At 66.6% G+C, this 57671-nt stretch carries 51 protein-coding genes and 4 pseudogenes (1 of these 55 running past the window's edge); 26 read left to right on the top strand and 29 right to left on the bottom strand.

Features of this window, described 5'->3' with window-relative positions:
• Positions 1-1039: the 5' portion of an FAD-dependent oxidoreductase gene (locus tag NS2_RS11790; protein ID WP_033089687.1), read on the bottom strand. It extends 134 nt beyond the left edge of the window; the window shows 1039 of its 1173 coding nt (coding positions 1-1039); its start codon is at positions 1037-1039; the stop codon falls past the left edge of the window.
• Between the two features lie 168 nt (positions 1040-1207).
• A complete protein-coding gene (locus NS2_RS11785; protein WP_143161381.1) occupies positions 1208-1522 on the bottom strand; it encodes a hypothetical protein in 315 nt (104 codons plus the stop codon).
• A 204-nt stretch (positions 1523-1726) separates the two neighbouring features.
• Between NS2_RS11785 and NS2_RS37380 the strand changes: the two genes are divergently transcribed.
• Complete coding sequence (locus NS2_RS37380) at positions 1727-1861, top strand: hypothetical protein (protein WP_256255590.1); 135 nt, start codon at positions 1727-1729, stop codon at positions 1859-1861.
• Positions 1862-1940: 79 nt separating this feature from the next.
• Here the strand turns inward: NS2_RS37380 and NS2_RS11775 are convergent, their stop codons facing one another.
• The 3 genes from NS2_RS11775 to NS2_RS11765 form a co-directional block, all read right to left on the bottom strand.
• Positions 1941-2426 (bottom strand): DUF2231 domain-containing protein, encoded by a 486-nt coding sequence (locus tag NS2_RS11775; RefSeq protein WP_033089685.1) that lies wholly within the window; start codon positions 2424-2426, stop codon positions 1941-1943.
• A gap of 147 nt (positions 2427-2573) precedes the next feature.
• On the bottom strand, positions 2574-3128 hold the full coding sequence (gene ybiA / locus NS2_RS11770) for a riboflavin biosynthesis intermediates N-glycosidase (RefSeq protein WP_033089684.1): 555 nt from the start codon (positions 3126-3128) through the stop codon (positions 2574-2576).
• A gap of 128 nt (positions 3129-3256) precedes the next feature.
• Positions 3257-4447, bottom strand: a complete 1191-nt coding sequence (locus tag NS2_RS11765; RefSeq protein ID WP_033089683.1) for a DUF1444 domain-containing protein — start codon at positions 4445-4447, stop codon at positions 3257-3259.
• A 190-nt stretch (positions 4448-4637) separates the two neighbouring features.
• On the opposite strand from NS2_RS11765, the gene NS2_RS11760 reads away from it, so the two are divergent.
• Together NS2_RS11760 and NS2_RS11755 are read left to right on the top strand one after the other, a co-directional pair.
• Positions 4638-5897, top strand: a complete 1260-nt coding sequence (locus NS2_RS11760) for an FAD-binding oxidoreductase (protein WP_033089682.1) — start codon at positions 4638-4640, stop codon at positions 5895-5897.
• Between the two features lie 155 nt (positions 5898-6052).
• Positions 6053-6850 (top strand): SDR family NAD(P)-dependent oxidoreductase, encoded by a 798-nt coding sequence (locus NS2_RS11755; protein WP_052086771.1) that lies wholly within the window; start codon positions 6053-6055, stop codon positions 6848-6850.
• Between the two features lie 164 nt (positions 6851-7014).
• On the opposite strand, the gene NS2_RS11750 is transcribed toward NS2_RS11755, so the two are convergent.
• Together NS2_RS11750 and ctaC are read right to left on the bottom strand one after the other, a co-directional pair.
• Entirely contained in the window at positions 7015-7431 is a 417-nt protein-coding gene (locus NS2_RS11750; RefSeq protein ID WP_033089681.1) for a cytochrome c oxidase subunit 4, read from the bottom strand.
• A gap of 12 nt (positions 7432-7443) precedes the next feature.
• Positions 7444-8559: an aa3-type cytochrome oxidase subunit II gene (gene ctaC / locus NS2_RS11745; protein WP_082062598.1), complete on the bottom strand. Its 1116-nt coding sequence runs from the start codon at positions 8557-8559 to the stop codon at positions 7444-7446.
• Positions 8560-8874: 315 nt separating this feature from the next.
• Between ctaC and asnB the strand changes: the two genes are divergently transcribed.
• The gene (asnB, locus tag NS2_RS11740) at positions 8875-10854 is read left to right on the top strand and encodes an asparagine synthase (glutamine-hydrolyzing) (protein ID WP_147207161.1); all 1980 of its coding nucleotides are present in this window, start codon (positions 8875-8877) and stop codon (positions 10852-10854) included.
• A 66-nt stretch (positions 10855-10920) separates the two neighbouring features.
• Here asnB and NS2_RS11735 read toward each other — a convergent pair whose 3' ends face one another.
• Both NS2_RS11735 and NS2_RS11730 read right to left on the bottom strand, forming a co-directional pair.
• On the bottom strand, positions 10921-11355 hold the full coding sequence (locus NS2_RS11735) for a PIN domain-containing protein (protein ID WP_033089679.1): 435 nt from the start codon (positions 11353-11355) through the stop codon (positions 10921-10923).
• A gap of 3 nt (positions 11356-11358) precedes the next feature.
• The gene (locus NS2_RS11730; RefSeq protein ID WP_033089678.1) at positions 11359-11604 is read right to left on the bottom strand and encodes a ribbon-helix-helix protein, CopG family; all 246 of its coding nucleotides are present in this window, start codon (positions 11602-11604) and stop codon (positions 11359-11361) included.
• A gap of 256 nt (positions 11605-11860) precedes the next feature.
• Here NS2_RS11730 and NS2_RS35975 point away from each other — a divergent pair, with 256 nt between their 5' ends.
• A complete protein-coding gene (locus tag NS2_RS35975) occupies positions 11861-12196 on the top strand; it encodes a hypothetical protein (protein ID WP_071812001.1) in 336 nt (111 codons plus the stop codon).
• A gap of 216 nt (positions 12197-12412) precedes the next feature.
• On the opposite strand, the pseudogene NS2_RS11720 reads toward NS2_RS35975, so the two are convergent.
• The 6 genes and pseudogenes from NS2_RS11720 to NS2_RS11695 all read right to left on the bottom strand — a co-directional run.
• Positions 12413-12817 (bottom strand): annotated as a pseudogene (locus tag NS2_RS11720) (methionine ABC transporter permease); the annotation flags it as partial.
• A gap of 460 nt (positions 12818-13277) precedes the next feature.
• Positions 13278-13913 carry a bestrophin-like domain gene (locus NS2_RS11715; RefSeq protein WP_071812002.1) on the bottom strand — a complete coding sequence of 212 codons (636 nt, stop codon included), beginning with the start codon at positions 13911-13913 and terminating at the stop codon, positions 13278-13280.
• Positions 13914-14290: 377 nt separating this feature from the next.
• Positions 14291-15037 carry an adenosylcobinamide-GDP ribazoletransferase gene (locus NS2_RS11710; protein WP_033089676.1) on the bottom strand — a complete coding sequence of 249 codons (747 nt, stop codon included), beginning with the start codon at positions 15035-15037 and terminating at the stop codon, positions 14291-14293.
• Positions 15038-15155: 118 nt separating this feature from the next.
• Positions 15156-17123 carry a nicotinate-nucleotide--dimethylbenzimidazole phosphoribosyltransferase gene (gene cobT, locus NS2_RS11705; RefSeq protein ID WP_228102505.1) on the bottom strand — a complete coding sequence of 656 codons (1968 nt, stop codon included), beginning with the start codon at positions 17121-17123 and terminating at the stop codon, positions 15156-15158.
• A 75-nt stretch (positions 17124-17198) separates the two neighbouring features.
• Positions 17199-17468 (bottom strand): hypothetical protein, encoded by a 270-nt coding sequence (locus NS2_RS11700; RefSeq protein WP_143161382.1) that lies wholly within the window; start codon positions 17466-17468, stop codon positions 17199-17201.
• Between the two features lie 107 nt (positions 17469-17575).
• Positions 17576-18547 carry a helix-turn-helix domain-containing protein gene (locus tag NS2_RS11695; RefSeq protein ID WP_033089674.1) on the bottom strand — a complete coding sequence of 324 codons (972 nt, stop codon included), beginning with the start codon at positions 18545-18547 and terminating at the stop codon, positions 17576-17578.
• 86 nt (positions 18548-18633) lie between these two features.
• Between NS2_RS11695 and NS2_RS37375 the strand changes: the two genes are divergently transcribed.
• Both NS2_RS37375 and NS2_RS11690 read left to right on the top strand, forming a co-directional pair.
• Positions 18634-18756, top strand: coding sequence for a hypothetical protein (locus NS2_RS37375; protein ID WP_256255591.1), 123 nt, complete (start codon positions 18634-18636; stop codon positions 18754-18756).
• Positions 18753-18977: a hypothetical protein gene (locus tag NS2_RS11690; RefSeq protein ID WP_033089673.1), complete on the top strand. Its 225-nt coding sequence runs from the start codon at positions 18753-18755 to the stop codon at positions 18975-18977. Before NS2_RS37375 ends, NS2_RS11690 begins: the two co-directional genes overlap by 4 nt.
• A gap of 127 nt (positions 18978-19104) precedes the next feature.
• Here the strand turns inward: NS2_RS11690 and NS2_RS11685 are convergent, their stop codons facing one another.
• Positions 19105-19776: a DUF3043 domain-containing protein gene (locus tag NS2_RS11685; RefSeq protein WP_155239328.1), complete on the bottom strand. Its 672-nt coding sequence runs from the start codon at positions 19774-19776 to the stop codon at positions 19105-19107.
• Between the two features lie 195 nt (positions 19777-19971).
• On the opposite strand from NS2_RS11685, the gene NS2_RS11680 reads away from it, so the two are divergent.
• From NS2_RS11680 to NS2_RS11670, 3 genes are all read left to right on the top strand, one after another.
• Positions 19972-20322 carry a HesB/IscA family protein gene (locus NS2_RS11680; protein ID WP_033089671.1) on the top strand — a complete coding sequence of 117 codons (351 nt, stop codon included), beginning with the start codon at positions 19972-19974 and terminating at the stop codon, positions 20320-20322.
• 246 nt (positions 20323-20568) lie between these two features.
• Positions 20569-21534, top strand: a complete 966-nt coding sequence (locus tag NS2_RS11675) for a carbohydrate kinase family protein (RefSeq protein ID WP_033089670.1) — start codon at positions 20569-20571, stop codon at positions 21532-21534.
• A 207-nt stretch (positions 21535-21741) separates the two neighbouring features.
• Positions 21742-22455: an MBL fold metallo-hydrolase gene (locus NS2_RS11670; RefSeq protein ID WP_033089669.1), complete on the top strand. Its 714-nt coding sequence runs from the start codon at positions 21742-21744 to the stop codon at positions 22453-22455.
• 253 nt (positions 22456-22708) lie between these two features.
• Here the strand turns inward: NS2_RS11670 and NS2_RS11665 are convergent, their stop codons facing one another.
• On the bottom strand, positions 22709-23809 hold the full coding sequence (locus NS2_RS11665; protein ID WP_036546197.1) for a branched-chain amino acid aminotransferase: 1101 nt from the start codon (positions 23807-23809) through the stop codon (positions 22709-22711).
• Between the two features lie 205 nt (positions 23810-24014).
• Between NS2_RS11665 and NS2_RS35970 the strand changes: the two genes are divergently transcribed.
• The gene (locus NS2_RS35970; RefSeq protein ID WP_155239327.1) at positions 24015-24833 is read left to right on the top strand and encodes a DUF8017 domain-containing protein; all 819 of its coding nucleotides are present in this window, start codon (positions 24015-24017) and stop codon (positions 24831-24833) included.
• 293 nt (positions 24834-25126) lie between these two features.
• On the opposite strand, the gene gcvT is transcribed toward NS2_RS35970, so the two are convergent.
• The 3 genes from gcvT to NS2_RS11640 all read right to left on the bottom strand — a co-directional run bounded on the left by gcvT (position 25127) and on the right by NS2_RS11640 (position 27877).
• A complete protein-coding gene (gcvT, locus tag NS2_RS11650; protein WP_033089666.1) occupies positions 25127-26227 on the bottom strand; it encodes a glycine cleavage system aminomethyltransferase GcvT in 1101 nt (366 codons plus the stop codon).
• A gap of 103 nt (positions 26228-26330) precedes the next feature.
• Positions 26331-27398 (bottom strand): 3'-5' exonuclease, encoded by a 1068-nt coding sequence (locus NS2_RS11645; RefSeq protein WP_033089665.1) that lies wholly within the window; start codon positions 27396-27398, stop codon positions 26331-26333.
• 2 nt (positions 27399-27400) lie between these two features.
• Entirely contained in the window at positions 27401-27877 is a 477-nt protein-coding gene (locus tag NS2_RS11640; RefSeq protein WP_155241135.1) for a hypothetical protein, read from the bottom strand.
• A gap of 484 nt (positions 27878-28361) precedes the next feature.
• Between NS2_RS11640 and NS2_RS36765 the strand changes: the two genes are divergently transcribed.
• The 3 genes and pseudogenes from NS2_RS36765 (at position 28362) to NS2_RS38205 (ending at position 29315) form a co-directional block, all read left to right on the top strand.
• Positions 28362-28565, top strand: coding sequence for a DUF3311 domain-containing protein (locus tag NS2_RS36765; RefSeq protein WP_197707908.1), 204 nt, complete (start codon positions 28362-28364; stop codon positions 28563-28565).
• Positions 28566-28691: 126 nt separating this feature from the next.
• The gene (locus NS2_RS11630; RefSeq protein WP_147207160.1) at positions 28692-29039 is read left to right on the top strand and encodes a hypothetical protein; all 348 of its coding nucleotides are present in this window, start codon (positions 28692-28694) and stop codon (positions 29037-29039) included.
• Between the two features lie 13 nt (positions 29040-29052).
• Positions 29053-29315 (top strand): annotated as a pseudogene (locus NS2_RS38205) (hypothetical protein).
• A gap of 357 nt (positions 29316-29672) precedes the next feature.
• Here the strand turns inward: NS2_RS38205 and NS2_RS11620 are convergent.
• Positions 29673-30299 carry a hypothetical protein gene (locus tag NS2_RS11620; RefSeq protein ID WP_052086838.1) on the bottom strand — a complete coding sequence of 209 codons (627 nt, stop codon included), beginning with the start codon at positions 30297-30299 and terminating at the stop codon, positions 29673-29675.
• A gap of 480 nt (positions 30300-30779) precedes the next feature.
• On the opposite strand from NS2_RS11620, the gene NS2_RS11615 reads away from it, so the two are divergent.
• From NS2_RS11615 to NS2_RS11600, 4 genes are all read left to right on the top strand, one after another.
• The gene (locus tag NS2_RS11615) at positions 30780-31853 is read left to right on the top strand and encodes a hypothetical protein (protein ID WP_143161383.1); all 1074 of its coding nucleotides are present in this window, start codon (positions 30780-30782) and stop codon (positions 31851-31853) included.
• 160 nt (positions 31854-32013) lie between these two features.
• Entirely contained in the window at positions 32014-36414 is a 4401-nt protein-coding gene (locus tag NS2_RS11610) for a PDDEXK-like endonuclease domain-containing protein (protein ID WP_186817591.1), read from the top strand.
• Complete coding sequence (locus NS2_RS11605; protein ID WP_033090033.1) at positions 36411-37220, top strand: DUF4145 domain-containing protein; 810 nt, start codon at positions 36411-36413, stop codon at positions 37218-37220. Before NS2_RS11610 ends, NS2_RS11605 begins: the two co-directional genes overlap by 4 nt.
• A 102-nt stretch (positions 37221-37322) precedes the next feature.
• Complete coding sequence (locus tag NS2_RS11600) at positions 37323-39239, top strand: hypothetical protein (RefSeq protein ID WP_033090034.1); 1917 nt, start codon at positions 37323-37325, stop codon at positions 39237-39239.
• Positions 39240-39278: 39 nt separating this feature from the next.
• On the opposite strand, the pseudogene NS2_RS11595 reads toward NS2_RS11600, so the two are convergent.
• Positions 39279-40458 (bottom strand): annotated as a pseudogene (locus tag NS2_RS11595) (IS3 family transposase).
• Between the two features lie 142 nt (positions 40459-40600).
• Between NS2_RS11595 and grpE the strand changes: the two are divergent.
• Complete coding sequence (grpE, locus tag NS2_RS11590; RefSeq protein WP_033090035.1) at positions 40601-41266, top strand: nucleotide exchange factor GrpE; 666 nt, start codon at positions 40601-40603, stop codon at positions 41264-41266.
• Here grpE and NS2_RS11585 read toward each other — a convergent pair.
• The 4 genes from NS2_RS11585 to NS2_RS11570 form a co-directional block, all read right to left on the bottom strand.
• Positions 41188-41721, bottom strand: a complete 534-nt coding sequence (locus tag NS2_RS11585; protein ID WP_145961808.1) for a hypothetical protein — start codon at positions 41719-41721, stop codon at positions 41188-41190. The two genes, grpE and NS2_RS11585, sit on opposite strands and share 79 nt — an antisense overlap.
• Positions 41722-41791: 70 nt before the next feature.
• Complete coding sequence (locus NS2_RS11580) at positions 41792-43228, bottom strand: serine/threonine-protein kinase (protein ID WP_096490814.1); 1437 nt, start codon at positions 43226-43228, stop codon at positions 41792-41794.
• 42 nt (positions 43229-43270) lie between these two features.
• Positions 43271-43987: a hypothetical protein gene (locus NS2_RS11575; RefSeq protein ID WP_033090037.1), complete on the bottom strand. Its 717-nt coding sequence runs from the start codon at positions 43985-43987 to the stop codon at positions 43271-43273.
• Between the two features lie 105 nt (positions 43988-44092).
• Positions 44093-46126 (bottom strand): N-6 DNA methylase, encoded by a 2034-nt coding sequence (locus NS2_RS11570; protein WP_052086839.1) that lies wholly within the window; start codon positions 46124-46126, stop codon positions 44093-44095.
• Between the two features lie 159 nt (positions 46127-46285).
• On the opposite strand from NS2_RS11570, the gene NS2_RS11565 reads away from it, so the two are divergent.
• The 4 genes from NS2_RS11565 to NS2_RS11550 all read left to right on the top strand — a co-directional run bounded on the left by NS2_RS11565 (position 46286) and on the right by NS2_RS11550 (position 49068).
• Positions 46286-47038 carry a hypothetical protein gene (locus NS2_RS11565; RefSeq protein ID WP_143161385.1) on the top strand — a complete coding sequence of 251 codons (753 nt, stop codon included), beginning with the start codon at positions 46286-46288 and terminating at the stop codon, positions 47036-47038.
• 103 nt (positions 47039-47141) lie between these two features.
• On the top strand, positions 47142-47504 hold the full coding sequence (locus tag NS2_RS11560; protein ID WP_033090039.1) for a DUF732 domain-containing protein: 363 nt from the start codon (positions 47142-47144) through the stop codon (positions 47502-47504).
• A gap of 46 nt (positions 47505-47550) precedes the next feature.
• A complete protein-coding gene (locus tag NS2_RS11555; RefSeq protein ID WP_033090040.1) occupies positions 47551-48219 on the top strand; it encodes a DUF4352 domain-containing protein in 669 nt (222 codons plus the stop codon).
• Positions 48220-48231: 12 nt separating this feature from the next.
• The gene (locus NS2_RS11550) at positions 48232-49068 is read left to right on the top strand and encodes a hypothetical protein (RefSeq protein ID WP_033090041.1); all 837 of its coding nucleotides are present in this window, start codon (positions 48232-48234) and stop codon (positions 49066-49068) included.
• A gap of 11 nt (positions 49069-49079) precedes the next feature.
• Here NS2_RS11550 and NS2_RS11545 read toward each other — a convergent pair whose 3' ends face one another.
• The 3 genes from NS2_RS11545 to NS2_RS11535 form a co-directional block, all read right to left on the bottom strand.
• Entirely contained in the window at positions 49080-51290 is a 2211-nt protein-coding gene (locus NS2_RS11545; RefSeq protein ID WP_143161387.1) for a hypothetical protein, read from the bottom strand.
• A complete protein-coding gene (locus tag NS2_RS38405; protein WP_033090046.1) occupies positions 51287-52123 on the bottom strand; it encodes a protein phosphatase 2C domain-containing protein in 837 nt (278 codons plus the stop codon). Before NS2_RS38405 ends, NS2_RS11545 begins: the two co-directional genes overlap by 4 nt.
• An 82-nt stretch (positions 52124-52205) precedes the next feature.
• Positions 52206-52943, bottom strand: coding sequence for a vWA domain-containing protein (locus tag NS2_RS11535; RefSeq protein WP_197707907.1), 738 nt, complete (start codon positions 52941-52943; stop codon positions 52206-52208).
• 234 nt (positions 52944-53177) lie between these two features.
• Here NS2_RS11535 and NS2_RS11530 point away from each other — a divergent pair, with 234 nt between their 5' ends.
• From NS2_RS11530 to NS2_RS11520, 3 genes and pseudogenes are all read left to right on the top strand, one after another.
• Positions 53178-53681, top strand: coding sequence for a DUF4365 domain-containing protein (locus tag NS2_RS11530; RefSeq protein WP_033090054.1), 504 nt, complete (start codon positions 53178-53180; stop codon positions 53679-53681).
• The gene (locus NS2_RS11525) at positions 53671-54798 is read left to right on the top strand and encodes a hypothetical protein (RefSeq protein ID WP_033090047.1); all 1128 of its coding nucleotides are present in this window, start codon (positions 53671-53673) and stop codon (positions 54796-54798) included. Before NS2_RS11530 ends, NS2_RS11525 begins: the two co-directional genes overlap by 11 nt.
• Before the next feature lie 177 nt (positions 54799-54975).
• Positions 54976-57671, top strand: a pseudogene (locus NS2_RS11520) (SNF2-related protein); the annotation flags it as partial.

Genomic DNA, 57671 nt, shown 5'->3' with positions numbered 1-57671 from the left:
GGTCGGTGAAGCTCACCACGCCCAGCGCGACGGGGCGGCGGGTCTGCTCGTATTCGTCGAGGCCGGCCGCGGGCGCGCCCTCGACCACTGCGGCCAGCAGTCGACCCAGCACCACGGCGTCCTGGATGCCGGTGTTCATGCCCTGACCGCCCGCGGGGCTGTGCACGTGGGCGGCATCGCCCGCGAGCAGGATGCGCCCGGCGCGGTAGTGATCGGCGACCCGGTGGTGCACGCGGAAGCGCGAGCTCCAGATGATCTCCTCGACCTTGGCGTGCGCGCCGGGCCGACGGTCGTCGACCAGCCCCTGCACATAGGCCAGGTCCTGGTGCTCGGGCGCGTCGGGGACGGTGGCGACTATGCGGTACCGGTTGGGCTGCGGGTCGGGCAGCGGCGCGATGATGGTGGCGCCCTCGGGCGAGAGGTGCAGCGACACTTCGTCGCGGGGGTCCGGCCAGGTCATGCGGACGTCGGCGAGGACGAAGGATTCCGGGTAGGTGGCGCCGGTGAAGCCGATCCCGGCGGCCTCGCGGATCTTGCTGTGCATGCCGTCCGCGCCGATGACCCAGTCCGCCCGAATGGAATTCGGGTTGCCCTCGGCATCGGTGTACTCGACGGTGACCCCGTCGGCGTCCTGGGTCGCGGCGGTGACCTCGGTGTGCCGGTGGACCCGCGCGCCCGCTTTCTCGAGGCGCGCCGACAGGATTGCTTCGGTAGATTCCTGCCCGATCATCACGGTGTAGGGGTATTCGGTGGGCAGTCCTTCGAAGGAGATGCGGGCCAGCACGCGGTCCCCGTCGCGCATGACGAAGTGCGGCACCACGATTCCGCGCTCGAGCAGCTGCGCGGTGACGCCGATCGGCTCGAGCACCTCGAGGGTGCGAGCGTGCACCACCACGGCGCGCGAGGTGTTCGCCCCCTCGGCCAGCCGGTCCAGCAGCACCACGTCCACACCGGCGTCGGCGAGCGCGATGCCCGCGGTCATCCCGGCGGGACCGGCACCGACGATAACGACCGAGGCGGTGGCGGGAACGGTGTTCATGACGACTCCTGAGGCTCTGCCAACACTTGTTGGCCAACGTCTGTTGAATTAGACGGTACGGCCCGGTCGAAGCCGTGTCAACAGATGTTGGCCAACTAATGTTGGCAGATTCTCGACGGTCGGTGGCGGTCGTCGGGGAGCGGAAGACGCGCTCGTGCGCGTGACGAGTCACCAGCTGCCGAGCGGAGGTGGAGCGCCGCGGTGCCACATATCGCCGCCGTCACGCCCGCACCGGGATTGCCACCATTCGTGCTGCTGGCGGCAGTGGTGGAGGAACCACCAGTCGCCCTGGGCGCTGGATCCGCTGCCGCCGCCCTGGTCGCCGGAGCCGTTCCGATCCTGGTCACCATCGGAGCCGCGGGAGGCGGTGACACCTGCCGCCCCGCTCGCGGGCGGGGCGGCCTGGGCGGTCACCAGACCGGTCGCCAGGGGAACGGTGAGCAGTGCGACCACCATCAGTGCTGGTCGGAGTCTTGCGAACATAGTTGATCACTTTTCGTATTATGTTGTGCACCAATACGATCCATGATCGATTCCCCCGGCCCCTTCGATGCGTGGACCGCGACGACGATGAAACGCCATCCGGGTCACGACGCAAGAGGTATTGCGGTCGAATTTCAGTCCAGCTTCCGGTTTTGAATGTGATAAACCGTCTATCCGGCTGAACTTCGACCGAGAGCAGAAACCATGTGGGAGTACGAACACAGCGCCGAGACCACCGGCCCGGCCGCCGACACCCTCGGCCCCGAGATCGGTCCCCAGATCACCGCCGATTTCCCCGAGGTCGTCGCGGGCCTGATCAAGCACGCCGACCAAGCCTGATCCCACCGACCGCAATTCGCGGTCCGCGCGACTCGCGAGGTAGCCCAGCAGAATGCCCGGACCAGCCCGAGCCCGCCGCCTATTCGCCGCGCGGCAGGGGTGCGCGGGCGGCGACGCCGTTCCAGGAGGACTGGGCTCCGGATTCGCCGATGCGGTAGACCTGCACGGTCGCGGCGGCGCTCGTGGCGATGGTGAGGACCGCGACCGCGGCGACGACGACACGGGACGGGGTGCGGTCACGGGTCTCGCGGAAGTGGACGAACGCGAGTGCGGCGGCGGCGATCAGCAGCGGGATGGCGAAGAAGATGAAGGTGTCGCCGAGCCGAGTGTGGTTGTGCAGATCCGCGGTTCGCGAGACCCGGCGCTCGAGCCACTCCCCCGCCTCGGTGGTCACCGGCGTCATGACCGCCACCAGCGCGGCCAGCGCCAGCACCAGCCAGGCGAACCGCCGCCGCGCCGCGGGCCACACCGCGGACAGCACCGCGAGCAGCGCGGTGAGCGGCACCAGCACCACGATCAGATGAACGAGCAGGATATGGGCGGGCAGCCCGTTGACAACTGACATCGGCGACTTCCTTCGTCGGAACGGGGGAACTCGTCGAAGTCTCCAGAGATTCGCTGTGAGCACGCTGAGGACCACAGCCGAACCCCCTGGGAGCGAGCCGAAGCCCTCCAAGGGAACCGGTCGAACGCAACCGTCCCCGCGGACAGCTCAGAGCTGGCGGGCGGGGGCCAGGGCGTCGCGGGCGTCCATGAGGGCGAAGCCCAGCAGGTTTTCGCCGCGCCATTGGGAAGGGTCGGCGGCGGCGGAGTTTTCGGCCCCGAGGCCGATGCCCCAGATGGTGTCGCGCGGGGCGGCCTCGACGAGCACCTTCTCGGTGGTGGCGAGCAGGAAGCCGCGAAGTAGGTCGTGCTGGCCGAATTTGGCGATGCTGCCGCGCAACACGATGTCGTAGCGATGGGCTTCCCAGGTGTCCTGGTCGAAGCCGGAGATGGCGCGGCCGAGGCGTTTGGCGTCGGCGGGGGTACCGCCGGCCAGAATGCGGGTGCGCATGGGCTCGTCGCCGAAGAGGCGGGCCTTCTCGGCCATCATGAAATGCTCGGCGCTGGCGTAGGTTTGGCCGTCGACGGTGAATTCGATGGGCCACCACTGGCTGAGCACCCATTTGCCGACCTCGTGGCCGGGGGTTCTGGTGTGCCCCCAGAAGAAGAGGAATTCCGGTCTCGCCCCGTCCGCCATCTCAGCTGTCAGCTGCGCCCTGTCCACGCCGCCCGACCCTAGTCGACGCGGGTGACACGGTCGCGTGGATAACCCGCCACGCCGCATCGACGCGCCGTAACGCCGCCGGGTCCGCCGCCATCACGACCGTGCGGTTCGACGCCGCCGGACCGTGATCAACTCGACAGTGCGCGTAGGCGAGTCATGATGTCGGCGGGCGGGTGGCCGTGCACCCGGTAGCGGGGCGGGTCGTAGTCGTCGGCGAGTGCCAGATCGACCAGCCGCGCCACCTCGTCCCACCGCACGCGGAACATATCGCCGCCGGGCCCGCCGAAGCAGATGTAGTCGGCCTTGGGGAGCAGCAGGGTGGAACGATCCGGCCACGAGGTCATGGTGGCCTGGCCGCCGTCCGGGTCCGGCAACGGCAGCAATTCCATGATCGCGCCCTCGCGATCCCGTGCGGCCCGCAGTCTTTCGGCCTGCGCGCGGTAGACGCCGACCGCGAGCCGGACCTCGGCCCGGCGGATGGCGGGGTGGGCCGGATGCTCCGCGTCCACCCGCAGCGGCACCACCTCGCCCTCCTCGTCGACGGTGTACGGCACGGTGGACAGCGGCCGCAGCGCGGCCTCGTACCGCTCCGCGGCCAGCGACATCAGCTGCACCAGGATCTCGGGGGTAGCACCGAGCACCACGAACATGCCCAGGTGCCCGGGTAGGAAAAGCAGTGGGCGCGTGGCGGTCCGGACCCCCACGCCGGCCAGCCAACCGGCCATCAGCGGTAGCGAACCGACATAGCTCTCGCCGTCGTCATCGGCGAACTCCAGCACCCGCACCCCCTGGGGCGGGTCGAATGCCGAGAGCGTGTTCATGGCGAGGTCGGTGAGATTGGCGTGCGCGATGGAGTACACCGTGTCGGCGTCCACGCCCCAGCGCGAAAGATCGTGCTCGGTAACGAATTGCACGGTGCGCGGCAGATCGATGACCACCAATTCCGACAGATACGGCAACGCGGGCCGCGACAGCGCCCGCCCTCGCCCGTCGCGCCGCTCGACGGCCCCATATCCCGCGGGGCGCAGCACCGGCCGCAGCTTGGGAGCCACTTCCTCCCACCCCCGCGGCGCATCCGGCGGTAGTAGCAACCGATCGACCGCCTCGAACAACGCGCCGCCGATCTTCCCGTCGAAGCGCCGATACAGCGTGTCCAGGTTCAGTTTCGCCGCATACCCGTTCTTCAGCGTGTACTCGATCTCGTACGCCTGCGCGTCGAAGCGCGCCGACTCCACGGCGTCGTGGCCGAGCACCCGTTCCAACACCTTCTTGCCGAACCGATTTCGCCCCGACCCGAATATCCCGCCCAGGAAACTCATGACACCCCGCCCAGGAAACCCATGGCGCGGACTCTACGCCCGCCCGGCGACATGAGCGCCCCGCAAACTCACAGGGAACCTGTGTGCCACAACCGAAAACGTGCTGTTCACGCGGTGTCCGCGTGGTGCTCACTGAGACGCCTGTCCAACTACGAGCACAATGCGCGTGACTATGGTTAGCTGTAGCGCCATGAGCACGCCCGTCTCCACCCACCCCGACGAATTTCTGCCCCGCGACACCGCGGATGTGGTTCGTACCGTTCGGGATTCGCGCCGATCGACGAAACCGCTGGTCATCCGGGGTGGGGAACGACCGGACGAGGAGCTCTCTGTCCCCGATCAGGGCGATGTGCTGAGCCTGCGCAAAATGAACCGGGTCCAGGTGGTCGACGCCGATGCCCGCACGGTACGCGTGCAGGCGGGCGCGCGACTCTACGACATCGACCGCACCCTCGGCGCGCACGGGCTCGGCCTGCCGATCGTCGGCGACCATCGGGACATCACGGCGGGCGGGTTCGCGGCGGTGGGCGGGCTGTCGGCGGCGTCGCATCGCTTCGGCATGTTCAGCGACAATGTGGCCGAGCTCGAATACGTCGATCAGGACGGGCGTTTCGGTACCTGCGGCCGGACCCACCATGAGGAGCGGTTCCACAAGATCCTGGGCGGCGGCGGGCGCACCGGCATCATCACCGCGCTCACCCTCGAGGTGACCCCGGTGGACAAGGACCGCACCTGGCTCACCACCGACGCGCATCGCTTCCTGGACTTCGATACCTGGGTGGAGCACTCCTACCGCGAGATCCAGTCCCCCGGCGACGCCATGCTGCAGGTGGGTCGCTGGGTGGACACCGCACCCCTGAAGGTCGCCCGACCGGTCGGTACCGGCACCGTGCAGCTGGGCACCGTGCGCTTCGGCCAGTGGTCGAGCCTGCACCCCACCACCCCCAACCTCTCGCTGCGCGCCCGCCGCGAGGTCGGCGCCCGCGCCCGAAAGTCGCTGGGCGCCATTGCCGCCTCGGCGGGCGGGCGCGCCGGTATGCCGGTCCGCAATGCCGCCGCGGGCGCGCTCATGTTCGCTCCGAAGGTGCTGACACTGCGCGATGCGGAGTATCTGGCCGATACCGTCATCTCCTCCTCGGAGCGCGGACCGGCCTACCGCGTCTCGGTTTTCGCGCCCATGTCCAGCTACGCCAAGGTCTTCCACGGCCTGCACGACCTGTTCGCCGGGCACCGCGAGCGCACCGGCTGCTTCACCGTCATCTCGGCCATGACCTATGGCGTCCGGTCCCGCTACCTGCGCGAACTCGACAACGAGGACCACGGCTTCATTACCTTCACCTGCCGGTTGCGCCCCGCGGCGCTGCCCTCGGAACTGTTGCGCGACATCGTCTCCGCAATCGACGAGATCTGTCTCGCCGAACGCGCCCGGCGTTATGACCCGACCGAATAGAATGTGTTCCGCCGCACTGCCAGCTATCGGTTAGCAGCCGCGCTTCTCTCCGGGCGCGGCTTCCGGACAGCATCGCGGGGCGGCGGTATCGGCACTGTCGGCGGGGTGCCGGTGCATGGTTCATGCTCAATCCTCGAATGAAGGTTGCCTGTCCCATGATCGAATTTCGTGCTGCCCGCCGCCCCCGCGCCACCGCCGCCCTCGCGGCCGAACTGCCCATCGAGGGCAAGCGCATCGTCGTCACCGACGCCGCCTCCGAGATCGGGCGGGAAACCGCGCGACTACTGGGTTTTCACGGCGCCGAGGTGATCCTGGTGGGGCGCAACGGCTCCCAGCTGGTGGAGGAATGCGCCACCATCATCGAGGCGGGCGGCCGCGCGCACTGGTACCGGTGCGACACCTCCGCGCTCGGCGATGTTGATCAGCTGGTCGAGTGGCTGCTCACCGAGTTCGACACCGTCGACGTCCTGGTCAACAACACCGGCCGCCCCACCCGCCGCCCGGTCCTGCAATCCCTGGACCGCTTCCGCGACTACCAGCGCACCATGGCCGCGCACTACTTCGGCCCCCTGCGCCTGACCCTGGGCCTGCTCCCCGCCATGCTCGCCGGCGGCTCCGGCCACGTCGTCAATGTGGGCCCGTGGAGCCCGGAAACCGGTGCGGCCCCGAACTTCTCCTCCTACGCCGCCGCCCAGGCCGCCTGGACCACCTTCGGCCAGTGCGCCGACGCCGAACTCTCCCCGCGCGGCATCCACGTCACCAACGTCCGATACCCCGCCGTGGCCCCCTACTCCCCCGCCACCAGCCTCGACCCCGCCGAGGCGGCCCACTCCATCGAATCCGCCATCCGCACCCGCCAACCCCAGCTCCAGCCGCGCTTCCCCCGCGCCCTGCTGGGCCTGGCCACCATGGCTCCCCGCACCACCCGCCTGAAGCACGCCCTGGGCATCTGAGCGCCCGAATTCCCGAGTCCCGCACCACCCGATGAGGGGAAGGCGGGGTGCCCGGAGGACGTTTCCGGCACCCCGCCTTTCGAAACCCGTTCCCCCACAGCTTCATTCCCGAACAGCAAAGCGCCCCACCCGGATTCGGATGGGGCGCTTCGAGATGTGCTACGTCAGTGCTTTTCCGGGCCGAGGTGGTACTCGAACACCAGGCCGCCGGCGGCGACCAGGATGCAGACGACACCGATGCCGATCAGCCAGAACTGGAAGAACGCGAATCCCAGGGCGGCAATCGAGCCCGCGCCCGCGAGCAGGATGGGCCAGAACGAGCCGGGCGAGAAGAAGCCCAGGTCGCCGGCGCCGTCCACGATCTCGGCCTCCTCGTAGTCCTCGGGACGCAGGTCCAGACGACGGGCGACGAAGCGGAAGTAGGTGGCCACGATCAGGGCCAGGCCCGCCGACAGCACGATGGCGGTGGTACCCGCCCACTCGACGCCGGTGCGCGAGCGGCCGGTGAAGTAGCCGTAGACCACGGCCACGATCACGAAGAAGACCGTGATCAGTTCGAAGATGCGAGCTTCGACCTTCATGTCAGTTCATCCTCACTTGGCGTCGGCGAGTTCGTTACCGCGCGCCTTGCGGTCGGTGTTGAACGGCTTGGTGGAGGTCGCCACCGGCGACTCGCCGATGCTGGCGAGCGCCTCGGCGTTGGTCTTGTGGTCCTTGACGCGGGCGTCCATGTACTGCTTGAACTTCTCCGGGGAGACCACGCGGATCTCGAAGTTCATCATCGAGTGGAAGGTGCCGCACATCTCGGCGCAACGGCCGACGAACGCGCCTTCCTTCTCGATCTTGGTGATCTGGAAGACGTTGTCGGAGTTGTTCTGCTTCGGGTTCGGCATCACGTCGCGCTTGAACAGGAACTCCGGCACCCAGAAGGAGTGGATGACGTCGGCCGCGGCCAGCTGGAACTCGATGTTCTTGCCCGAGGGCAGGACCAGGACGGGGACCTCGTTGGAGGTGCCGACGGTCTCGACCTTGTCGTAGTGCAGGTAGGAGATGTCGTTCGCGGGCAGGCCGTTGTTCGGGCCGGGCTGCGGGTGGCCGTCCTTGGTCGCTTCCTTGTAGCGCTCCTGGATGTCCTTGTTCATGTCCTGGCGCTCGTGGTCGACACCGTCGTAGACGTAGCCGTCCTTCATGTCGACCTTCTGGTAGCCGAACTTCCAGTTCCACTGGAAGGCGGTCACGTCGACGGTGACATCCGGGTCGGCGACCTTCTCGTGCACGTAGTTCTGCACGACCACGGTGAAGTAGAACAGCACCGCGATGATCACGAACGGGATCGCCGTGTAGCTCAGCTCCAGCGGCACGTTGTAACCGGTCTGGCGCGGGAACTCCGGGGAGTCGGCCTTCTTGCGGTGGAACGCGATGGTCCAGAAGGTCAGACCCCAGACCAGCACACCCATTGCCAGCGCAGCGAGCACGGACCAGGTCCACAGCTCGCGCATCTTGGTGGCCTGCGGCGTGATGCCCGAGGGCCAGCCGAATCGCAGCCAAACGTTGTCGATCGAGCAGCCGGAGACGAGCATCGCGGTCATCCCCAAGGACACCGCCAGCCCGGCCCGCCGAAGGATGCGGCCCCGCCGACCCTGGGCGGGTCGTGCCCCTATCGCCTCGCTCGCCTTGTGCGCCACGCTCAACGCCTTCCTGGTCGTCATTCCGACACCGCATCGCCCGGACTCCCTTCCGCCGGGCGACACATGTTCAGCACAGTTTTGGGGCTCGGGGAAGATACGCGCGAACGCACAACCGACCCTGAGAGTTTCCCAAGTACTACGCAGCGTAGACCAAGAAACGCCCCCCGTTGTGATCGGGTCCGGTTCGACACTCCGGAAACCTCATAAGCACTGGATACGGGCTCTGGCGGCGGGATCTGCCCGGGTACGGCATACTCGGGCAGTAGGTTTCGCGTCCGTGCGCACCCGTGCGGGTACGCCCCAATCCTTAGACACCGGAAAGAGGTTCTCGGCGCAGTGTGTGGTCTGCTCGGATTTCTGACAGCTACAACGGCTACTACTCCGGATGGGCGGACGGTCGAAACCACCGCGGCACAGGTGTACGAGGCGCTGCACTGCCAGCGCCATCGTGGCCCCGACGAGCGCGGTACCTGGACCGATGACCGCATGATCTTCCGCATGATCTTCGGCTTCAACCGCCTGTCGATCATCGATATCGAGCACTCGCACCAGCCGCTGCGCTGGGGTCCGCCGGAGAATCCCGAGCGGTACGCCATGACCTTCAACGGCGAGATCTACAACTACCTCGAGCTGCGCGCCGAGCTGAAGCAAGCGCACGAGGCCGAGTTCGGCGATGCGCCGATGTTCCGCACCGAGGGTGACGGCGAGGCCATCGTGGCGGCCTTCCACTACTGGGGCCCCAAGGCCGCGAGCCGGCTGCGCGGCATGTTCGCCTTCGCCATCTGGGATACCGAGCTCGGGAAGCTGTTCCTGGCGCGCGATCCGTTCGGCATCAAGCCGCTGTTCATCGCGACCGGCGCCGGCGGCACCGCGTTCTCCAGCGAGAAGAAGAGCCTGCTGGGCCTGCTTCCGGCGCTGGAGCTTTCCGACGAGCTGGATCCGCGCGCGCTCGAGCACTACACGGTGCTGCAGTACGTGCCCGAGGCCGAGACGCTGCACAAGGACATCCGGCGTATCGAATCCGGTTGCTACGCCTGGGTCGAGCCGGGTGAGACCCCGCGCGTGACCCGCTACTTCAACCCGCAGTTCCGGGTGCAGAAGTTCGCGGCGGGCTCGGAAGCCAAGCGGTACAAGGAGATCGCGGAAGCCCTCGGGGACTCCGTCGCCAAGCACATGCGCGCGGATGTCACCGTCGGCGCGTTCCTGTCCGGCGGCATCGACTCCACCGCCATTGCGGCGCTGGCGATCCGGCACAACCCGAACCTGCTGACCTTCACCTCGGCGTTCGAGCGCCAGGGCTACTCGGAGGCCGATGTGGCCGCCGAGACCGCGGAGGCCATCGGCGCCAAGCACTACATCCGCATGGTCTCTCCCGAGGAGTACGCCGCCTCGATTCCCGAAATCGTCTGGTACCTGGACGAACCCGTCGCCGACCCGGCGCTGGTGCCGCTGTACTTCGTGGCCAAGGAGGCCCGCAAGCACGTCAAGGTGGTGCTCTCGGGCGAGGGCTCCGACGAGCTGTTCGGCGGCTACACCATCTACCGGGAACCGCTGTCGCTCAAGCCCTTCGAGTATCTGCCCAAGGGCCTGCGCAAGCTGGCGGGCAAGCTCTCGGACCGCATCCCGGAGGGCACCCGCGGCAAGAGCCTGCTGCACCGCGGCTCGCTCACCATGGAAGAGCGCTACTACGGCAACGCCCGCAGCTTCAACGACGCCCAATTGCGTTCGGTGCTGCGCGAATTCCGCTCCGAGTGGACCCACCAGGACGTCACCGCCCCCATCTACGCCATGCAGGGCTACGACTGGGATCCGGTCGCCCGCATGCAGCACCTGGACCTGTTCACCTGGCTGCGCGGCGACATCCTGGTCAAGGCCGACAAGATGACCATGGCCAACTCCCTGGAACTGCGCGTCCCTTTCCTCGACCCCGAGGTCTACAAGGTCGCCGAGAAGATCCCCTTCGACCAGAAGATCACCAAGGAAACCACCAAATACGCCCTCCGCCAGGCGCTCACCGACATCGTCCCCCCGCACGTCCTGAACCGCGCCAAGCTCGGCTTCCCGGTCCCGTTGCGCCACTGGCTGCGCGGCCCCGAACTCTACGACTGGGCCCGCACCCAGATCACCGACTCCGGCACCGACCACCTCCTCAACAAGCAGGCCATCCTCGCCACGCTGGAGGCCCACCGCACCGGCCCCATCGACCACAGCCGCCGCCTCTGGACCCTCATCGTCTTCATGATCTGGCACGGCATCTTCGTCGAGAACCGCATCAAGCCCGAAATCCAGGAGCCCACCTACCCGGTCAACCTCTGACCCGATTCGACAGGGGAGCGCCTTCCTTCCGGATGGCGCTCTCTCAGGTTCGAGTGTCCGCGACGGTCAAAGATCGTCGGGCAGCACGCGAAAGGCATCATGGGCCGTCAGCGGTGCGACCGCGCGGAAGTCTCGACGATCGAGCGTCAGCACGTCCACGGTCTCGTATCGCTCGGCCAGCGCAACATTCGTCGCGTCGGTCAGATCCAAACGCAGTGCGACATAGCGGTTTTGAATCCGCCGCGCGACCCGCCGCACAGCGACCGAAACCACCGCGATCTCGATACGCCCCGACCGCTCCTGTGCAAGCAACCAGTCGTTGACCCCATAGGCTGCCTCGCGGTTCACATTCCGGGTGAGCACATGCTCGACCTCGAGCAGCACCAGCGGTGACACCACCGTGAGGGCAGCCTGTTGCAGGACTTTGCGCGCAGCCCCGTGATCAGGTTCAGAGGGGTTGAACGCCGCGATGAGACCGGAGGTATCACCGATCAGGATCATCGCTCACCGGTCCTCAGCGTCGGCGATCGCATTCCGGACAGTTCGATGAACGTCTTCGGCGGTAATCGACCGGCCGAAGTCCACGACCGGAATGTCCCAGTCCTCTTGCCAGCGACGACTCCGAACCGCCGCAAGGTGGAACGCCTCCCGGAATAGCTCCGACTCCGGCCGCCCTTCCCGAGCGGCCGCCTGTTTGATCAACTCCAGGTCGTTCTCATCGACCATCACAGTCGTCTTCTTCAGCGCCATTCGGTTATGGTACCTCCGCCATAACCATAAGAAGATCGCGGACGTACCTCCGGGCACTGGCCGCGATCAGTGTCAGTCGGTCAGGATGGGTCGGGTCGCGGAGGATCGGCATGGACAGGACGCGTTGTTCGGCGCCGGTTCGGCGGGTCGTCGGAATACTCTGCGTACTGGTCGGTTGGGTGTCGGCGGCATAGTGGGAGGCGGGCTCGGCGCAGCCGGATGGCGGCCTTCCCGGAACTCGCGACAGGAGCGATCGATGGCAGCAACGGGAACAGTGCGCACCTGGGACGCCGAAGCAGGATGGGGCATTATCGATTCGGCATCGGCTCCGGGTGGCTGCCGGGTCTCGTGGACGGCATTGCCTGGCGCGGGCTGGCGCTACCTGCGGGCCGGTCAGACGGTGACGTTCGACGCCGAGTCCGCCGACCAGGACGGGTTCGCATTCCGCGCAACCCGAGTCTGGAATGTTGAAGTACATGGCGCGGCCGCTGCGGGTCAGCCGGACGTTGCTGCGCCAGAGACGAAGTCGACCGAATCAACCTCGAGTGCCTGGGACATCGGCTCGGACGGAACCGTGACCGAGGTCGAATAGCCAGTGGCGTCAGCCGAAATCGCTTCGCCTGCCTTACACGGAGATACTCGCACGGAAGGCAGGCGTGTGGATTTCGTGTTCGGGTCAGGGTGTCGGCGGCCGGCGGTTTGTATCGCCGCGCAGGTTCCCGAGCTGGAGAGGCTGGGTTGACCCGAACCGATGCGGGCCCCGGCACCCTGCTGCCGGGGCCCGATCGATCGGCGTCGCAGTCGCCGATCAGCGTCGGAGTACCCTGCGCGCCAGCCAGTTTCCGAGGAACTGGATGCCCTGTACCCCGGAGATGATGATCAGCGTCGCCACCAGGGTGACCTGCCAGTCGAAGCGCTGATAGCCGTAGACGAGGGCGAAGTCGCCCAGCCCGCCGCCGCCGACCGTGCCTGCCTTGGCCGACATATCGACGATGGCGATCACCACGAAGGTGTAGCCGAGCACCAAGGGCCCCAATGCTTCCGGAATCAGGAGCGTGCGAATGATCCGCAACGGGCCGGCACCCATCGACCGGGCCGCCTCGATCACGCCCGGATCCACGGTCACCAGGTTCTGCTCGACGATCCGCGCGATACCGAATGACGCGGCCACGATCATCACGAAGGCCGCGGCATCGGTCCCGATCGTCGTGCCGGTGGGTGTGTCGATCGAGCCAGCGGACGCGGCAATCGGACCGGTAAGCGTGTCGGGCAGACCGGCGGGAGCGTCGACCGGCCCGCCGGGGCCATTGATCGGCCCGGCGGCAGTGTCGATCGGGCCGGGGGTCACGTCGGATTCGGCAGTGGCGCTGAAGGACTCACCGATGGGCGGTGGAGCCGGGTCGGCGGCGGCCGGGTCGGGTCGCAGGGCGAGTAGTGCGGCGGCCAGCGGGACCGCCGTCGCCACCGCGAAACCCCGTGCCGCCGTGCGAGTTCGGTTCACGCTTCCTCCGAATGCCTGGTGCGGATGTCGGCACGCGAGGTGTGGGTAGCGCTCCTGCGTGCCGCGTGCGGATGGTGTCGAATGCCCGGTGCCGGATGCGACCTGCGCCGGGTGTCGCACGCGGACCTCCACACGGACGCCGGAGCGAGTCCCGGCGCGCCGGGACCTCGGCTCAGCGCGGGCTGGCGCTGGTCGCCGGGGATGGGGAGGTGAGATGCTCGAATCGGGCCAGGGCCAGCTGGTAGGCGTCCTTGGCGACGTGGTTGCCGCCAGAGAAGGGGCGATCCAGTTGGTAGACGGCCACGATCACCGCGCCGATCACCAGGCCGAACAGGCCGGTCATGAGAATGCTGCGCTTGGTCACCAGAATGCCGGAGAACACCGTGCCGAGCAGCAGCATGATGGTCGCAAACCACAGTGCGACGTAAAGGAATACGGGCAGTCGATAGCCCGCGTCCAGGCCGCGGTCGTAGCGCGCCTCCACGATGGCGTCCACGCCGGTCATCGCCTTGTCCTGGGTGGCCGTGTCCTCGGCGCTGGTCGCGGGCGCGGCCGCCACCGCCTCGCGCAGATCGTCCAGGGTGGCCAGGGTGGCCGGGCTGAGCCGCCGCTGCTCGTCCATCACCTCCCACTCCTGGCCCACAACCTGTTTCGTGTAGTCCTCGACCAGCCCCTGGATCTGGCCGCGCGCCGGCTCGGGCATGTCATTGACGGTCTCGTAAACGCTCACCAGCGCCTTGCCCTCCGACGCCGTGTGCGCGTGCGAGGTGTCGTACTGCTGCCACAGGATCACCACCACGAACGCCACGATCGCCGTTCACCATGTCCAGCGTCATGTGCCCCGCCCCGGCATCGTCGTTGTGCCGCCACGATTTCGGCCGCAACCGATCCCCCAGCACGAAAACCCCCACCGCCACCACCACGAACAGCACGAGCACACCCAGCTGCCACAGAACTCCGAGCATTCCGCGACTCCATTTCCGGGCCAAGGCAGTTACGATCACGGAGTATTCGCCGCCACTGGTCGGTCGGATTGCACCAGCAAATATTCTGCTACCCCTGCGGCGTGCCGCCAGGAGACACTCCGAGGTTTCCGGGTGATCCGTCAGCCCTTGGGGCAGAACGGTTTCCGCCGGTCGGCGAATCCGGAGCCGACCCGGATCACACCGCGGGCCGACGCTGACTTCAGCGGGTGAACGACAGCGCCGCCGCGGCGATCGTGACGCTCAATTCGAGTGCGGCACCGAGCACATCGCCGTTGAGTCCGCCGAATCGCCGCACACAGTGGCGAACCACCGCGACCGCGGCCGCCAGCGCGAGGAGAACCGCCAGTGGCCCCTGCCACCGGTTGTCCACCGCGAATATCCCCGCCACGCAGGCAATCCCGGCCCACGCCACCCCTATGGCCGGACCCTGGGTACCTGCCACCAGCGCCCCGAACCCGGCCCCCGGAGCCGCCTCGACCCCACGCCGACAGGCCAGCACGACCGCAACCCGCCCGACGGCGATCGCCGTCACCACGGCCACCCATCGCCCGGCCCCCGCCAGCGCCGCGAACGAAACCGCCTGCACCCCAATCGCGAAGACCAGCGCCGCGACTCCGAACGGCCCGGCCCCGCCGCTCTTCATGATCTCCCGGGCCCGCTCCGGCGGCCCGTAACTCCCGAGCCCGTCCATCGTGTCGGCCAGCCCGTCGATGTGCATTCCCCGGGTGATCAACGCCAGCCCGCACACCACGACGAACCCGGCCAGCAACCACGAGGCCCCCAATTCCCCCAGCCCCCACAGCAATCCGGCGGCCCCACCGCCGAGCAGCACCCCCACCAACGGTGCCCATCCGATAGCCCGCCCCGCGATCGGCCGATCGACCGTGTCCGGTCCTCGCACCGGTAGCACCGTCAGCCACGAAACGGCCAATCGCACCCCGTTCACGCCGCCACCCCGCTCCGCCGGAACCGGGAACGCTCGACCGGGTGCATGAACGTGACGACTCCTGGGCCGTGGGTCGGCCGTCCGCTATTGGAGAGGGGTCGGTGCGAGTGCGGGCGAGTCACGCACCGCCCGATTCGGTGTCCGCGTCGGCGGTGCTGACTCCGGCCTCGGCGAAGGTGGCCATCTCCGCGAGGGTGGCGACCGCCGCGCGCAACAGCGGGAGGGCGGTGACCGCGCCGGAGCCCTCGCCCAGGCGCATGCTCATGTCGACGAGCGGCTCGAGGTCCAGGCGTTGCAGGGCGATGGTGTGGGAGGGCTCGCTGGAGCGGTGGCCCGCCACCCACCAGGCGCGGGCGCCGGGGGCGAGCTGGTCGGCGACCAGGGCCGCGGCGGTGACCACGACACCGTCGAGGATGACCGGGGTGCGGCGGGCGGCCGCGCGGGCCAGGAAGCCCGCCATGGCGGCGAAGTCCGCGCCGGAGGCGGTGCGCAGCAGGGCAACCGGGTCCTTGACCACCGGGCGAGCGCGCCACATGGCGTCGCGGATGGCGGCGGTCTTGCGAATCCAGCCCGCGTCGTCGACGCCGGTGCCGCGGCCGACCGCGATCACCGGTTCGGTGTCGGTGATGGTCGCGATCAGCACGGTGGCGGGCGTGGTGTTGCCGATGCCCATGTCACCGGCGATGAGAAGGTCTGCGCCGGAATCGATTTCCTCGTCTGCGATGCTCGCACCGGCCGCCAGCGCCGCCTGCACCTCGGCCTCGGACAGCGCGTCCTCGCGATCGATGGATCCGCTGGAGCGCCGCACCTTGTGCCGTGAGATCTCGGGCGCGGTCTCCCCCGCCACCGCGATGTCCTCCACCCGCACACTCGCATCGGCCAAGCGCGCCAGCACATTCACCGCGGCACCGCCGTGCAGGAAGTTGGCGACCATCTGCGCGGTCACCTCGCTGGGATAGGCCGACACCCCGTGCTGCGCCACCCCGTGATCGGCCGCGAACACCACCACCCGGGCCCGCTCGAACTGCTTGGGCGGACACACCCCCTGGCAGGCCGCCACCCAATTGGCCAGCTTCTCCAGCCGCCCCAACGCCCCCGCGGGCTTCGTCAACTGCGACTGCCGCTCCTCGGCGGCCGCCCGCACCGCGGCATCCGGCCCCGCCACCGGCCCGAACGAAATCCGCACCGGCTTGCTCAGTCGCGGCCCGTCCACCGCCACGGCCGAGGCGTCCGACGCCGCTCCGGCGGCATCGGCAGTCGAATCCTCAACGCCCGCACCACCGGCCACATCCGCCGAGGCCGCACCCGACGCCGCGGCCGTCATCGCCCCGGTCATGCCGAGCTCCGCACCGGCGTCGGCGCCGCCCGTCGCGATCCCCGAATCGCCGGCGGCCTCCCCAGTCACCGAGGTCGCGGCGGCGGTCGAGCCTGCCTGCGCCACAACCCGATCCGCTGCGCTGGCCGCCGAATGGGTCGAAGTGGCCACGGCGACCGGCGACGTGGCGGCGTCGGAGAGAGCGGCGGCGGACGCGATGGCGCGGTCCGGCTTGACCTGGAGGGCCTGACCGGCGACCACCAGGAAGACCTCGTCGCAGACCTCGGCGAGGCGCTGGTTCAGGGTGCCGATCTCGTCACGGAAGAGGCGACCGGAGGCGGTGGCGGGGATGACGCCCAACCCGACCTCGGGGCTCACGATGATGAGACGCTCGCCGTATCCGGCGACGGCGGCGACGAGTGCGTCGATGTCCGGGCCGACGATGCCGCGCGGCGACTCCCAGGCGGCGCGGGCGTCGAGCCGCGCGGTCAGCCAGGTGCCCAGATCGTCGACCAGGGTGACGGGGGTGGCGTCGGACAGCGCGGCGACCGGGTCGCCCTCCACGATCGTCCAGGCCGCGGGCCGCCGGGCCCGATGCGCCGCAATGCGTTCGGCGAAGTCGGCGTCGGCGGGATCGACCACCGCGGTGGCCACATACCGCACCGCCTCCGACGCGACCAACTGTTCGGCGAAAGCCGACTTGCCGGACCGGGCGCCACCGAGCACCAGGGTCCGCAGCGGCCGATCGGTTGTCTGAGCAGTGTGCGACACGTCAGCACGGTATCAATTGCACGGGTCCTCCGGCCGATCAGGCACGGTCATCGGCCGCGACGGCCCCGCGGACCCTCAGCCCTTCTCGTTGTGCACGCACATGACCTTCAGGTCCTTGGCGGCATACGACCAGTCGGTACCCTGCGGACACTCCGACTCGTGATTCACGCTCGCCACGATCTTCCCGTCGTGCGGCTTCGAGCAGGAGACCAGCTTGTCGTGGTTGGTCGTCGCACTGCCCACAATGCATTCCCCCGACGGATTGCGCGGATCCTTGCACCCCGCCGTCGTCCCGGCCACCAGCAGCACCAGCGGCACCGCCGCGATCATCACTCCCCAACGCACGACTGCGCATCGTAATGGGGCGGTACGGATTTCGGCACCACGGTTTCGGGGGCACGGATCTCTCGGCACCACCGATCCCGTCGCCGCCGAACCCGAGCCGACGCCCGCTACGCCGAGGGCACCCGCACCCCGAACCGCCTGCGGTATTCGACCGGCGCGATCCCCACCACCCGCTGGAAGTGATGCCGCAGCAGCGCCCCCGAGCCGAATCCGCAACGGTGCGCCAGGGATTCGAGATCCATGTCGGTGTCCTCGAGCAGCTGCTTGGCCAGCAGCACCCGCTGCCCGGTCAGCCATTTCACCGGCGTCGTCCCGGTCTCGGCGGCGAAGCGGCGCGCGAAGGTGCGGGTGGACATGGAACTGCGGGCGGCCAGGGATTCGACCGTGTGCGGAACCTCGAGATGCTCGCCCATCCAGTGCAGGGTGTCGCTGAGCCCCTCGGAACTGCAATCCACCACGGGCCGCTCGATGAACTGCCGCTGCCCGCCGTCACGCTGCGGCGGCACCACCATGCGCCGGGCGATGGCATTGGCCACGCTGCTGCCCAGTTCGCGGCGCACCAGGTGCAGGCAGGCGTCGATGCCCGCCGCGGTGCCCGCGCTGGTGATGAGGTTGCCCTCGTCCACGAACAGGACATCGGGATCGACGGTGGCCTGCGGGAATTTCTCCGCCAGCAGGTCGACATAGCGCCAGTGGGTGGTGCATTTGCGCCCGTCGAGCAGCCCGGCCTCCCTTGCCAGGAAGGCCCCCGAGCACACCGTGAGCACGGTGGCTCCCGCCCGCGCCGCATCCTGGACCGCTTCGATCATCCGCGGGTCGATGGGCTGGTCGGCATAGATCGGGAAGGCCGGGATGGCAACCAGATCGGCGCCGCGCAGCGCCTCCAGCCCGTAATCCGGCGTCACCTGAAGGCCCGGTGAGCTGGCCTTCAACGGTTTCCCGGGTGTCACCCCGCAGACCCGGAAGTCGAAGGCGGGCAGTCCGTCGGCGGTCCGGTCGAGGCCGAAAACCTCGCAGACCACGCCGAATTCGAACATGGCGAGATTGTCGTTGAGTACCACGGCGACCTTCGAGAGCATGTTCCGATCCCATCTGGCCGAATATTTGCGAACTATGTCAGAACAGCCACTGTTGGCGGCATCTTCTCTAGAGAAAACTTACTGCCATGTACGCACTGTCCGCAATCGTCGCAGCCGGAACCGCCATGGCGGTGCTCGGCACCCTGACCTTCGGCCTCATGGCCGGAGACCCCACCGACCCCATCGATGAAGGCGAGGCCCGCGCATGACCGCCATCACCCCCGGCCGCTTCCACACCACGACCGGCACCACCGAAGCAGTCACCATGTTCCGTCGATTCGTCACCCTGCTGGCCGCGGTCGGCCGAACCGTCCCCTTCCACCGCGAAACCAGCTGGGAATTGGCCGGTTCCACGAATGTCATCGACCGCGACCGCGACCGCGCGTCCCTCGAGATCCTGGCCCTGCGCAGCTACCGCGAACACGCCTGACGGGCGGTTCGAGGCCCCTCGACAGAGGCCCGAATCCGCCCGTCAGGCAAAGATATCCGGACAGCGAATCCGGCCGAACCGGGAGCATCCGAGCCGTCAGCGCCGACGGTGGCGGATGCCCGGCCGACTAGACCGCGTCGCCCGCGCTCACCTTCGGCTTGGGCGCGCGCATCCGGCGCACCTGCGAGGCGCGCACGAACGCGTACCAGCCCAGCGAGAACGAGGAATCGGCGGCATCCGGGAAGCGCTCCCGGACCCGCTTGTTCACGATGCGCCCGAGGACGACGCCCTCGATGATCATGAACAGCATCATCACCAGCATGGCCAGCGTCACGATCGCCTGCAGCGCCGGGGACAGGATCATGCTCAGGATCAGCACCAGCGCCAGCGGCATGAACAGCCCGAGCAGATTGCGGCGCGCGTCCACGATGTCGCGCACGTAGCTCTTGACCGGGCCCTTGTCGCGCGGGAGCAGGTACTGCTCATCGCCCGCGAGCATGCGGGCGCGGCGATCCTGCACATCGGCGCGACGCTGGGCCGAATCGGCCTTGCGCTCGGCCTTGGAACCGCGCAGCGCCTTGCGGCGGGCGCGGGCCTCCTTGGCGGTCTTCGGCGCGGGCGCCACCGGACCGCGCTTGCGGGCCTCGGCCTCGCGTCGCTTGGGGGTCGGGCGGCCCTTACCCAGGGTGACGGTCTTGTCCTCCACCACGGCACCGGCGTCGGTGCTGGAGCTGTCGGAGGTGGGGGTGGACTCGCCACGGCGCAGGAACTTCACGCCGACCAGGCTATTCGATGGCATGCCTCCCGGAAAATCCTGGTCCGCCTGATTGTTGTGTCGCACACCTCATCAGCTATCTGTCAGCGACTCCACAACCTGGGGCTTCCGGAGAATACGCGCCGCGTAGGATGGGGAATAGTCGCCCGCCGACCGGCGTTGACAGGCATCGAGCGGTACGCCGTCACGGGTTGAAACAAGGTCCCCATAGGAGAGTTCATGACTGTGCAGAACGAGACCACCACTCACGGTGTGACTCTGACCGACGCCGCCGCCTCCAAGGCGAAGGCGCTGCTGGATCAGGAAGGCCGCGACGATCTCGCCCTTCGTATCGCCGTCCAGCCCGGTGGCTGCGCGGGCCTGCGCTACCAGCTCTTCTTCGACGACCGCAGCCTCGACGGCGACCTGGTCGTGGAGTTCGGCGGCGTGAAGCTCGCGGTCGACCGCATGAGCGCCCCCTACGTGCAGGGCGCCTCGATCGACTTCGTCGACACCATCGAGAAGCAGGGTTTCACCATCGACAACCCCAACGCCACCGGCTCCTGCGCCTGCGGCGACAGCTTCAACTGAGGTAACCCGCACCAGCGCGGAACATCCACTGAGATGTTCCGCGCTGGTGTGTGTCCGGACCCCGCCACACGAAGAGTTTTCGCCGGACGAACCACCGAAACCGGCCGCGAGTGGCGTTAATGCGTCTCGGACAGTGTTATTTTCATTGGTGCGAGCCCGTTTCGGCTCGCCGCCCCCACCCACCGGCCCCGCGTTGGCGTCCCGCAGACAGGTGTGCGCAGCGCTCGTCACCAAAGGATCGACCCCGTGACCATCGCCGTGTCCGCGTCCATCGCGACCGACCACCTCATGCGCTTCCCGGGCAAATTCTCCGATGTGCTCCTGGCAGATCAGTTGCAGCACGTCTCGCTCAGCTTCCTCGTCGACGATCTGGTCATCCGAAAGGGCGGAGTCGCGGGCAATATCAGCTACGCCATGGGCGTGCTCGGCCGCACCCCGCTGCTGGTCGGCGCGGTCGGCGCGGACTGGGGCGAGTACCGGAAGTGGTTGGAGGACAACGGCGTCGACTGCTCGGCCGTGCGCGTGTCCACCGAGGCCCACACCGCCCGCTTCGTCTGCACCACCGACGAGTCCATGGCCCAGATCGCGTCCTTCTACCCCGGCGCGATGAGCGAGGCCCGCGACATCGACATCAACGAGCTGGGCCGCGAGCTCGAACTGGTGCTCATCGGCGCCGACGACCCGGAAGCCATGCTGCGCCACACCGATCAGTGCCGCGCCGCCGGAATCCCCTTCGCCGCCGACCCTTCCCAACAGCTGGCCCTGGTCGACGGTGAGACCATCGTCCGCCTCATCGACGGCGCGGACTACCTGTTCACCAACGAGTACGAGTGGGGCATCCTGCTCCAGAAGACCGGCCTGTCGGAGGCGGAAATCGGTGAGCGCGTCGGCATTCGCGTCACCACCCTCGGCTCCAAGGGCGCCAAGGTCGTCGACCGCGACGGTGCCGAACTGCACGTCGACGTCGTCCCCGATATCGCCAAGGTCGACCCGACCGGCGTCGGCGACGGCTTCCGCGCGGGCTTCCTCACCGGCCAGTCCGCGGGCCTGTCGCTGGAACGCTCCGCCCAACTCGGCTCCCTGGTCGCGGTCCTCGTCCTGGAAACCGTTGGCCCCCAGGACTGGACCCTCGACCATGACGTCGCCATGAAGCGCCTCCGCGAGGCCTACGGCACCGAGGCGGCCGCCGAAATCGAGCCGATCCTGCGCTGACCAGGCCACCCCGGCCCGATCCAGCCCGAGGCCGCCCGCCGATTCCCTTCGGCGGGCGGCCTTTCGCCTTCGTGGGGTGCAGCGGCGCGGCCGTGCGGCATCGCCGGTTGTGGTGGTAGCACAGCCGGACTGCGCCGGTGGCATTGCCGCAATCTTGTCGCCGGTCCGAGTGCGGCGGAATACATCGCGCGCAATACGCTGTGAGGCATGGCCTCCGACCGTTTGTACTTCCGCCAGCTGCTCTCCGGCCGCGACTGGGCCGTGGGCGACCCGATCGCCACCCAGATGCGCAACTTCGCCTACCTGATCGGGGATCGTGACAGCGGCGAATGCGTGGTCGTCGACCCCGCCTACGAGGCCGGGCAGCTGGTCGACATCGCCGAGAGCGATGGAATGCGATTGACCGGAGTCCTGGCCACCCACCACCACCCCGACCACGTCGGCGGCACGATGATGGGCTTCACCCTGCGCGGTGTGAAGGAACTGCTCGAGAAGACCGACGTCGCGGTGCACGTAAACGCCGAGGAACTCCCCTGGGTCGCGAACGTCACCGGCATAGCCCCCAGCGAGCTGACCGGCCATTCCCACGGTGACAAGGTCGCCGTAGGCACCTTCGAAATCGAACTCCTGCACACCCCCGGTCACACCCCCGGCAGCCAGTGCTTCCTGTTCGAGGACCGCCTGATCGCAGGCGACACCCTCTTCGTAGACGGCTGCGGCCGCACAGATTTCCCCGGCGGCGACTCCGACGCCATGTTCCGCAGCCTCCGCTACCAGGCCGACCTGAAGTCGAACCCGACCGTCTACCCAGGCCACTGGTACTCAGAAGAGCCCAGCGCCTCCCTGACCCACATCAAAGAACACAACTACGTCATGCGCCCCCAAACCCTCGACCAATGGCACATGTTCATGCCCAGCTAGCCGCTTCACCGAGTGGCACACTTTCGGGTTGATTTGCCCGATTCGCCCAGTAATTTGTGCCACTCAATGAATCTCGCGCGGCTGGTTTGGGGCGGGGAGGGATGGTCGCGGGCCTGCCATGCCCGGTTCGAGTGGTTTCTAGTCGGGTCGACGCGGCTGCGGTGTCGGGTGATTCCGACGCGATCGAGGTGTGGGGAGATGCCGCGCCCGCCCCGGAATCGTTCGGGGCGGGCGTGTTTCGTTCGGGCGGGGGTCAGGCCAGGGTGCGGAGCCAGCCGTGGGTGTCGGCGAAGGTGCCTCGTTGGATGCCGGTGAGGGTGTCGCGGAGGGCCATGGTGACCTCGCCGGGGTCGCCGGTGCCGATGGTGAATTCGCCCTCGGCGGAGCGGACCGAGCCGACGGGGATGACGACGGCGGCGGTGCCGCAGCCGAAAACCTCGGTGATTTCGCCGGTTTCGACGCCCTTGCGCCATTCGGCGACGGAGATCTTGCGTTCCTCGACCTTGTAGCCGGAGTCGGCGGCGAGGGTGATGAGGGAGTCGCGGGTGATGCCGGGGAGCAGGGAGCCGGAGAGTTCGGGGGTGACCAGGCGGGCGTCGGAGCCGGAACCGAACACGAAGAAGAGGTTGTTGGTGCCCATCTCCTCGACGTAGCGGTGCTCGCAGGCATCGAGCCAGACGACCTGGTCGCAGCCCTTCTCGGCGGCCTGCTGCTGGGCCAGCAGGGAGGCGGCGTAGTTGCCCGCGACCTTGGCCTCGCCGGTGCCGCCGGGGGCGGCGCGCACGTATTCGGTGGACAGCCACACCTTGACCGGCTTCAGGCCGCGCGGGAAGTACGCGCCGGCGGGGCCGCCGAGCAGCAGGTACTTGTAGGCGGCGGCGGGCTTCACGCCCAGGCCGACCTCGGTGGAGAACATGAACGGGCGCAGGTACAGCGCGTCCTCGCCGCCGGCGGCGGGCACCCAGTCGGCGTCGACCTCGAGCAGCTGGCGGATGGATTCGATGAACAGCTCCTCGGGTAGCTGCGCCATCGCCATGCGGGCGGCCGAGCGGCGAAAGCGCGCGGCATTGGCGTCCACCCGGAAGGTGGCGATGGAGCCGTCGGCCTGCCGGTATGCCTTCAGACCCTCGAAGATGGCCTGGCCGTAGTGAAACACCATGGTGGCGGGGTCCATCGAGAGCGGGCCGTAGGGCTCCACGCGGCCGTTGGTCCACTGCCCGTCCACATAATCCATCGACACCATGTGGTCGGTGAAGAAACGCCCGAACCCGGGCTCCGCGAGAATCTCCTGCCGCCGCTGCGCCGGTAGCGGCGCGGGATGCGGGACACGGGTGAACTGCGCGGCAAGTGTCATGACCTGGAGTCTAATTCGCCGCCCCCGACACGCCGGTGCGGGCCTGCCCTCGGCCGACCTGCACGGGACGGGCCACGGCCGAAGCGCGCGGACTACCCCCGTTGACGTGCGCAGGCGGACACCGCTCGACGTGTGTGGACGGCTCGGTGCCCGGCTGGGATCAGGTCGCCTGGATAGGGTGGGCCTCGTGTATCCGGATTACCCGATGTCGAAGCCGCCCCGCCCGCAGCGGCCGCTGGTGATCGCGTTGATCACGGTCAGCGTGCTGGGGTTGGTCGTCATCCTGGTGGTCGCGGCGATGGCGCCCGCGCACACCGTCACCGGAACCGCGCTTCCCGCAGACCAATACGGGCCGCAGGACACCGCGACGCGCACGAAGCCGCTGCCCACCACCACGACCGCCGCACCGCAGGCCACCATCGCGGCGCTCACCCCGGGCTGGCAGACGGCGTATTCGATCTCCCGCAACGCCGTCTACGACGTCCCCCAGGACTGGACGGTGCCGACCCCGACCACCATCATCGGCTTCGAGAGCGGCAACAGCCGCGTGGTGATGAGCGGTGCGGCGGAACTACAGCCGAAATCGTGCGACGGCCATCATACGAAGGCCATGGCGGGCGTGACCGGCTCGAAGCTCGGCGACACCGCCGCCGCGGCCAAGGACGTCGCCACCGACTGGGCCACCATCGGCGGCTCCAACGACGACCGACCCAACGCCACCTTCACTCTGTCCCCCGTCGAAACCCTCACCGTCCAAGGCAAACCCGCCGCCCACGTGACCGCGACCCTCACCAACCCCGCCCCCTACGACTGCTCCCACCCGGCCACCGCGGTCGTACACACCATCGCGGTAGCGGGCAACAACGGCCAATCGGTGGTCATGGTCGTCTTCGCCGACCAGAACGTGGACGGCGCGACCACCACCGAAACGATCCGCCAAATGTTCAACACCCTGCGCCCCGCCGGACTGAAACCCGCCGACTGCAAACAGGACAACCAGGTCGTCGGCACCTGGTGCAACTGAGCCGGGCCACCGACCGCGGCAGAAACGCGAAGCCCGCTGCGCGGGAGCATGATCCGATCATCCGACCTTGCCGACCATCCCAACGCCACCACCATCCCCGGGCCGCCACCAACCCAGCGCCGGGCACCGTCCCTGTAGCACTCATCATCCCGGCGCCGCCGAGTATCCCCAGCGTCGCTGACCTGCACAGCCGTTCCCGTGGCGGTCGCGAGATCAGCATCGTGCCGAGGTACGAAAACGCCGCGGGCGAGAGGTGATCTCGGCCGCGGCGCAGAATTCGTGACGGGTGTTCGTCAGGCCGTGCGGGTTTCGACGAAGGGCGGGCGGATGACCCCGCAGCGGAGGCGGCGTCCGCGGACGTCGACCTCGACCTCGTCGCCGGGCTCGAGGCCAGCGGCGGTGTCGAGGAGGGCGAGGGCGATGCCGACCTTGAGGCTGGGAGAGAAAGTGCCGGAGGTGGTTTCGCCGACCTGGGTGTCACCGCGCATCACGGTCTGGCCCTGACGCAGCACGCCCTTGTCGATTGCCTGGAGGCCCAGCAGGATTCGGCGCGGACCGGCGGTCTTCTCGGCCTCCAGCGCCGACTTGCCCCAGAACTGCGGCTTCTTCCAGCCGACGGCCCAGCCGGTGCGGGCCTGCAGCGGCGAAATGTCCAGGGACAGTTCGTGTCCGTGCAGCGGATAGCCCATCTCGGTGCGCAGCGTGTCGCGCGCGCCCAGCCCGGCGGCCTGACCACCGGCGGCCTGCACCTCGGCGACCAGCGCACGGAACACGGCCTCGGCGTCCTCCCAGCGCGGCAGCAGCTCGTAGCCGTGCTCGCCGGTGTAGCCGGTGCGGCATACCCGGATCGGGCGGCCGTCCCACTCGGCGTCGGCGTAGGCCATGTACTCCATGTCGGTGGGCAGGCCGAGCTTGGCCAGCACCTCCGCGGAGCGCGGGCCCTGCACGGCGAACACGGCGTAGCCGCGGTGCTCATCGGTGATGGTGATGCCCTCGGGCGCGGCCTTCTGCAACTCGGCGACCACGGTCGCGGTGTTCGCGGCGTTCGGCACCAGGAAGATCTCGTCATCGCTCACGTAGTAGGCGATGAGATCGTCGATGACCCCGCCCTCGGGCGTGCAGCACAGCGTGTACTGCGCCTTGCCCGGGCGAATCCGGTTCAGGTCATTGGTCAGCGCCGAGTTCACGAACTCCGCGGCCCCCACCCCCTTGACCGTCGCCTTCCCGAGGTGACTGACGTCGAACAGCCCGACGGTGGTCCGCACCGCCGTGTGCTCCCCCACGGTGCCCGCATAAGAAACCGGCATCTCCCACCCCCCGAAAGGAGCGAAGCTGGCGCCCAGCTCGACATGGACGGCGTGGATGGGTCCCTGCAGCAGTTTCTCGTCGGTCACCCGAAGCAGCTTATCGGTCCCGCCCTGCGAACTCGCGCGGGCGGCTGCCTCATGTCACGCCAGGCCCTCAGCCTCATATCACGCGAGGCCACTCGGCGTCGCGTCACGCCAGGCTGCTCGGCTCCATCCTGTCGATTGCGCCGAGGCGGGCCAGGAAGCCGGTCTCGTCCAGCACGTCGATGCGCTGACCGCGCGCCTGTAGCTCGACGACTCGGCCGGCTTTGGTGGTCGTGAACGCGGCGGGGTCGGTGCCGCGGAAGCCGTCGCCGATGACCAGGCAGGTCGTGCGGCGGGTGATATTGCGGGCGGGGGTGGCGCCGCACGCGGCGATGGCGTCCCATGCCTGCTGCCGGGTCATGGCCGCGAGATCGCCTGTGAACACGATGGTCTCGCCGTGGAGCGGGTGAGCCGGGTCGGTGCCGGTGACGGCCGGCTGTACCAATTCCGCACGGCCGAACCAGGATCGGCGTGGCGGACGCTCGGACGATCCCGACCGCTCTTGCGATATTCGTGCGGTACGACCACCCGCGCCGGAGGCCCGCACTGCCGACTCGCTCCCCAGCGTCGACTCGGCCCGCAGTATCGGTTCGGTCCGCAATGCCGGTTCGATCCGCAGCGGGCGTTCGACGACCATGCGTTCGAGCGCCGACAGTGAATCGACCCCGGCGCGGGCGGCCAGCGCGATCACGATGTCGGCGGCCGCGGCGGCGTCAGCGGCCGCGTCGTGGTGGTTGGTGAAGTCGATGTCGAGGGCGGCGGCGACGTGCGGCAGACGGTAGCTGTCCAGATCCAGGTGGCGGCGGGCCAGGGCGAGGCTGCAACTGTACGACCAGCCTGGTTCACGAATTCCACTGCGGCCGCAGGCTTCCCGGATGGCACCACTGTCGAATCCGGCATTGTGGGCGATGACGGGCAGATCATCGACCAGCCGCACGATTTCCGGCCAGCGATGCGCGAACTCCGGCTGCTCGGCGACCATGGCCGCAGTGATGCCGTGCACGCGAATGTTGTGCCAGTTGAAGAAGTCCAGCCCCGCGGGCGGGCGGCACAGCCACGACTCGGCCTCCGCGCGACGCCCGCCCTGCACGACGGTGACGCCGACCGCGCAGATACTGCCCCGCGCGGAATTAGCGGTCTCGACATCGATGGCGGCGAACGACAATCCCGCCATACTCACCGCACCGCGAGCGGCAACGGCCGCGCGAGGGGACCACCGAATTCCACCAGAAACGACCGCGCCAGCCGCAACGACTCGAAGGCCGCCCAGGCTTCGGCGAGATCCGAGAGACCTCGCGCAAGGGTGAGCACCGGCCGAATATGGTCGTCCACCACGTCGACCTGGGAGTCCGTCAGCGCGACTTCCTCCGGCGACACGATCACCGGCCACTGCGGCCGGGTGAGCTTTCCGCCGGTCGCGTCCTGCTGCTCGGTGAAGCGCGCATCGACGAATTCGATTTCAGCGCAGACCGTTTCGACGGTGGTGCCGACATCAATGGTCCCGGCAGTCCCGCAGACCACGACCCCCTTCGCCGACGACTCAACCGGCCCAGGCTCCCCCGCCCGGGTGACCTCGACTCCTTCACCGGTCAACACGACCGGGAAATCGGACGTGAGACTGCGGATCTCATCCACACGGGAATCCTCCAGCACCCAAGCGCCCGATAGCCGCGACTCCCCCAGCGAGGCCCCCACATTCACATGCCAGATAACCAACCGCTCCCCGGCCGCACCGAGTACCGCGAGGGAATGCAGGTCGAACGAGGCAGCCATAGCTCTCCACGGTCGTGCCGAACAGATACCGGGCTACGTTAGAGCATCCCTCCGACAAACCTCCCCGGAACCCGCCACGAATCCCCCACGCGCCCAAACAGTTCCGACCGACCGGATCGGACAACCTGCCCACCGCCCTCGACAACCGCGTGCCCCAGCATCATCGTGTGGCCGGGACCGCCGCGCGCCGCAACCGAGCCCCGGCCCCCGTCGTGGAACAGTTCGCAAAGTCAGCGATCCGCGACCACCCGGAGGACCCGCGTCCAACTCGGAACCCGCGCCGCCCACGGCCACCCCGCTCGCCGAGCGAGGACCCGCACTCCTGCTGTTGTCCCTCCCCGGCGTCCCCTACTGCCTGGCCCCGGTGGTCGCCAACCGCATCGAGCCACGCATCCTCGGCATCCCGTTCCTGATCGCCTACCTCGTCGCCGTCACGATCCTGACGGGCCCACTGATCTGGTTCGTAGCGCGCCGCGACCCCGCAAACCGTTCGGTCGCACCGGAATTCGTCCCCGCAGACGCACTCTTCCCGTCGGCATCCGACAGCGAAGCCGAGGACCCCCGATGACCGGTGATGCGACGGTGACGGTCACCCTCTTCGCGCTCGCCATGCTCGGATCCGACAACCTACCTGCCTCCCGATTACGTTAAAGATCATCTCGCACTGTTCGAAAAGGACGGCGCGACTCGATTCATGGTCGAGAGCAACTACAACAAGTACGGTATCGGCCAGGTCGACGGAACTTCGTTTGTGATGCCGAAGTCAGAGGCCGATGCCCTGCTGGCGTCGATGAAGGGCAACCCCGCAGCCATGGAGAAAGCGCTCGGTCTACCCGACGGATTTCTGAAGAGCAACAACCTGGTTCGCGCCGACATCCGGCATCTCGACACCGCTAGGTTACGGATTCCTTCAGGCAATGAAGCCGACGCCAACAGCCAGCGGATTCCTGGCTGTAAGCTGCCGAGCGGAGGAAACGAGGCCATGGTCGACGTCGGCGGCGTGAAGCCCGGAACCGACTACAACGTGACCGAAACCAAGTAGGGGGGAGAGCGAATTGAATTTCGAAGATACATACGTGAGTCGAGAGCACCGTTTCTCTCTCGGAACCGAGCAAGATTCCGGAAAATTCTACCTGCCGATCCGCGTGAGCAATGGCCTCGTGGATTATGAAGAATACTAGGCGCTGATCAATCCACGTACGATCGCTTCCTCACCGATCTGTCAGTCGCAACAGATTTCGCCGACAAATGCCGCAGGCAAGAAATGGATCAGCTTCTGATCGTCAAGCCTGGCAGCAATCGCGGGACAGCAATGTGAGACCCTTCTATCGTGAAGCGCGCCGAGCCCGGACGCTACTCCGCATCGCGCCATAGAATTTCGCGGACATGCCATATCGCTGCGGCCGGCTCCGCCCTGTGTCGATCCCGAGCACATGGATGGTTCCCAAATTTCGTTCGTTCCCTGAAATTCGCAACGCCCGATGAGAATGCACACCTGGACTGGGATGCACGACGGCTGCGACGGGTGAGTCGCCCGGCGAGTGCCCGGCAATGTAGGTGAGCAGTTGGTGCACGTCCGCCGCACTCACCGTCTTCGAGTCGTAGCGTTTGTACTTCGCGTCGACATCGGCACCCCACCCGGGATGTCTTGGAGTAGTCGAAGAGCTCGATGCGATCAATTTGCTTCCAGTACCGGCGGGCCGAGCAGGTTCTCGTGAAACCCGTCCCAGTCGACGCGACCGCCATCGACCAACCGGACTGCGCCCCATTCGAGAGAATGCAGACCCTTGACCGAGCTACAGATGGCAACCAGGACGAGCCAGCCGCTGGTGACCACGGGATCGCTTTCCGCCGCACGCAGAGTTGCCAGAAACCTTCGTTCCTCGTCGCTCAGTTCGGGGTCCGGTAGTCCGAGGTCGAGCATTTCCTGCACCGGACCGGGGTGAAGGTCGGTCAGTGCGATCCGTGCGTCGGAGGTCGCGAAAAGGGTTGTCTGTATCCGCCCGTCCGGCCCACTCGAGAATCGCCATGGAAACAGCGCTACGCCGTTGACCACCGGAACCCGGTACGGAGCTTTGCCGGGCCGTACGAGCGGTGCGCCGAGCAGATTGCCGAACCGTTCGAAGCGCTCGGCGATGCCGTCGTAGAACTGCTCATAGACTCGCGTCGACCGGTGGTCGGACACTTCCTGGGCACGCTGCGAGGCCGCGTGCTCGGCCTCGACCGATCGTCGGATCTCACGCCGAATCCACGGGCCGTGCTCGCCGAAAGTCTCGAGTGCCCAACGATGTCCGTCGTCCATGGTTGTCTCCCTGAACTGCTCTGAGACAACGCAATGCTACTGTGACTCGAGCGCCCGATTCTGACAATCCGTGCCGAATCACCCTCGTGCACAAGCGAATTGGATAGCCAGCCCGGTACTGTATGCATCGCGGGACAGTTGCGGGCGAGCGATCGGACTCGATACCGAGCTCCGTCGAACAGAAACCGACATAACCGACAAAGCTCCCACATCAATTCCGTTCGATACCAAGATTTCTCATGATCGCGCAGCCTCGGTGCCGTACCGTAGAAAAGCTCCTGAGTGTGATCGGCGTCGAATGGGGACGATGCGATGGGTGGGCCCGAGAGTACACGGCAGCTGCCGCGATTCTGGCAGGCAATCGAGATGTTCAGCCCGCAAGAGATACCGAAAAGGGCTGGTCGAGGCTCCAGCCCCGGCGTGGAGCTCGCGGCAGGGCTGCCGCATGCCCCCGACGGCAGGTGAAGGACGCGGCCGACGATGGGATGGATCGCACGACGCCGCAGTCGACGCGACGCACGAGCCGCTCAGGAGCTCGCGGCGTTCCAATCGTTCGCCGCCGCGAACGGTGCGTCGATCGTGGCCGTCGATAGCGTCTACCAGGTCGGCCGGCGCGGCAGCAAGGCATTGGTGCGCACCGGCGGTTCACCATTTCAGCGGGACGCGTGGTTCTGGTGGACCAGGGTCCGCCCGGGATCCTTGGCCGCGGTGTATATGGGTGAAGGATGGGGATCCCACAGTGGTCGCGGAAACGTCCTCTATATCGGAAGTCGTTCCGGCCACGGCGTTCTGGCGACCGTCGATGCGGGCACGTGCGTCCGAGCATCACGGTACGCGGCCAATTCGGGTGATCTCACGGCTGCCCCGCCCCTGCTCGTCCAGCCGCCCCGAACCCTCAGCGCCGGGCGGATTGCGCGGAGAACCATCCTGATCACGGTGCTCACCTGCATGGCTCCGTTGTCCGTGCTGTACTACATCGGCCGTGACGGCGAGTCACGACGCGAAGCCAACTTGGATTCCGCACTCAGGTCGACCTGTTCGTATTCAGCCGGGACAACGCGAGCCCACGCCTTGACGGAAACCGGACCTCGCCCGGTCCACCTCATAGAGACCTCCACCGTGCGGTACGCAGGCAATGACCTCCGAGAACAGCTGACGGCCAGCGGCGCCAGCGCTGACGCATGGCGACCGAAACGGGTAGGTGAGGTGCAACTGGTCGCCTGTGTCTCCGGCCTCGGCGACGGGGACCTCGTCAAGGAGGTCAGTTGTGTATCAAACGCAAATGCAGCCGACGGGTGGTCGCGACGACTGGCGTTGCGAAATGGCAAGTACCACATAACCGTCCATGAGGCTCGTACGGGACGCTCTATCGCGAGCATCGATCTCGACGGGGAAGCGTTCCCATTCGATGCACTCAACGATGACACCACGCAGTTGTGCGGCGCGGCACCGGCAACCGTCGACCCCGGCCGGCGCGGAGTGCTGCTCAGCACCGTTTCCGTGGCCCAAGTTCATCAAGTGGTGGACCCCTTCATAACCGGGCCGAAACAATGAAGTTCCGACATGTCCAGCGGGAGGCAGGGATATGACATCACCAGGGGAACTTGAAGCAAAGGCACTGCGAAGCACAATCGGTCTCGTCGACTACCTTTCGGATCTGACCGACTCGTCGGCACGAAAACCATTGCGGGATATCACGGCTGACCGATCGGGGGTGATCGAGGAGCTGCTGTGGACGGATGATTTCCCGCACGGCATCGGCCTCGATCCCGACACAGATGATCTCCTGCTGACGATTCACCCGATACCGAAGAATTCACCGCCGAGGCTGCCCCGCGAGTTGACCGGCAAGGTCGAGCCTTCGGTGATCACCAAGGCGGACGGACCGGAGCCCAGACTTCGCCGCGATACCGAAACATCAGATTCTGCAGGACAATCCGACGCCCCGATCCAGCGCGCATTCGATGATTGGTTGCGAGTGTGGCGCTCATGGGCCGAGGAAGAGCGGCGATTGGCCCCTCGCCGCACAGTGTACGAGAAGCTCGAAACCGCTGCGAAGACCATGGAGCAGCGAGACGACGAATATGAATTCGTGCTAGCCATCGGCCTGGTGACCATTTCCGCGGAGGGCGGAGACGACGGCCGGTGCCGACATCTGCTCACCGAGCAGGTACTGCCGACACTAGACCGGACCGGCACGATACGGCTCGGTCGGCCCGGGAAACGCCGGATGGAAGACCGGGAGATCTTCGAAGGACTGGCCGCTTACCACCAGGATCGGGGCAAGACGGTCAAGGACGACTTGCAAGCTGCCGACGAGTGCGTTCTGACGGTGAGGACGATCGACGGCCTGCGCCAATGGCTGGGACTCGCCGTCGACGAGATATTTGAGTTTGAGGAAACCCGCAGCCAGTCAACGGATTTCGACTCGAACCCGCACTTCGCACCCGCACCGGCCTTGATTCTGCGCCGACGGAGCCAAGAGCGGGTCGCCGAGGCTTACCGCAGGATCGGTGAAGCGCTGCGGCAACCTGGCGCGGAGGTTCCGGTGGCCCTTGCGCAAATCGTCGTCGAAACCGAACGCGCCGACCGCGAGCGCTGGCTCGACCAGCAGGGTGCCGTGCGGGGCGACGTCCTCGGACACGACCCGCTGTTCCCGCTCGATACCAATGACGAGCAGTTGCGTGTGCTGGATCTGCTCCGCCCCGAGATCGGCGTCGTCGTCCAGGGCCCGCCCGGCACCGGGAAGACCCACACGATCGCCAACCTGATCTCGGCTCTGCTCGCGCAGGGGCAGCGGGTGCTGGTGACGAGCCAGAAGGATCAGGCGTTGCGAGTCCTTCGCGACAAGATTCCAGCCGAGCTCAGGCATCTGTGCGTCCTCCTCACGGGCGGCAGCAAGGACGCGTCGATCGAGTTGCAGCAGGGACTCGACACGCTGTCCACCGCCATCGCCTCCACCGACGCGGCCGCCCTGACCACGGAGGCCCGGCGGCTGTCCGACAAGCGAACCGAACGCAAGGCCCGCAATGTCGTGTTGAATGCCCGGATCAGCGATCTCCGCTCCGGCGAGTCGAAGGTGTACGAGCCGGTTATCGCCGGCTGCGGAGATCTTTATCGCGGAACTTTGTCCGAGATCGTGCATGAGGTGAAAGTCACTGCGGCAAGGCATGATTGGATGCCTTCCGTGCCAGCGGCAGCAGACGATCGCCCCTCGCTGTCACCCGCGGAATGGGCCGAATTGCGTTGCCTGCTTCTCGATGGTCTCCTGCCTGATCGCAGGGTGCACGCCGACCAGACGCTGCCGTCAGTCGGCGAGCTGCCCAGTCCTGCCGAGATCGCGAATCTCGTCTCGGCCGAGCGGGAATCGGCGACCGACGTCGAGAGCGAGCTCGATGAGTCCGCCGCATTGCTCGGACGGCTCACCGATGATGATCTGTCGCACCTGCGTATAGCCGCCAACAGCATGTGGGAGCTGTTGCACCGCTATGGGTTGGCCGGGCAGATATCACCCGGGCACCAGTGGGTGGCGCGGGCGGTCGATGATCGGCTGGGTGGCCGGAATGCCGGGATGTGGACCGGTCCGCTGCAGAAGATGAACGAGCCGGCTCGAATGCTGTCCGCGCTCAACGCCATCAGCGGTGCAGGCTTCGTGATCGAGCTTCGTGCACCCATCACCTATCAGTATCTCGGTGCGGCTCGCGCCTGTTCGCACGGCGGTGCAGTACTGCTGGACTTTCTGAAAGGCGGCGGAAAGCTCAAGGCACGCTTCGCATCCAAGGAGCAGAAGGAGGGACAGCCCTTCCTCGATTGGGTCGTGGTCGACGGCAGAGCGCCCGACTCGCCGGAAACCCTGCAAGCCGCATTGGACATGGTGCAGGCCGAGATTTCCGCGATACAGCTGAGCCGCAGCTGGTTCGAGTCCGGAATCCCGGTGGTGGCCGGAGTACAGTTCGCCGCCCGCACCAACCAGATATTGCAGGAGCTCGCCGAGCACGCGCGCATGCTCGCGGCGATCGGCGAAATCCATCAGGCGCGCGATCGAATCGCGGAAGTCCTCGGCAGATACTCGATTCCACTGCCGCTGTATGACATCGCCTCGATTCGTACGGTCTTGCAGGCTGTTCCCGGCGCCGAGAAGCACGCACAGCTGACGCGTGCGAAACGCCGGATCGAACAAGTCCGAGCCGATATCACCGCCCTGGCTTCGACACCGAACTCGTGCATCGAGCTGACGCATGCGGTCGAGGCCGTCGCCCGACGCGATGTAGAGCGATACGCCCAGGCACTCGGATCACTCGACGCAGTGCGGACCCAGCAGATTCGGGAGCAGCGCGCGTATCAGCTCGAGCAGACGCTCACGGGGACGCATCCCAGGCTGCTGACCCTGCTGCACACGACCTACACGGACTCGGAATGGGAAGACCGAGACATCGCGGCGGCGTGGGCATGGTCGAAGGCACAGCAATTCGTCGGCCGAAGCCGGACCGCCGAGCACGAACACGAACTTCTCGACGAGTACGAAGCCAACGAGGCCGAAATCAAGCTACTGTCGGCGAGCCTGGTCGCGGTCGAAGCCCAGGCCGCATGCCTGCGCAGACTGACCGATGATCAGCAGCGGGCTCTCAACGCCTACCGAACTCATATGTCGAAGATCGGCGCCGGCAGCGGTCGCAAGACCAGGGAATTCCGGAGGGCAGCACGCGCCGCGATGACCAAGGCGCAGGATGCGGTGCCCACCTGGGTTGTTCCGCTCCCCAACCTGCTGGACAACATCGAGGCCGATCACAATCGATTCGACGTCGTGATCGTGGACGAGGCGAGCCAGGTCGGCATCGAGCATCTTTATCTGCTGTGGATGGCTCCTCGCGTGATCGTCGTCGGCGACGACAAGCAATGCACGCCGGGTACGAGCACTCTCGGCCTGCTGGATCAGGTGTTCGCACGCAATGATGAGCATCTCGCGGAGGTCGATGAGGATATCCGCAGGCTCCTGACTTCGCGGTCGAACCTTTACGAGGTGTTGTCGGCTCGTTCGGGCAAGGACGCGCTGGTGCGGTTGCGCGAGCATTTCCGCTGTGTCCCCGAGATCATCAACTGGTCGTCGAGGCAGTTCTATGACGACGGGTCGGGGCGGGGCGGGCTGATCGCGCTGCGGGAGCGACGACACGACGCGTTGCCGCCACTGCGCGTCACGAGGGTCGAGGGCGGCCACACCGAAGGTCGGGATATCCGGCGGCGCAATCCGATCGAAGCCAAGCTGCTCGTCGAGACGCTTGTGCGGTGCCTCGACGATCCCGCCTACGACGGCAAGACCTTCGGCATCGTCGTCCTGCAGAGCATGAAGTTCCATATCCAACTGCTCGAGAACCTCATCAACGAATCGATTTCTCCGGAGGTTCGCGAGACACGCGAGATCCGGGTCGGCACCGCACCGAACTTCCAGGGCGATGAACGTGACGTCATCTTCCTGTCGATGGTCGTCACCGACTCGCCTCGAATGATCTCCTCCGAGATCTACCGGCAGGCATACAACGTCGCCGCCACCCGCGCCAAAGACCAGCTGTGGCTGTTCACCTCGGTCGGGATGGATCAACTGCGGCCGGGCTGCCTGCGGGCGTCTCTGCTCGGCTACATGCTCGATCCGCCATCGGTGTTCGGAGACTCCAAATCGGTCGACGAGGTATCCGAGTCGAAGCGCACGCCACCGTTCGAATCACTCTTCGAGCAACGGGTTTTCCGCATTCTCCGATCCCGCGGATACCACGTCGTCGCCCAGTACCCCGTCGGTTCGCGAAGGCTGGATCTCGTGGTCGTCGGCAACGACGGACGGATCGCGGTCGAATGCGACGGCCACTACTGGCACACCGACGTGACCGCACAGGCGAACGACGCCCGGCGAGATCGCGAACTGTTCAGGATGGGCTGGACCACGATTCGGATCAGGGAAAGCGAGTTCGAATTCGACCCTGACCGGGCGATGATCCCGGTCTGGAAAGCACTGGAGGACAAGGGAATCGCGCCGGGAGCCATCGACGGCGCCAGTCGGCAGCCCTGGCAGCCCTCCGCTCTCGCCGACGAAGACGAATCCGACGAGGAAGGGACGCAGTCATGACCGAGCCCACGGTGCAACTCGACGAGCGAGTACTCGAACACCTCGCTATCCTCATCTGCGGCGAAGACGGAGACCCGAACTATCGAACGGCCAAAGAGCTCGAGCGGTTCTTCAAGTCGGCCGGGCTCCCCAATGTTCCGGCGTACGAGGGCTATCGCAAAGACTGGACGATGGAACGCCTGAACGAAGTCAGCGACGATCCGGAGAGCCTCCGAAAAGTCCTGCTGCGCTTGGCCGACCGACGCGAATACATCGACAACGACGAGGCGTACGCCGCCGTCACCGTGGAACTGGACTCCCTACTGGCCATGGAAGACCTCCAGATCATCGAGGAGCGCGGCCGCCCCCGCCTCGTCGAACGCTCCGCCGAGACTTCCCGTCTCGCCTCGAAAGCCCCAGCCGAACTGACCGCCAACATCTCCGACATAGTCACCGACACCGTCTTCGCCGGCCAACTCCGCGACCGCCTCGACGAGGCCTACACCTGCTGGCACTCCGGCGCCCCCACCGCCGCCATCATCCTCCTCGGCAGCGTCCTCGAAGGCGTCCTGTACGACGTAGCCGTCAACCACACCGACACCGGCAAACAACCCACCGACCACCTCCAAACCCTCATTGCCCGAGCCCGCGATGAGGAATGGATCGGCCGCGACGTAGCCGACTACGCCGACGTCCTCCGCAACCACCGAAACCTCGTGCATCCCAAGAAGCAATGGAAGGAGCTATACCGCCCGGAGGACGACCTCGTCCGCATCGCCTGGAATGTGGTCGTAGCTGCCCTGAACGATCTGGCCGCACTACCGTAGCCAGGTTCCGACGCCGTCTCGACCAAGATCGATGTGTGAGTTCTTTGCGATCACTATTGTGTTATCCAGTGCCGCAATGGCTTTGATGACGAGGGTGTTGGAATGGGAAGCAACGGCGCCGATTCGGAGCCCGCCAGGATCGTCCGGTTCTGGCGTGCGGTGGAGTACTTCAGTCCGCAGAATGTGGACTCGCCGAAGAACAAGTCGGCCAAAGTCGAGCGAATCAGCAAGGGCCGCAAGCTGCCTTGGGAAGCACCGGTCAAGCCGATCAACGAACAGTACGTGTGGCGGTACACGGTGTACGCGGGGATCTTCGACATCGCGAAGATCCGGGACGTTCTCCAGAGCGTGCTGCCCGCCCCTGAGCCCGATCCCGACCACGGCGGCCGAATCAACGGGCAGAGCGCGTTGCTGAGTCTGACCCTCGACGAGAACGGCCGCCTGTACCGCGAAGGTGTCGCGGTTTCCTCGTGCGCGTGGGCGCTGGGCAGAACCGTGCGGCCGCCCGGTCCCGGCAGCGATGAATGGCTCGAAGGATTCGAGGAGCAGAGCAAGGACATCCTGGCCATGCTGTTCGAAATCGGTGACGGGCGAGTGCCTATCGACGAATCCGGCACCGTGGAGTCCGGCGGAAGGCGAGCGTTGCGGGCCATCGCCGGCGTCACGACTCGGGTGGCGCTCGACTTGGTGACCGGCGGCTTGTCTTCGGTATCGGGCCTGGTCGCCACGGTGGTCGAAGGCAAGATCGGTCCCGTCGCGGCGAAGGTCGCCGAGAAGCTGACCGAGTCCGTGACCAAGGACGCCACGCAGGCGATCGAAAACCGTGCGAAACAGAGCAAGTCGAACGACGACGATTCCAGCGAGGACTCCGAGGAGGATTCGGACTCGAAGCAATTGGGCACCAAAGTCTTGACCGTCGAGGATCTTTCGGCGATCACCCGATGGGTCGCCGAGGAGCTCGGCGTCGACGACATTCTGACGCCTACCCAGATCTGGGTGAAGTCTCAGCAGGTTCCCGTCGCGAATGCCGATGACATCTCCAGCGACGAGATCATCAACAGCTTCTACGCGAAGGACCTGGAGAAGGTGGCCAACGAGCTGGCCGCGGGGAATGCTGGTCCCGCCCTCGCTGCCTACCTGCGGTCGGAGGCGTCGATCGATCCTGACGCCCGGATCGACCTGCGCCGGCGACCGGAGGAGATGCTGCGGTCTTTGACACCGCGGTCGACGCCACCGGGCCGGTGGCCCACACACCCGAAGCACCCGCTCACCCTCAGCCAGCAGTTCGCCGTGAATCGCATCCTCATGGAACTGGGCGGCCCCGACGGCCGCGGTATCTACGCGGTCAACGGCCCGCCGGGGACCGGCAAGACGACGATGCTGCGCGATCTCATCGCGGCGGTGGTGGTGCAGCGCGCGTCGCGATTGGCGGAATTGCCGAATCCGCGTGCGGCCTTCCAGCCGGATTCCGCCGCCTTGCGCTGGACGTGCGCGGACGGCCCATGGACCCGCACTCTCGTCCCCCTGATTCCCGAGTTGACCGGCTTCGAGATGGTCGTCGCCTCGTCGAACAACGGTGCGGTGGAGAACATCACGATGGAGGTGCCGTCGGTCAAGGCCATCGACGCCGACTCGTTCCCCGACGCCGACTACTTCTCCGTCCCGGCGACGCTGGTATCCGGTGAGCCCTGTTCGGGGGCGATCGCAGCCCGATTGGGGCGGCGCAGCAACAGGTCCGATTTCGCCAAGCGGTTCTGGCGAGGCTATCGCGGCCGATCCGTCAGCGAGCCGAAAGACGGGACGGAACTTGTTGGGCTGCACAGGATCTTGAAGGATCTCGTCGAGCAGGCAGGGCAGCCGAGCCCCACATCCTGGGAAGATGCCGTGACCGAATTCCGGACCGCACTCGCGACCGTCGACCGGCTGGCCGAGGACCGGCAGCGGGTTGCCGACATCGCCGAACGGGTCGCCACAGAGGACCCGACCTTGGCCCTGTTGCGACAGGAAGCCACGAACTGAGGGGCCGGAAGTTTCTCGGACAGCGAGATTTTGGTTATCTCAAGCTGCGCGATTCCGCTGGAACCACTCGGACTCTACTTCGTTCGGTGTGCGATAGTCAATTCCCGAGTGGAGTCGAATCTGGTTGTACCGCAACTCGATATAGCGGGTGACGTCCTTTCGTGCATGCTCTCGGGTCGGGTATTGTGTCCGATTCACTCGCTCGTTCTTCAGGGTGCCGTTGAAAGATTCCGCCCACGCGTTGTCATAACAGGTCCCGGTGCGGCCCACCGAACGCAAGATGCCGAGTTCTTTTGCGGTGGCCGCGAATTCGGCGGAGAGGTATTGCTCAGGCCGCCGCGGTCGCTGTGGAAAATTGCATCCTCGCCCACGATGGGCAGGTTCCGTGCGGCCATTCGTAGTGCCTCGGTGACCAATTCGGTGCGCATGTGGTCCGCCATCGCATACCCGACGACCTTCTTCGAATAGCAGTCGAGCACGGTGGCCAAGTACAGCCATCCTTCCCAGGTTCGGATGTAGGTGATGTCACCGACGAGTTTGCGGCCGGGTGCCTCGGCGGTGAAGTCGCGTGCTACCAGATCGGGCAGGTCGGCGGCATCGCCGGCGACGGTGGTGACCGGCCGGAACGGGCGGGGCTGGCACGGCACCAAGCCCAGCTCACGCATGATTTTCCGGACGGTTTCCGGATCGACGCGGGTGCCCCAGCGGGCGAGCTGGGCGTGGACTCGGCAGTAGCCGTAAGTGCCGTCGGAATGATCGAAGCAGAACCGGACTTCGGCTTGCAGGATTTCCCGCCACCGTGCGGTGGCCGATGGTTTCCGGTTGCGCCAGTCATAGAATCCCGAGCGAGATACTTCCGCCCATCGGCACATGTCGGCCACGGAATGATTGCCTTCTTCGGCCGCGATGAACGCGTATTTGACCGTTACCGGTGCTTCTTCGCGAAGAAGGCCACCGATTTTCCCAGGAAGCGGTTCTCCTCTTCCAGCTCCCGGACCCGACGCTCCAATTCCTTCAACCGGGCACGCTCGGGCAACGACAAGCCTGTGTCCGCCGCGGAGTTCGTTCGCTGGAACTGTTTCACCCAGTTCCGGATCGTCTGATCTGTCACCCCGCAATCGCGCGCGACGTCGGCGACCGGCCGAGACTTCTCGACCACCTCGCGAGCCGCTGTTTCCCGGAACTCCGGGCTGAACTGACGCGACTTCTTCTGTGCCACAAACAACTCCGTTCAGTTACCCAAATCCTACTTTGGGGCACTGTCCGAAGAAGTTCCGGCACCTCAGCGGCTGTTCGCCAACTTCGGTGTCACCGTCACCGACGCCGAACTCCGCTTCGCCGCCGACAGTTCCGGGGTACCGGTGTTCGACACCAATAGTCCGTGGATCAGCCCCTCGATCGGTCCGGATGCGGCCGTCGCGCTCCAGACTCCGCGAATAGGGGACGAGCAGGGTGGGTGGCTGGCCAATATTCTGGGCAACGGGGACCCCAACAATGCCGGTGCCAAAAACCCGGGCGCCGTGCTACAGGCCGTGCTGGCCATGTTCGACATAGCCTGGACAGCGGGGATGGCGGCATTCACCACAATCGGTCGCGCCGTCTTCCAGCACCGCTCCACTGTCAATCAGCAGCGGCGCGACCTCGAGGCGCAGGTTATCAACATCATCGAGCGCAATCGCGATACCGTGCCGCAGGAACTGGGTAAAGCGATTCAGCAGTTTCGGGATGGCGTGGGGCGCGCCGCTTCCGCTGCCTTGGACGCCCGCCTGGTCCGCGGCCACAACCAAGCCCTGTGGGATCGTATGGCTTCGGCATTGGAGTCGGCGGGCATCGATACGGTCATTCCCGATGGGCTCCCATTCGATAGTGAACACCATGAGGCGGTCGACCACATTCTCACCGACGACCCCACGAAACACCTCATCATCGCCTCCACCGACCTCGCAGGTTACCGAGAAGGCGAGCAGTGGATCCGGCGGCCGCAGGTCGTGGTATATCGGTGCAGGACAGCGAGATTCGGGCAGTAACTCATCCGCCATCTGAGGAGCCCGGCGACCTCCAGCCAGTAGCGCGTTCCCGCCTCGGCACCGATATCTCGGTGACGCCGCGGCGGGCCCGCTCCGACAGCAACTCGATGAGCCGGGTCTTGGGCGGTCACCTCGACCATCGTGTAGCCGAGCGCAGTAAGCAGCTCGGTCGCATGGCCGAGCAGATCCGCCATGGCCGTTGCCCGCGACTGCCATTCGAAGATCTGACCGAGGTGGACATCCGTCAGCGCGGCGATCGCCCAGGGTTCGGACCGTCGGCCCAGCTCCCGGGCCCGGTCGGCGGCCTCGGTCAGCAGAGGGGTCGCCTCCTGGCGCTCGCGCATGCTCAGCTGGGCGATGCGCGCGGCGGCTGGATCACCGTCATAGTGTGCGAAGCCCTGACGACGCTGCGCCGCTTGCTGTTCGGCAGTGCACCACCCGGCGAACAGATCCACGGGTGGCAGCGCGGTCGCCGCTACCAGGGCTGGCCTGCGCCAATCGCCCGGAACCCGCGATTCGGACCTGCTATCCGAGCCGCGTCCGGCTGATCTGCTCGGCCAACTCGATGACCCGGCGATCCTGTTCGCCGTACCGAACCGCCATCTGAGAACGCAGTCGCTTGAGCCGGGTCAAAGCGTTACGAACATCACCGGTGTGCACATCACAGGTGGCCAGCTGCCGCTGGCAGTACATGACCCGATCGTCGTAGGGGCCGCGCTCAGCGGTGAGATCGTCGATCAGGGTGCGATACAGCTCGGCTGCTCCCACATAGTCGGCGTGTTCGAAGCGCATGTCGGCCAGCTTCATGCGGGCCTCGACCACATCGGCGTCGCGCGAGCCCAGCAGCGGTACCGCCGCCTCGACCACCGTCTGCAATTGGTGGATGGCCGGTTGGTATCGGGAATCGTCGGCCAGATCACGCGCCCGATCCACGGCTCGTCGGAGATCTCCCCGGCTGAAATCGATCGGTGCGCCCGAATCGAACTGGGGCGCAACGGGCGTGGCGATTCGCTGGGTGGGCGTTACCAAGGTCTGTGCGGTGCGGGCGGACACCGATGACCCGACCGCTTGCGCGTACATGCGCGTGGGACTGTGGTTGTCGTTGACCTCGGGTAGCTCTCCCAGGTCGGTCGCATGACGCAAGAGCACCGCGTGCACCGCGGCGGCGCTGTCGGGCCGCTGCTCCGGGGACTTGGCGAGCATGCTCATGATGAGCCTGGCCATCCCCACGGGAAGTTCCGGCCGCTCGTGACGGATATCCAGCGGCTGGAGGTGAATCTGGTTCTGCCACACTGTGAATACCGAGCTGCCGGTCATCACCCGATCGCCGGTGAGCATCTCGTGCAGGATCAGGCCCAGCGAGTACAGGTCGGTCTGCGGCAGCACCTCGCGCTGCTCGACCTGTTCGGGTGCCATATAGGTCGGGGTGCCCAGGGTGTGACCGGTCGCGGTGTAGCGAGTCAGGTCCGATTCCGGGGCCACGGCGAGACCGAAATCTAGCACCTTCACCGTGCCGTCGGTGCAGAGCATCAGGTTGGCGGGCTTGAGATCTCGGTGATAGATGCGGTTTCGGTGCGCGATGGCCAGCACCGCGGCGGTCTGCGCACCGGTATTGGCCACCACTCCGATCGGCAGGGGACCGCGTTCGATCAGCTGCTCGAGCGTGATGCCTGCGATGTATTCCATGACGATGTACGGCCGTTCGGGCTCGCCGGGCGCGATCGCGGCGGTGCCGGTGTCGTAGATGACCGGTAGGCCCGGATGACTGAGCCCGGCCATGAACAGCGCCTCGCGTACGAATCGCTTGTCCCAGTCCGGATCCGAATCCAGGCCCGGATGCGTGAATTTCACGGCGACCTGGCGCTCGAGGTGGCTGTCGAAGCCCTCGTGGACCCGCCCCATGCCGCCCACGCCGATCTGCTTGAGCAGCCGGTACCGGCCACCGACGATATGCCCCGCCACCGCCACTACCTCCGTGGTCCCCAGAGAATCCGACACGCCAACCTACCCGGCATCGTGGACGGGACGAAGCCGCCCCTGCGACAAGCCGGCAAATCCGTTGCGCACCAACTGCTCGACTGTCGCCCGCTGCCGCTGACAGGCGTCTTCGAGCGCGGTCAGTTGCTCGAAGGCCGCACCGTAGCCGCGCTGCGCGGGCAGCCGGACGCGCGGAATTCCGACCTGGTACAGGTCGATCGGGCCGCCGCCGACGGCCTCGACGGCCGCCCGCAATACGCCGGCCAGGAAACGGGGGTCGACGCGAGCGGGGTCGACACGCACGAGCTGGATGCCCGGACCGAGCAGGACACCATCGAGCGCACACACCCGTACCGAGCTGTCCGCGCTGATTGCGACGAGAACGTCGCCGGAACGGACGGTGACTGCGCCCGGCGCATCCCCACTACCCCGGCGCGAGGGCGCACGGCCCAGGCGAACATCCTTGGCCGACAAAAGAGGAACGTCACCGCCGCTGGTGGCGAAGGTCGGCGGGGGCTCGCTGACGGTGAGCACACCGGCGTCGACCAGGTCTTCGAGCGGTATCGGCGGCCGCGGTCCCGAATCCGGCTCCAGCACCGGGGGCACCGGCAGCGGCCGGGCGAGCAGGTTCGAGCGGCGGGCCGCATATTCGTCGGATATGCCGCCCAACTCGAGCGGTCCGGAAGGGCCGCCGCCTGATTCGCGCGCCAGCGCGTCATGTTCGGCCGCGGCGTCACGCACCATCTCGGGTTGCCTCCCCCACATTGACGACCTGTCCACCGCGGCGGTCGGCAGTCACCGTAACAGCGCCGCGCTCCGATACCCGGGCCCAAGCTGGCAGGTTGGCACTCATTGTCGGTCCGAAGACGCGTCGCGGTCGGCGTCATGCGGCACCAGCGCCCCGGCGGTTAGGCCGGTGGTGATCAGCTCCGCGACATCTTCGGCGGCGGCGGTGGCGCGGCGCGCGGCGGTGCGCAGGGTGAACAGCAGGCGGAACATCTCGCCGTAGCGCCGTTGCTCGGCCAATCCGAGCACCGGGATCCGCAGCCGGGACGGATCGAAGCGGATGGTGGATGTCCTTGTCGCCGAGACATTGTCGGCTCCGGTCAGGAATCCGGCGAGGAACCACGGATCGAGCCGGTCGGGGTCGACGCGCAACGTGTGCACGTGCGGACCACGGATCGCCGCGGCGTCCCCGGCGCCCGCGACACGGGCGCAGCGCCCGCCGGTGCGGTCGCTGCGCACGGCCGGGATGAGGACGTCGCCGGGTGCGACGGACACCGTCGTCGCGGTTGCGGCGGTGGCCATGGTGCCCGAGGCGGGGCCACCCAGGCCGATGTCCTGGGCGGTCAGCACCGGCCTGTCATCCTCCGCGTCCGCGGCGGTGGAGCTCGGCGGCTCGGATCGAATCCATTGCAGCTGAACGTGATTCGACAAGTCTGCGACGGTCACGAAGCGCCAGGACTTGCCCGCTGCGGCAGACCAGCCCCCCAGCTCGCCGGTGGTCGAGGTCAATTCGTCGGCGGCGCCTTCGAGTCGGCCGATGGCCTGCTCGACCTGATCGGAGACAGTCTCCGAATCCAGCGACGACCGCACGTAGCGCGCGGGGGTGAGATCCACCTCCTCGGTGAGGACCTCGACCAGCGGGACTGCTACCGCTACACCGGATTCACTGGCGGCGACCGTGTCTCCGCTGTCGAAGGCCCGCCACGCCCCCAGAACGGATTCACCGACGATCCGGTCCTCGCCGCCGACGGGGACCGGAACGACGGTGGCGTCCACGAACAACACCGACCCGGGAATCGGCGCGCCGGATCGGGGCCGACGCAGTACCCAGATCTGCAGTCCGACGTGCCAGGGTTGCGCGACTCCGGCCGTCAGCCCGATGACCGCGCGCAACGCACCGGTCCGCACCAGATTGCCGCGGATCTTGCGGCCCGAGCCGCGGGTCGCGACCGCCGGCGGGAGCAGCAGGACCGCGGTGCCGCCGGGGCGCAGATGCGCGATCGCGTGCTGCACCCACGCCAGTTCCGACTCCACGCGCGGCGGCAGGCCGTAATCCCAGCGTGGATCGAATGCCAGCTCGCCCGAACCCCAATCGCGTTGTCCGTAAGGCGGATTGGTCAGCACCGCATCGGCGCTCAGCTCCGGGAAGGCATCGGCGAGCAAGCTGTCGCCGCTGCGGGTCACCGCCTGCACACCGGGCGTGGACTCCAGCAACAGGCGAGTGCGCTGGGCCTGCACGGGCAGTGCGTCCTGGCCGTAGAGCTCCACCGCTCCGGCTCGCGCGGCCGCGAGCAGCAGGGTTCCGCTGCCGCAGGCCGGATCCAGCACGCTGCGCGGTCTGGTCGGGTCATCCGAATTCGGCAGTGCCTCCACCGAATTCGAGCACGCCGCCGCCGCGTTCGGCAATGCCGCCATCAGCTCGGCGACCCACGCCGGGGTGATGTACACGCCGGTGGCGGCGGTGTCTTCGAGTGCGCGCTCGCCGAGGATGTCCAGGGCCGCACGGGCATCGGCCTCAGCGGCCGTGCGCTCGACCATCGGCAGCACCTCGCGGGTCAGCGCGGCATCGAAACCGGGCGCGGTCCACCGCTCACCGGATCGGCGCAAGGACTCCAGCAGTTGCGCGACCTTCGCCGGCGTGGCCTGCGACCGCAGGGCCGTCCGCAATTCGGTGGCCGCAGACTCCTCGGCGGCGACCCCGTGCTCGGCCAGCCACCGTTGCACCTCACCCAGATCGAACAGCGGGCGCGCTTCGCTGCCGGCGGTGGATTTGGGGAAGTCGGCATGCCGCCGTCGCCAATTGCTGACGGTGGCGCGAGTGACTCCGGCCAGGCGGGAGATCTCCGCGGCACTGATCGTCGACACGGGCTTCGACATGTCCTCCCTCTCGTTTGCGTTGCCTCCACCCTGCTCGAAGGGTGAGCAAAATGCAATCTCATGAACTCGATTGACATCGCTTTCACGTCCACCTAATGTTTTGCATCGCCGGTCCACGAAGCCCGGTGAAACAACCGCTAGCCGATCGGGGAGGAAGACATGACTCGGCAACGCCAACTTCGCAGCCATAGCCATCACCTGACACGTATCGCGGTGCCGCGCTGCGTCGGCGGCGGCAAGATCCGCTACGCCACGCAGCGCGATGCCGATCTGGTCCTGGCCGGCCTCGACCGCTCCGATACCGAACGGCGAGAAAAGAATTCGTATCCCTGCAACACCTGCCGCGGCTGGCATCTCACCAGCTGGACAACCGCGAAGTACGAGCGCTACATCGCGGCCATGCACTCGGACGCGGCGCGGCACGACGGGGCATTTCCGCTCGAGCAATTCGGCCCGGCGGCGGAGATCGCACGGAAACCTCTGCATCTGAATGAGATCGCAGCGGACACGGACGCCGTGCCGACACCGGCAGAGGTGGCCGCCCGCACCGCCGCACCGCTCGCCGACTCGGCAGCAGCGCCGATGGCAACGAATGCTGAGTCGGCAGGGCCGGACACGGACCCGATGACACTCGGAACCGCCGAAGTCCCCGATCCTGTTTCCGTTGCGAGCGCATCGGTGATCGCCGAAGTGCAGCCGCTCTCCGCCTTGCCGGCGCGAACCGTGCCATCACCCGCCGAGGTAGCCGCGCGCACAGTGCCGATCAAACGCGCGGAGGCGGCCCGCAAACAGGCCGAGCTGATCGCGGCGGCGTACGCAGCTCGCCCCCGCCCGGACGCCACTCCCACCGGGACACGAAACTTCCTGCGCGCCATACTGCGTCGCCTCGTGCGGCGTCTTCGCCGTGGCTGATTCGCGACTCCACCGTCCGCGGCCGGATCTTCCGGCCGCGCCTCCCCGCACGCCCATGGGGCGTCGCGATTCCTTGGTATCCACCCTGTTTCAAGAAGGACTCATGCGCACCATCTCCACCCTGCTCGCCGTCGGCGCGACCGCCGTCGCGCTCTCCGCCGCCGCGCCGACCGCGCTGGCCGCCCCCAACACCGGATCCGCCGGCGGCTCCTCCGACCCCGGATGCGGCGCACGCAGCGCGGCCGACATCCGCTTCCTGCACGACTCCTACGAGGACCAGCACAGCTGTGCCACCCAGGACGCGGCCATCGGCCTCGCCGAGTCCCAGTGCCATTGGCTCGACGTCTACGGCAACTCCGCCCACAACCAGATCGTGCTCGCCGAGAAGAGCCGCTCCACCCTGAAGTACCCCTACACCTTCCTCGGCGCCGCCATCACGGCGTACTGCCCGCGGCACAAGCTCTGACGACTCGCCCGCCGATCCCCTTCGCCACGAAACGCGAGGAACACCAATGACTTATCAGCCCACGCCGCCGCACTATCCGCAGGGCCACTTCCCGCCGCAGTATCCCGTGCCGCCGGTCCCGCCCAAGAAGTCGAACACCCTCAAGATCATCCTGCTGGTCCTGGCGGGCATCGTCGTCCTCTGCGGCATCGGGGGCGCGCTCGGCGGCAAGAACACCAAAACTGCTCATTCCCAGTCCCCTTCGGCTGCCACCGCCCCCGGCGGCAACACGCCCGCCGCCGCCTCGCCCAACCCCACCACCACCGAAAAACCACCCGTCCCGGGCCTGAACACCCCCGTCCGCGATGGCAAATTCGAATTCATCGTCACCGACATCCAGACCGGCATCAAGGAAGTGGGCACCAATCCCTACCTCCAGAAGACCGCCCAGGGCGCATACACCATCGTCTCGATCACGGTCCGCAATATCGGCAAATCCCCCTACGGCTTCTCCCCCTCCGACCAGTACGTCTACGACGCCCAGAACCGCAAGTTCGCCAACGACACCGCAGCCGCCCTCAACCTCCAGTCCGACACCAGCCTCTACGCCAACCTCAACCCGGGCAATTCCATAACCGCCCAGGTGGTTTTCGACCTCCCCGCCGACTCGCTCCCGGACCACATCGTGCTGCACGACTCGATGTTCTCCGGCGGCGCGACGGTCTCACTGCGGTAGATAGGACCAGACATGACAATCACCGGATTCCATACCGAAACCATCGACATCACACCGCATCTGGCCGCGGAATGGCTGGAACGGAACACCAGCAATCGCCCGATGAGCCGGATGATGGTTTCCCAACTGGCAGAAGCGATGAGGCGTGGTGAGTGGCTGCATACCCACCAGGGCATAGCCTTCGATACCAATGGTGCACTGGTCGATGGGCAACATCGTTTGGCCGCGGTGGTGAAAAGCGGTTGCACCGTGCGCATGCAGGTTTCGCATGGTGTCGAACCGAGCACTTTCGCGGTGCTCGATACCGGCCGCAAGCGCAGTGCACGAGATGTACTGAGCCTCCAGGGCGAAGAGAACGCGGCTTATCTCGCATCGGCCCTGCGTGTGCACCATCTCTACACCACCGCCCCCAATTCCGCCTGGACCGGCGGATCGGCCCAGGTCACCAATGAACAGATAGTCGAGTTCCTGGCCGCGCATCCGAACATGCGAGCCTCGGTGGAATTGGCGAGAACGCTCAACCGTGCCTTCCGCATCCTGGTTCCCGCCGCTGCCGTCGGCCATTACCTGACGTGTGCCGAACGACCCGACATCGACCAGCTCGACTGGATCGAGGGCCTCGAAACCGGCGCCAATCTCGCGGAACACGATCCACGTTTGATGTTGCGCAACGTCATTCTCCGGCTCAGCGCCGGCAAGTCCGCCGCGAAGGCAGACGGATCACGCAACCAGCTCCATCTCTACCTCAAGGCATGGAACGCGTGGGTGCACGGCACCCAGTTCCGGCAGCTGAATATCAAGGCCGGAGAGTCGATGCCGATGGTGACAACACGTCCCAAGCCGGTGTGAGCCTGGCACTACTACCTCGGCGCAATACCCCATGTCCCGCCGAAGCAGTACAGATCCTCATCGTTCGGGCCGACGGCGATGCCGATTTGGTCGATGCGGCAGGCATCGCCGGGCTTGGCATTTCCGAGCACGGTCGGAGTCGAAATCCAGATCGGCGAAAACCCGCTGATCGAAGTGCATTTCATCCAGAGTCCGTACTTATCCTTGCTGCGGCCGTCCCGCGCAGGATCGCACGACATACCCTCGGTCAAACCGCCAGCCGAGGGGAAGGTCGGCGACGGCGCGTTCTTCGTCGCTGTCACGGGCGCGGTCATCGTGGTCGTCGCGCCCGACAGCGGCATGACCTTGACGCACACCGTCTGGGAAGGGATGTTGTAACTGTATGACGAATCCCAAGAGAATGTCTTCGTACACAGGTCGTTTCGATTGGACATCGGAACCACATCGATCACCTGGACGCTTCCGGGGCTGCCACACTCTTTCAAGGTCAGCCACTCGGACGGTGTCGGAGTCGAATAGCACTGGTACGGAATTATATTCGGGACAAGGCAATACAGACGACCACCGGTGGTCACCCTTCCCATTCGCGAATCATCACATGAATATGTCGGCGATACGACGCTGACCACACGATAGGGCGGGCCGCCACGGCACGTGCCGGGCTCAACGAGCGCACCGTCCCTCCCGACGGCCACGCAATCGCCGACCGACGCGACCGGAGCCGTCGTAATGGTGGTCGCTACCACGGTGGTTTTGGTCGTCGCGTAAGGATGCTCGGTCGTCAACGACGAGGACGGGGTGGACGTGACCGCGGCCCCGCTGTGCGAGTTTGAGCTGAACGACTCGTTCACGGCAATGATCGCAGTCATCAGCATGGCTAGCGACGCGATGAACGTCCACGTCTTCCATGCCGACCCCTTGGCTTTCGAGCGGATGTTCGGCGTCGGCATCGAGATGGCCGGAGCCTGTGCAGGCGGCGGTGGCGGACTGACGCGGAGGGGTGAGCTCGTAGATGCCGGAACTCCCGCGGAGGACGATGCCGAGACAGCAATCCCGGGCTTTTGAAGCGTCGTAGCCTGTGGTCCGATAGCACTCGCGGCCGCAGGTGTCGGCTGCTTTTGGACCGACGGCGTGGCCTTTTTCGCAGGTGGCGTCTTCTTCGCGGGCGACGGGGCGGCCTTCTTGGCACGCGGCGATACGATCTTCTTGGCTGACGACGCTCCGGCCTTTTTGGCAGCCGGAGACGCGGCCTTTTTGACCGGAAGCAGGAACTGGCTCGCGTGCCGATCCACTACCGCAAGGGCCGCCTTTCGATATGCGGTCCCGTCAGCCGTCATGAACGCCGACTTCAGCGCATCCCGCCATTCCGAGGCGGTCGGTCGCCCGTCGGTCTCGAAGGGATCGTGAAATGCCCTCTCGAACAGCGTCTTCAGCTCTGGCGCGAGGTCGTCCGGTACTCCAGAGGGTTGCTGCCATTGCCCGTTGACCAGCCCCGGCGCGCCGCGATTCAGTAGCAGACCCCGGTAAATCATGACGGCGATACCGAACCTGTCGCTGTATCGATCATGTGCGGCGATGCATTGGTCGACCCACCGCGGATCCAGCCAGCCCGGTGTTCCGACGCCGTGGCTGAAAACGCCCGCAGCCGGGCGTATCCCGTCACAGTCGATGAGGTACGCGTGCGGAGAGCTCCTGTTCCACACGATGTTCCGCATCGAGATGTCGCCGTGAACCAGACCCTCGCTCTCCAGAAAGATCATGATCTCGCAGGCGCGGATGAGTACTCCGATCCGATCCTTGGTCTCCGGAGGGCCGGCTTCGGGCACGTAGAGGAAATCCAGGCTGAGCGGTTTTCCGTGTTCGCCGATGAACTCGGGCGGGATCATCGGAAGTACCACGCCTACAACGGCTTTACCCTCGTACACGATATCGATCGGCCAGTTCACCGACGATTCCGCAGCCGTCGCGACGGTGCCGTTGTGCTCAGCCGCCGCCTGGATTCGCTTGCCTCGCTTGACGATGTCCCGCAGCGCCGCGATATCGGCCTTATCGGTCACCGGAGTGTTGTACTTCTTGTACACTCGGACCCGGCCGTCGGGTTGATGACACCGGTAGAGCAGGGATTGACCGCCCAGGTCGTTCAGCGTTGCGGACTCGACTCGATAGTTCCGGTTGGACGCACCACGAATTGTCTCGTCCGAGCTTCGATCCGGCGCCTTCATGGGTATGCTGGCGGATCCATCCACACGACTACCGCCGTGCGATCGTCTTGGGATCCCTGTCTGCGATATCGCATGGAGTCCAGCATCCGGTGGGCTCCGCACGGTCGCGCCCACTGTGTGACCAACCAGTCGCGAACATGCGGCGAGTCGAAGATGTCCGTCGCGAGCCCATCGGTCGCGAGGATGAGCAGACCGTCGCGGTTCACGCCGGACCTGGCCGACTCGAGCACATCACGCACCTGTGGGGACGGCAGTGTATGCCGGACGAGGTTGAGCGGCCCGTTGTCCGCGTCCGGATAGACCGCCTCGAATCCACCCGCCGCGGAGAACCAGATCGCCTCACAGTCTCCGGCTCGGAGGAACAGAGCTTCGGTCTCATCGGTGTGGCTCAGTGGAAGCCAGCAGATCAGAGCGGTACAGCTGAGCTGTTTCGCACCGATGCCGCCGAGCAGGATGTCCTTGCACCTCAGCAGTTTCCCGACCGCGATATTCGCCGCCTCGGTCAAAGGCTCGAAGCCGCGGTCGCGAACCTCGGCGCTCGGTATGGCGGCTATCTCGGCGACGCAGAGACGCGTGAACAGTTCGGCGCCGATCTGCGCGGTGTGGGCATGCTGTCCCAATCCGTCGCAGATGACGAGCACCAACGCCTCGCCATCCTCGGATGCCGCGAAGCAGTACGAATCCTGCGCCGAATTCCCCCGTATCGAATGTGACTGTCCGACGAGGCTGGCTGCCGCGATCCACCGGCCCCCGAGCAGTCCCGCATCGGCCCGTACCGCTGGAAGCGCCGTCGCGGAGGCGGCGTGCCGGGGCGGTCCGGGTGGCACCAGCATGCCGATCCAGGGAGCGGACGAAGGCATTTCGTCGCACACCGCACCGGGCAACGGCCGACTGGGAGCCGGATCGCCCACCCGGTCAGACGACGTTCTCCGGCAACCGCGTCAGCCCTGGCGAGGGCGCGATGATCAACGCTCCCCCGTCCGGGGACCCGAAAGAACTCGAGGTCGACCGGATGCTGCCGAGCACGCTTCGGAGGATCTCGCGCACGGCTCCCACCGGGTCGGGGTCCGCCGCGAAATACGCATGCCCGGTGGAAATCTCGCCGATCGCCTCCCGGTCCGCGTCTCCCATGCCGAAGGCGACGACCTCCGCCCCGAACTTGTCGTTCCGGTCGGTGAGTTCACTCCACGCCGACGACCAGTCCGGACCGTTGTGCTGTCCGTCACTGAGGAAGAAGACCACAGGCCGGTAGAAGCGAGTCCCCTTGCCCAGCCCGCGTATACCGGTTTCGATTGCTTCACGCGCGGCACGCAGGCCCGCGCCGAAGTTGGTGGAATCTTCGGCTTCCAGGGCCGGAATCTCGGCTTCCCACAGGTTCGAGAGCGGCAGAGCGATACGCGCCTTGGACGCGAAGGTCACCAGCGCGATCCGAGTGATCTCCCCGGTTGCGGGATCATCGAGGATCGCCTGTCGCAATTCGGGCAGCGCCCGATTGACCGCATCCATGGAGACTCCATGCATCGATGCGGAGACATCGACCACCAGGCATACCGGAAAGACCGGCGGGCGCTCGGCATTCGAGAAGCGGGAAATCTGACCCACCAGTGAAACCCCTTGAACGACATAAGTATACGCGGGGGCAATGACTGCCACCCGAGCGCATCGTAGGCGCATCGCGCACCGACCCGCACGCCGCCGAATCCGTCACCGTATCCGTCGCGGACCCGGAATCTCGGTGGCCACCGGACCGGTTCTCCCGATCCGGATCGATAGCCAGAAATTGTCCAGTAAACCCATCGGATCCGGGCTAACGTTGAAAACGCAGCTTGATCGGGCAGGGCGGCCGACTCGGGAGGGGGCGGGGACAGCTTGCAGGGCCAGTGGTGCTTGGGCCACAACGAGCATCAGGGAGTCTTCGGCGAGGGATTCGTCCAGGCTCTCGCGGCCTCGGCGGGCCTGCAGGCGGCGAAACCTCAGCCCGATTGCACGGGTGTGGATCTGGACCTGACCCTGCCGTATGAGCGCAACGATGATTTTCCGAGCATCAGACTCCAGGTCAAGAGCTGGCGGAGTCCGATATTGCGCGGTGATCACTGGCACTATCCGGAGCTGACCGAGAAGCACTTCGACGCGCTGGCCGGCAAGCGCCGGATCCCCCGTTTCCTCGTCCTGGTCATCGTGCCCAAGTCGGTCGAGGGATACACCTTGGCCACGCCGTGGGGGCTCACCATGGCGCACGCCGCATACTGGGTGTCGCTGGAGAACGAAGCGCGAATCACGAATCCGCGGACGGACAAGCGCAAGACCGTGCGGGTGCCGTTCGCGAATCTGCTGACCGTTCACTCATTGCTGAAGCTGCTCGATCCGGGCAGGGGTATCGATGGGCCTTGATCGACCGACGACCGCGATCGACCCGGTGGCGCTGGGCGGCTACCTGGTGAGCCGGGCATGGGAGCGGCACGGCTCCTGGCGGGGCGCCGATGTGTGGCAGAAGGCCGGTCACGCGCGGCTGCTGGTGCCGCCTCGGATCGAATATCCGGATGACGACGAATTGCTGTGGGCCGCGATACGGAAACTGGCGGAGGCCGAGGGCCGGTCCACGCGCGAGCTGCTGCTCGATATCGCCGAACCAGCCGTGGACATTCCGTTTTTTCAGCTGCACCCGAACAGCGCCAGCGGAACGATCCCACTTCCCGCGGCGCTCAAGGCGATTCAAGGAATCCACGACGCCCTGAAGGTCTCCGCGCAAACGGTCGAAGCCGGTCCGAAGTTGCTCTACACCGGGCACCGATCGAAGTATGTGGATCAGTTTCTGCACGACGTACGGGTCGGGACGACCCGGCCCGGCAGTTACATCTTCGACGTTCGGGTGCCGGTCGCCCCGGCGGGTCAGCTCACCCTCGATTGGCCGATGACGAGCGAGTTGTCGGGCCGAGCTGTTATCATCCAGCTGTATCAGGCGTCGAAGGCGGTGCATTCCGCCGCAACGTATTCCGTGCAGCAGCTGTCCGGACTCGGATCGTTCGTCGAGGTGACCGGCGAGGGCGTCTCCGCGAATCTGTGCCGTGCCATGGCCGCTCTCGGCGGCGGCGCGGAGCAGTGTCGGCCCTTCGATATCGGATTCACCTGGGCACGAGTGGAAGCCACCGATCTGCCGACCGCCACCCTGTCCTTCACCCAGCCCATGGTCCGCGTTGTAGCGAGGGCCGCCGCACTGCTGGAGAAGGTCGCGAGGTCCGGGGGCGCGGCGATCACGGGCACCGTGGAGACGCTGAAGCGACCGGACAGCGTCCAGATCAAGGGACTGCTCGTAACGGAATCCCCCTCAGCCGAGGCCGGACCGGACACGGCCGAGGGCGCGGCCTGGGTCAGTTTGACCCCCACCCAGTTTCAACAGGCGATCGAGGCGCTGCGCGACAACCGGAGTCTCCGCGTGCGCGGGAGTTTCGCCCCGGACAGCCGCCGTCTCGAAATCCTTCCCGCGCCTGGCGGATTCGAAGTGCTTTGAGTCAAGACGGCTCCGGGTCCCGGAAATTCGCGTTGACATTGCTTTCATGCACAACCTAGCGTGAGCATTAACCGACTGATAGCTGACGAATTGTGCCATAAGCAGCGGGAACGTGGATCTCCGCAACCCCGGCGCTAAGTTGAATCCGGACCGTCAACCCTCCAAGGAGCAGTTTTAATGACCGTTGCCCAAGAGCGCGAGCTCAATGTCGCGCCCGGCTCGATAGTCGTGGTTCGTGACGAGGAGTGGCTCGTCACCTCTGTGGAGCACGGTTCCGACGGGTGCCTGGTACGGGTGCGCGGGCTTTCCGAACTGGTCGCCGACACCAACGCGACCTTCTACGCGAGCCTCGACACGATTGCGGTGCTCGATCCCGCCGAGGCCGACGTAGTGGCGGATGGTTCGTCCGGCTACCGCGATTCACGACTGTGGCTCGAATCGCTGCTACGCAAGACGCCGTTCCCGTACGGCGATCAGACGCTGACGGTCTCCACCCGCATGCTCGCGGACTCGCTCGGCTACCAGCGGGCTGCGGTGGCGAAAGCCCTTGATCCGCAACATATCCGGCCGCGCATCCTATTGGCGGACGCCGTGGGGCTGGGCAAGACGCTTGAGATCGGCATGATCCTGTCGGAGCTGGTGCGGCGCGGGCGCGGCGAGCGGATTCTCATCGTCACACCCAAACATGTGCTCGAGCAGATGCAGCACGAGCTGTGGTGCCGCTTCGCGCTGCCGTTCGTCCGGCTCGACTCGGCCGGTATTCAGAAGGTGCGTCAGAAGCTTCCGGCCACGCGGAATCCGTTCACGTACTACAAACGCGCCATCATCTCGATCGACACGCTGAAGAGTCCGCGATACAAGGCGCATCTGGAACGCCAGCATTGGGACGCGGTGGTCATCGACGAGTCGCACAACCTCACCAATGTGGGTACGCAGAACAATGAACTGGCGCGCGTGCTCGCCCCGAACACCGAGGCGCTCATCCTGGCCTCGGCCACCCCGCACAACGGTCGCGAGGAATCGTTCGCGGAGCTGCTGCGACTGCTGGACCCGACCGCGGTCGCCGCGGACGGCTCGTTCGCCAAGGAAGACGTCTCGACGCTGCTGATCCGTCGGCATCGGCATCATCCGGAGGTCTCGGCGGAGGTCGGCAGCGACTGGGCCGAGCGCGCCGAGCCGGTGCATCGGCTCGTCACCCCATCCCCGGCGGAAGACGCTGTTGCACAGGAACTCTCGAAGACCTGGCTACATCCCGAGACAGGCCGATCGCCGTATTCGGGCGAAACCAAGGCCCTATTCCCCTGGACTCTGGCCAAGGCGTTTCTCTCGTCCCCGGCCGCACTGCGGGAATCGATCAACCAGCGACGCAACACCCTTCGCAAGAACGATGGCCACTACGGTCAGGAACAGCACGACGAGCTGCACGCGCTCAATGTCCTGTCCGATCTGAATGACGAGGCATTCAACTCGTCAGCGGGTAAGCGGGCGGCACTGATCGAGCGGCTGCGGGAGATCGGTATCGGCCCGAAGTCGTCGATGCGCGCGGTGGTGTTCGGCGAACGCATCGCCACCCTGAAGTGGCTGACCGACGCGCTGCCGGAGGCACTCGGCCTGCGACCAGAGAACGTCGTCATGCTGCACGGCGGGCTGTCGGACCTGGATCAGCAGACCATCGTGGACAACTTCAAGCTAGAGACCTCGCCCGTGCGAGTGCTCGTCACCGGCGATGTGGCATCGGAGGGCGTGAACCTGCATGCGCACTGCCACAACCTGATCCCACTACGACATTCCGTGGTCGCTGATCCGCATCGAACAGCGCAACGGCCGCATCGACCGGTATGGGCAGAAGCATCCGCCGGTGATCTCCTCGCTGATCCTGGAGCCGTCGGACCCGGAGTTCTCCGGTGACCTGCGGGTGCTCTCGCGCCTGCTGGAACGCGAGACCCAGGCGCATTCCACCCTCGGCGATGTGGCCTCGCTGATGGGCAAGCACAGTGTGGGCGAGGAGGAGTCGGCGATCCGGGATGTCCTCGCGGGCAAGTCCACACTGGAACAGCAGGTCCGAACCATCGACGAGGTGATCGAGGGCGACGATGTGGACGCCTTCTTCGCGCAGTTCGACATGGTCGAGGAGGAGCCGCCGGCGCTGCCGGAGCTGCCGCGCCAGAGCCTGTATCCCGATGACATCAGTTTCCTCGACGAAGCCCTGCGCGCCTCGTTCGACGATGTCCCGCACGCCGATCCGGCCGCGGGCGGCGTCGGCTGGATGGTGCACGCCAATCACGGTATCGCCGAACTGATTCCGACCAAGGACCTCAAGCAGCGGCTCGGGCAGCTGCCGCAGAACTACCTCCAGGAGGGCCGGATCCTGGAACGGCTCAAGCTGGCCACCTCACCCCAGGTCGGCAACGCACAGCTGTGGGCCGCGCGGCAGGGCAAGGGCATCAACGAGACGACCTGGCCGGAGGCGCATTTCCTCGGCCCCCTGCATCCAGTGCTGGATTGGGCCAGTGATCGGGCGCTGAGCGCGCTGGGCCGCAATCAGATCTTCGTCATTCGCGGCGAAGTCGAGATGCCGACGGTGCTGCTGATGGGCACGCTCATGAACCGGCGCGGACAGCTGGTGTCGCGGGTCTTCTCCACCGCCGAGTTCCCGAACGCGAACAATCCGGCGTTCTGCCTGGTCGAAACGCGCGAGGATCTCGGATTCCTCACCACCGACACCGGTTTGAAGCCCGGCACCGCCAACCCGGGCGCGGTCGCCGATCCGCAGCGGTTCCGGCCGCTCGTTCCGGTGGCGGTCGACCATGCCATCAAGGCCATGAAGGTGACCCTCGACAAGCAGCAGGAATCCGCCGAGGAGCGGCTAGTAC

The organism is Nocardia seriolae NBRC 15557 (genome assembly GCF_007990715.1).
Taxonomy (GTDB): domain Bacteria; phylum Actinomycetota; class Actinomycetes; order Mycobacteriales; family Mycobacteriaceae; genus Nocardia; species Nocardia seriolae.
Note: the sequence above shows the minus strand (reverse complement) of the source record. Positions and strands in the feature narration are given on the sequence as shown.

Bases quoted from the DNA above. Each gene is read 5' to 3' on its own strand.
- NS2_RS11620 (WP_052086838.1), bottom strand. From the start codon at position 30,299: ATGGACGACGGACATCGTTGGGCACTCGAGACTTTCGGCGAGCACGGC.
- NS2_RS11685 (WP_155239328.1), bottom strand. From the start codon at position 19,776: ATGCCATCGAATAGCCTGGTCGGCGTGAAGTTCCTGCGCCGTGGCGAG.
- NS2_RS11785 (WP_143161381.1), bottom strand. From the start codon at position 1,522: ATGTTCGCAAGACTCCGACCAGCACTGATGGTGGTCGCACTGCTCACC.
- ctaC (WP_082062598.1), bottom strand. From the start codon at position 8,559: ATGACGACCAGGAAGGCGTTGAGCGTGGCGCACAAGGCGAGCGAGGCG.
- NS2_RS11670 (WP_033089669.1), top strand. From the start codon at position 21,742: ATGGCCTCCGACCGTTTGTACTTCCGCCAGCTGCTCTCCGGCCGCGAC.
- NS2_RS11755 (WP_052086771.1), top strand. From the start codon at position 6,053: ATGATCGAATTTCGTGCTGCCCGCCGCCCCCGCGCCACCGCCGCCCTC.
- NS2_RS35970 (WP_155239327.1), top strand. From the start codon at position 24,015: ATGTCGAAGCCGCCCCGCCCGCAGCGGCCGCTGGTGATCGCGTTGATC.
- NS2_RS37375 (WP_256255591.1), top strand. From the start codon at position 18,634: ATGTACGCACTGTCCGCAATCGTCGCAGCCGGAACCGCCATGGCGGTG.
- NS2_RS38405 (WP_033090046.1), bottom strand. From the start codon at position 52,123: ATGCTGGTGCCACCCGGACCGCCCCGGCACGCCGCCTCCGCGACGGCG.
- NS2_RS11665 (WP_036546197.1), bottom strand. From the start codon at position 23,809: ATGACACTTGCCGCGCAGTTCACCCGTGTCCCGCATCCCGCGCCGCTA.
- NS2_RS11545 (WP_143161387.1), bottom strand. From the start codon at position 51,290: ATGAAGGCGCCGGATCGAAGCTCGGACGAGACAATTCGTGGTGCGTCC.
- NS2_RS11570 (WP_052086839.1), bottom strand. From the start codon at position 46,126: ATGTCGAAGCCCGTGTCGACGATCAGTGCCGCGGAGATCTCCCGCCTG.
- NS2_RS11760 (WP_033089682.1), top strand. From the start codon at position 4,638: ATGAGCACGCCCGTCTCCACCCACCCCGACGAATTTCTGCCCCGCGAC.
- NS2_RS11750 (WP_033089681.1), bottom strand. From the start codon at position 7,431: ATGAAGGTCGAAGCTCGCATCTTCGAACTGATCACGGTCTTCTTCGTG.
- NS2_RS11735 (WP_033089679.1), bottom strand. From the start codon at position 11,355: ATGATCCTGATCGGTGATACCTCCGGTCTCATCGCGGCGTTCAACCCC.
- NS2_RS11550 (WP_033090041.1), top strand. From the start codon at position 48,232: ATGACAATCACCGGATTCCATACCGAAACCATCGACATCACACCGCAT.
- NS2_RS11690 (WP_033089673.1), top strand. From the start codon at position 18,753: ATGACCGCCATCACCCCCGGCCGCTTCCACACCACGACCGGCACCACC.
- NS2_RS11605 (WP_033090033.1), top strand. From the start codon at position 36,411: ATGACCGAGCCCACGGTGCAACTCGACGAGCGAGTACTCGAACACCTC.
- NS2_RS35975 (WP_071812001.1), top strand. From the start codon at position 11,861: ATGGCAGCAACGGGAACAGTGCGCACCTGGGACGCCGAAGCAGGATGG.
- NS2_RS11630 (WP_147207160.1), top strand. From the start codon at position 28,692: ATGGTCGAGAGCAACTACAACAAGTACGGTATCGGCCAGGTCGACGGA.
- NS2_RS11765 (WP_033089683.1), bottom strand. From the start codon at position 4,447: ATGAGTTTCCTGGGCGGGATATTCGGGTCGGGGCGAAATCGGTTCGGC.
- NS2_RS11730 (WP_033089678.1), bottom strand. From the start codon at position 11,604: ATGGCGCTGAAGAAGACGACTGTGATGGTCGATGAGAACGACCTGGAG.
- NS2_RS11695 (WP_033089674.1), bottom strand. From the start codon at position 18,547: ATGCTCTCGAAGGTCGCCGTGGTACTCAACGACAATCTCGCCATGTTC.
- NS2_RS11525 (WP_033090047.1), top strand. From the start codon at position 53,671: ATGGGCCTTGATCGACCGACGACCGCGATCGACCCGGTGGCGCTGGGC.
- NS2_RS37380 (WP_256255590.1), top strand. From the start codon at position 1,727: ATGTGGGAGTACGAACACAGCGCCGAGACCACCGGCCCGGCCGCCGAC.
- NS2_RS11680 (WP_033089671.1), top strand. From the start codon at position 19,972: ATGACTGTGCAGAACGAGACCACCACTCACGGTGTGACTCTGACCGAC.
- NS2_RS11575 (WP_033090037.1), bottom strand. From the start codon at position 43,987: ATGGTGCGTGACGCCGCGGCCGAACATGACGCGCTGGCGCGCGAATCA.
- NS2_RS11615 (WP_143161383.1), top strand. From the start codon at position 30,780: ATGGGATGGATCGCACGACGCCGCAGTCGACGCGACGCACGAGCCGCT.
- NS2_RS11555 (WP_033090040.1), top strand. From the start codon at position 47,551: ATGACTTATCAGCCCACGCCGCCGCACTATCCGCAGGGCCACTTCCCG.
- NS2_RS11645 (WP_033089665.1), bottom strand. From the start codon at position 27,398: ATGGCGGGATTGTCGTTCGCCGCCATCGATGTCGAGACCGCTAATTCC.
- NS2_RS11600 (WP_033090034.1), top strand. From the start codon at position 37,323: ATGGGAAGCAACGGCGCCGATTCGGAGCCCGCCAGGATCGTCCGGTTC.
- NS2_RS11565 (WP_143161385.1), top strand. From the start codon at position 46,286: ATGACTCGGCAACGCCAACTTCGCAGCCATAGCCATCACCTGACACGT.
- NS2_RS11775 (WP_033089685.1), bottom strand. From the start codon at position 2,426: ATGTCAGTTGTCAACGGGCTGCCCGCCCATATCCTGCTCGTTCATCTG.
- NS2_RS11560 (WP_033090039.1), top strand. From the start codon at position 47,142: ATGCGCACCATCTCCACCCTGCTCGCCGTCGGCGCGACCGCCGTCGCG.